The 50,553-nt window shown below is 67.3% G+C and carries 51 protein-coding genes and 1 pseudogene; 26 read left to right on the top strand and 26 right to left on the bottom strand.

What is annotated here, in order from left to right; all coding sequences use genetic code 11:
- Positions 1–114: 114 nt before the first annotated feature.
- Positions 115–420, top strand: a pseudogene (locus A5784_RS06200) (TetR/AcrR family transcriptional regulator); the annotation flags it as partial.
- On the opposite strand, the gene A5784_RS06205 reads toward A5784_RS06200, so the two are convergent.
- Positions 397–1,029, bottom strand: a complete 633-nt coding sequence (locus A5784_RS06205; protein ID WP_064943374.1) for a TetR/AcrR family transcriptional regulator — start codon at positions 1,027–1,029, stop codon at positions 397–399. The pseudogene A5784_RS06200 and the gene A5784_RS06205 sit on opposite strands and share 24 nt — an antisense overlap.
- A 90-nt stretch (positions 1,030–1,119) precedes the next feature.
- Here A5784_RS06205 and A5784_RS06210 point away from each other — a divergent pair, with 90 nt between their 5' ends.
- The gene (locus A5784_RS06210; RefSeq protein ID WP_064943376.1) at positions 1,120–2,463 is read left to right on the top strand and encodes a cytochrome P450; all 1,344 of its coding nucleotides are present in this window, start codon (positions 1,120–1,122) and stop codon (positions 2,461–2,463) included.
- 3 nt (positions 2,464–2,466) lie between these two features.
- Here A5784_RS06210 and msrA read toward each other — a convergent pair whose 3' ends face one another.
- Entirely contained in the window at positions 2,467–2,982 is a 516-nt protein-coding gene (gene msrA, locus A5784_RS06215) for a peptide-methionine (S)-S-oxide reductase MsrA (protein WP_064943378.1), read from the bottom strand.
- Positions 2,983–3,052: 70 nt separating this feature from the next.
- Here msrA and A5784_RS06220 point away from each other — a divergent pair, with 70 nt between their 5' ends.
- From A5784_RS06220 to A5784_RS06235, 4 genes are all read left to right on the top strand, one after another.
- Positions 3,053–3,454, top strand: coding sequence for a hypothetical protein (locus A5784_RS06220; protein ID WP_064943380.1), 402 nt, complete (start codon positions 3,053–3,055; stop codon positions 3,452–3,454).
- A gap of 19 nt (positions 3,455–3,473) precedes the next feature.
- Entirely contained in the window at positions 3,474–3,986 is a 513-nt protein-coding gene (locus A5784_RS06225; RefSeq protein WP_064943382.1) for a nuclear transport factor 2 family protein, read from the top strand.
- The gene (locus A5784_RS06230; protein ID WP_064943384.1) at positions 3,983–5,008 is read left to right on the top strand and encodes an NAD-dependent epimerase/dehydratase family protein; all 1,026 of its coding nucleotides are present in this window, start codon (positions 3,983–3,985) and stop codon (positions 5,006–5,008) included. The genes A5784_RS06225 and A5784_RS06230 overlap by 4 nt, the downstream gene beginning before the upstream one ends.
- A 64-nt stretch (positions 5,009–5,072) precedes the next feature.
- The gene (locus A5784_RS06235; protein ID WP_064943386.1) at positions 5,073–5,891 is read left to right on the top strand and encodes a class I SAM-dependent methyltransferase; all 819 of its coding nucleotides are present in this window, start codon (positions 5,073–5,075) and stop codon (positions 5,889–5,891) included.
- Between the two features lie 2 nt (positions 5,892–5,893).
- Here A5784_RS06235 and A5784_RS06240 read toward each other — a convergent pair whose 3' ends face one another.
- Positions 5,894–6,103 carry a hypothetical protein gene (locus A5784_RS06240; protein WP_064943388.1) on the bottom strand — a complete coding sequence of 70 codons (210 nt, stop codon included), beginning with the start codon at positions 6,101–6,103 and terminating at the stop codon, positions 5,894–5,896.
- 174 nt (positions 6,104–6,277) lie between these two features.
- Here A5784_RS06240 and A5784_RS06245 point away from each other — a divergent pair, with 174 nt between their 5' ends.
- Complete coding sequence (locus tag A5784_RS06245; protein WP_064943389.1) at positions 6,278–7,663, top strand: NAD(P)/FAD-dependent oxidoreductase; 1,386 nt, start codon at positions 6,278–6,280, stop codon at positions 7,661–7,663.
- Positions 7,664–7,667: 4 nt separating this feature from the next.
- On the opposite strand, the gene A5784_RS06250 is transcribed toward A5784_RS06245, so the two are convergent.
- Both A5784_RS06250 and A5784_RS06255 read right to left on the bottom strand, forming a co-directional pair.
- Positions 7,668–8,135 carry an SRPBCC family protein gene (locus tag A5784_RS06250; RefSeq protein ID WP_064943391.1) on the bottom strand — a complete coding sequence of 156 codons (468 nt, stop codon included), beginning with the start codon at positions 8,133–8,135 and terminating at the stop codon, positions 7,668–7,670.
- A gap of 14 nt (positions 8,136–8,149) precedes the next feature.
- A complete protein-coding gene (locus A5784_RS06255; RefSeq protein ID WP_064943392.1) occupies positions 8,150–9,127 on the bottom strand; it encodes an aldo/keto reductase in 978 nt (325 codons plus the stop codon).
- 125 nt (positions 9,128–9,252) lie between these two features.
- Between A5784_RS06255 and A5784_RS06260 the strand changes: the two genes are divergently transcribed.
- From A5784_RS06260 to A5784_RS06270, 3 genes are read left to right on the top strand one after another with little or no spacing between them, the layout of a single operon-like run.
- Positions 9,253–9,612 carry a DUF427 domain-containing protein gene (locus A5784_RS06260; RefSeq protein WP_064943394.1) on the top strand — a complete coding sequence of 120 codons (360 nt, stop codon included), beginning with the start codon at positions 9,253–9,255 and terminating at the stop codon, positions 9,610–9,612.
- Positions 9,613–9,621: 9 nt separating this feature from the next.
- Complete coding sequence (locus tag A5784_RS06265; RefSeq protein WP_197514651.1) at positions 9,622–10,521, top strand: DNA-3-methyladenine glycosylase family protein; 900 nt, start codon at positions 9,622–9,624, stop codon at positions 10,519–10,521.
- 45 nt (positions 10,522–10,566) lie between these two features.
- Positions 10,567–11,394: an MBL fold metallo-hydrolase gene (locus tag A5784_RS06270; RefSeq protein WP_064943396.1), complete on the top strand. Its 828-nt coding sequence runs from the start codon at positions 10,567–10,569 to the stop codon at positions 11,392–11,394.
- On the opposite strand, the gene A5784_RS06275 is transcribed toward A5784_RS06270, so the two are convergent.
- On the bottom strand, positions 11,391–12,209 hold the full coding sequence (locus A5784_RS06275) for a PaaI family thioesterase (RefSeq protein ID WP_064943398.1): 819 nt from the start codon (positions 12,207–12,209) through the stop codon (positions 11,391–11,393). The genes A5784_RS06270 and A5784_RS06275 overlap by 4 nt on opposite strands.
- 69 nt (positions 12,210–12,278) lie before the next feature.
- Between A5784_RS06275 and A5784_RS06280 the strand changes: the two genes are divergently transcribed.
- From A5784_RS06280 to cynS, 6 genes are all read left to right on the top strand, one after another.
- Positions 12,279–14,351 (top strand): heavy metal translocating P-type ATPase, encoded by a 2,073-nt coding sequence (locus A5784_RS06280; protein ID WP_064943451.1) that lies wholly within the window; start codon positions 12,279–12,281, stop codon positions 14,349–14,351.
- 380 nt (positions 14,352–14,731) lie between these two features.
- Complete coding sequence (gltB, locus tag A5784_RS06285) at positions 14,732–19,327, top strand: glutamate synthase large subunit (protein WP_064943400.1); 4,596 nt, start codon at positions 14,732–14,734, stop codon at positions 19,325–19,327.
- Positions 19,320–20,786 carry a glutamate synthase subunit beta gene (locus A5784_RS06290; RefSeq protein ID WP_064943402.1) on the top strand — a complete coding sequence of 489 codons (1,467 nt, stop codon included), beginning with the start codon at positions 19,320–19,322 and terminating at the stop codon, positions 20,784–20,786. Before gltB ends, A5784_RS06290 begins: the two co-directional genes overlap by 8 nt.
- A gap of 36 nt (positions 20,787–20,822) precedes the next feature.
- Entirely contained in the window at positions 20,823–22,163 is a 1,341-nt protein-coding gene (locus A5784_RS06295) for a glycosyltransferase family 87 protein (protein WP_064943404.1), read from the top strand.
- A gap of 52 nt (positions 22,164–22,215) precedes the next feature.
- Complete coding sequence (cynR, locus tag A5784_RS06300) at positions 22,216–23,100, top strand: transcriptional regulator CynR (protein ID WP_064943406.1); 885 nt, start codon at positions 22,216–22,218, stop codon at positions 23,098–23,100.
- Between the two features lie 112 nt (positions 23,101–23,212).
- Complete coding sequence (cynS, locus tag A5784_RS06305) at positions 23,213–23,683, top strand: cyanase (RefSeq protein ID WP_064943409.1); 471 nt, start codon at positions 23,213–23,215, stop codon at positions 23,681–23,683.
- Here the strand turns inward: cynS and A5784_RS06310 are convergent.
- Together A5784_RS06310 and A5784_RS06315 are read right to left on the bottom strand one after the other, a co-directional pair.
- Positions 23,680–24,525, bottom strand: a complete 846-nt coding sequence (locus A5784_RS06310; protein WP_064943411.1) for a patatin-like phospholipase family protein — start codon at positions 24,523–24,525, stop codon at positions 23,680–23,682. The two genes, cynS and A5784_RS06310, sit on opposite strands and share 4 nt — an antisense overlap.
- A 670-nt stretch (positions 24,526–25,195) precedes the next feature.
- Positions 25,196–26,047, bottom strand: coding sequence for an LLM class F420-dependent oxidoreductase (locus tag A5784_RS06315; protein ID WP_064943453.1), 852 nt, complete (start codon positions 26,045–26,047; stop codon positions 25,196–25,198).
- Between the two features lie 139 nt (positions 26,048–26,186).
- On the opposite strand from A5784_RS06315, the gene A5784_RS06320 reads away from it, so the two are divergent.
- On the top strand, positions 26,187–27,530 hold the full coding sequence (locus tag A5784_RS06320; protein WP_064943455.1) for an NAD-dependent succinate-semialdehyde dehydrogenase: 1,344 nt from the start codon (positions 26,187–26,189) through the stop codon (positions 27,528–27,530).
- A gap of 26 nt (positions 27,531–27,556) precedes the next feature.
- Here A5784_RS06320 and A5784_RS06325 read toward each other — a convergent pair whose 3' ends face one another.
- Positions 27,557–29,191, bottom strand: a complete 1,635-nt coding sequence (locus A5784_RS06325) for a SulP family inorganic anion transporter (RefSeq protein ID WP_064943413.1) — start codon at positions 29,189–29,191, stop codon at positions 27,557–27,559.
- A gap of 91 nt (positions 29,192–29,282) precedes the next feature.
- Here A5784_RS06325 and A5784_RS06330 point away from each other — a divergent pair, with 91 nt between their 5' ends.
- Entirely contained in the window at positions 29,283–30,290 is a 1,008-nt protein-coding gene (locus A5784_RS06330) for a PHP domain-containing protein (protein WP_064943415.1), read from the top strand.
- Here the strand turns inward: A5784_RS06330 and A5784_RS06335 are convergent.
- Positions 30,279–30,569 (bottom strand): YiaA/YiaB family inner membrane protein, encoded by a 291-nt coding sequence (locus A5784_RS06335; RefSeq protein WP_064943417.1) that lies wholly within the window; start codon positions 30,567–30,569, stop codon positions 30,279–30,281. The two genes, A5784_RS06330 and A5784_RS06335, sit on opposite strands and share 12 nt — an antisense overlap.
- A gap of 20 nt (positions 30,570–30,589) precedes the next feature.
- On the opposite strand from A5784_RS06335, the gene A5784_RS06340 reads away from it, so the two are divergent.
- Positions 30,590–31,066: a hypothetical protein gene (locus A5784_RS06340; protein WP_082944692.1), complete on the top strand. Its 477-nt coding sequence runs from the start codon at positions 30,590–30,592 to the stop codon at positions 31,064–31,066.
- Here the strand turns inward: A5784_RS06340 and dinB are convergent.
- Both dinB and A5784_RS06350 read right to left on the bottom strand, forming a co-directional pair.
- Positions 31,063–32,298 (bottom strand): DNA polymerase IV, encoded by a 1,236-nt coding sequence (dinB, locus tag A5784_RS06345; protein ID WP_064943421.1) that lies wholly within the window; start codon positions 32,296–32,298, stop codon positions 31,063–31,065. The two genes, A5784_RS06340 and dinB, sit on opposite strands and share 4 nt — an antisense overlap.
- A gap of 26 nt (positions 32,299–32,324) precedes the next feature.
- Positions 32,325–32,966 (bottom strand): TetR/AcrR family transcriptional regulator, encoded by a 642-nt coding sequence (locus A5784_RS06350; RefSeq protein WP_064943457.1) that lies wholly within the window; start codon positions 32,964–32,966, stop codon positions 32,325–32,327.
- A gap of 75 nt (positions 32,967–33,041) precedes the next feature.
- Between A5784_RS06350 and A5784_RS06355 the strand changes: the two genes are divergently transcribed.
- Positions 33,042–34,511, top strand: coding sequence for a flavin-containing monooxygenase (locus A5784_RS06355; RefSeq protein WP_064943423.1), 1,470 nt, complete (start codon positions 33,042–33,044; stop codon positions 34,509–34,511).
- Between the two features lie 70 nt (positions 34,512–34,581).
- On the opposite strand, the gene rraA is transcribed toward A5784_RS06355, so the two are convergent.
- The 8 genes from rraA to A5784_RS06395 form a co-directional block, all read right to left on the bottom strand.
- The gene (rraA, locus tag A5784_RS06360) at positions 34,582–35,061 is read right to left on the bottom strand and encodes a ribonuclease E activity regulator RraA (protein WP_064943425.1); all 480 of its coding nucleotides are present in this window, start codon (positions 35,059–35,061) and stop codon (positions 34,582–34,584) included.
- Entirely contained in the window at positions 35,058–35,849 is a 792-nt protein-coding gene (locus A5784_RS06365; protein WP_064943427.1) for a MerR family transcriptional regulator, read from the bottom strand. Before A5784_RS06365 ends, rraA begins: the two co-directional genes overlap by 4 nt.
- A 48-nt stretch (positions 35,850–35,897) precedes the next feature.
- A complete protein-coding gene (locus tag A5784_RS39595) occupies positions 35,898–36,350 on the bottom strand; it encodes a hypothetical protein (RefSeq protein WP_156750413.1) in 453 nt (150 codons plus the stop codon).
- 91 nt (positions 36,351–36,441) lie between these two features.
- The gene (locus A5784_RS06375) at positions 36,442–37,383 is read right to left on the bottom strand and encodes a CopD family protein (RefSeq protein ID WP_064943429.1); all 942 of its coding nucleotides are present in this window, start codon (positions 37,381–37,383) and stop codon (positions 36,442–36,444) included.
- The gene (locus tag A5784_RS06380) at positions 37,359–37,865 is read right to left on the bottom strand and encodes a copper resistance CopC family protein (RefSeq protein WP_064943431.1); all 507 of its coding nucleotides are present in this window, start codon (positions 37,863–37,865) and stop codon (positions 37,359–37,361) included. The genes A5784_RS06375 and A5784_RS06380 overlap by 25 nt, the downstream gene beginning before the upstream one ends.
- A complete protein-coding gene (locus A5784_RS06385) occupies positions 37,862–38,551 on the bottom strand; it encodes a YcnI family protein (protein ID WP_064943433.1) in 690 nt (229 codons plus the stop codon). Before A5784_RS06385 ends, A5784_RS06380 begins: the two co-directional genes overlap by 4 nt.
- A gap of 39 nt (positions 38,552–38,590) precedes the next feature.
- Complete coding sequence (locus tag A5784_RS06390; protein WP_064943435.1) at positions 38,591–39,124, bottom strand: hypothetical protein; 534 nt, start codon at positions 39,122–39,124, stop codon at positions 38,591–38,593.
- A gap of 8 nt (positions 39,125–39,132) precedes the next feature.
- A complete protein-coding gene (locus A5784_RS06395) occupies positions 39,133–39,789 on the bottom strand; it encodes a DUF6474 family protein (RefSeq protein WP_064943437.1) in 657 nt (218 codons plus the stop codon).
- A 211-nt stretch (positions 39,790–40,000) separates the two neighbouring features.
- On the opposite strand from A5784_RS06395, the gene A5784_RS39035 reads away from it, so the two are divergent.
- The 3 genes from A5784_RS39035 to A5784_RS06410 are packed head-to-tail and all read left to right on the top strand — an operon-like array spanning position 40,001 to position 42,909.
- Entirely contained in the window at positions 40,001–41,281 is a 1,281-nt protein-coding gene (locus A5784_RS39035; protein ID WP_232005962.1) for a hypothetical protein, read from the top strand.
- 27 nt (positions 41,282–41,308) lie between these two features.
- The gene (locus A5784_RS06405) at positions 41,309–41,800 is read left to right on the top strand and encodes an ImmA/IrrE family metallo-endopeptidase (protein WP_029371863.1); all 492 of its coding nucleotides are present in this window, start codon (positions 41,309–41,311) and stop codon (positions 41,798–41,800) included.
- Entirely contained in the window at positions 41,797–42,909 is a 1,113-nt protein-coding gene (locus A5784_RS06410; RefSeq protein WP_064943439.1) for a hypothetical protein, read from the top strand. Before A5784_RS06405 ends, A5784_RS06410 begins: the two co-directional genes overlap by 4 nt.
- Before the next feature lie 102 nt (positions 42,910–43,011).
- Here A5784_RS06410 and A5784_RS06415 read toward each other — a convergent pair whose 3' ends face one another.
- The 4 genes from A5784_RS06415 to A5784_RS38730 all read right to left on the bottom strand — a co-directional run bounded on the left by A5784_RS06415 (position 43,012) and on the right by A5784_RS38730 (position 45,755).
- Positions 43,012–43,410: a helix-turn-helix transcriptional regulator gene (locus A5784_RS06415; protein WP_064943462.1), complete on the bottom strand. Its 399-nt coding sequence runs from the start codon at positions 43,408–43,410 to the stop codon at positions 43,012–43,014.
- 701 nt (positions 43,411–44,111) lie between these two features.
- A complete protein-coding gene (locus A5784_RS06420; protein WP_064943441.1) occupies positions 44,112–44,645 on the bottom strand; it encodes a hypothetical protein in 534 nt (177 codons plus the stop codon).
- A 200-nt stretch (positions 44,646–44,845) separates the two neighbouring features.
- The gene (locus tag A5784_RS06425) at positions 44,846–45,469 is read right to left on the bottom strand and encodes a superoxide dismutase (protein ID WP_019972634.1); all 624 of its coding nucleotides are present in this window, start codon (positions 45,467–45,469) and stop codon (positions 44,846–44,848) included.
- A gap of 127 nt (positions 45,470–45,596) precedes the next feature.
- A complete protein-coding gene (locus A5784_RS38730; protein WP_165606321.1) occupies positions 45,597–45,755 on the bottom strand; it encodes a hypothetical protein in 159 nt (52 codons plus the stop codon).
- Positions 45,756–46,305: 550 nt separating this feature from the next.
- Between A5784_RS38730 and A5784_RS06430 the strand changes: the two genes are divergently transcribed.
- The 3 genes from A5784_RS06430 to A5784_RS06440 are packed head-to-tail and all read left to right on the top strand — an operon-like array spanning position 46,306 to position 48,678.
- A complete protein-coding gene (locus A5784_RS06430) occupies positions 46,306–46,647 on the top strand; it encodes a rhodanese-like domain-containing protein (RefSeq protein ID WP_064943464.1) in 342 nt (113 codons plus the stop codon).
- A 34-nt stretch (positions 46,648–46,681) separates the two neighbouring features.
- The gene (locus A5784_RS06435) at positions 46,682–47,818 is read left to right on the top strand and encodes a DUF4328 domain-containing protein (protein ID WP_064943443.1); all 1,137 of its coding nucleotides are present in this window, start codon (positions 46,682–46,684) and stop codon (positions 47,816–47,818) included.
- On the top strand, positions 47,815–48,678 hold the full coding sequence (locus A5784_RS06440) for a glycerophosphodiester phosphodiesterase (RefSeq protein WP_064943445.1): 864 nt from the start codon (positions 47,815–47,817) through the stop codon (positions 48,676–48,678). Before A5784_RS06435 ends, A5784_RS06440 begins: the two co-directional genes overlap by 4 nt.
- Here the strand turns inward: A5784_RS06440 and A5784_RS06445 are convergent.
- Complete coding sequence (locus tag A5784_RS06445; RefSeq protein ID WP_064943447.1) at positions 48,675–49,223, bottom strand: ferritin; 549 nt, start codon at positions 49,221–49,223, stop codon at positions 48,675–48,677. The genes A5784_RS06440 and A5784_RS06445 overlap by 4 nt on opposite strands.
- A 133-nt stretch (positions 49,224–49,356) precedes the next feature.
- On the bottom strand, positions 49,357–50,439 hold the full coding sequence (locus A5784_RS06450; RefSeq protein WP_232005963.1) for an LCP family protein: 1,083 nt from the start codon (positions 50,437–50,439) through the stop codon (positions 49,357–49,359).
- Positions 50,440–50,553 lie beyond the last annotated feature (114 nt).

The following is a 50,553-nucleotide window of genomic DNA, read 5'->3' on the forward strand; positions in this document are numbered from 1 at the left end:
GATGTGTATAAGAGACAGCGCCAGAACACCTCGGCGACAAGGTGTTCCTTGGACGAGAAGTAGGTGTAGGCCGTCGCCGGCGCTCCACCCGCAGCGCACACCTCACCGGATCCCGCGACCAGGGTCGTGGAAGTGCTGCAGCACATCGCGTCGCTGGTGGCCGACGAGCCCGAGTTCGCCGGTGCGGTGACCAATGCGCTGCTCGGCAGGGATCCCGATGTCGAGGTCCTGCGGCAGCGCATCGGCGCTGACATCCGTGGGCGGTTGGCCGCCGCGCTGGGCCAGGACACCGATCCCGATGTCATCGACTCGCTGGAGTTGCTCTACTCCGGGGCGCTCGTGCGGGCCGGCATGGGCTACGAGGCCTACCCGGCGATCGCGCGGCGACTGGAGAAATCAGCGCGGCTGATGCTCGGCTGAATCGGCGCGCGGTCCGAGGATGGCCTGTGACGCGGCCACGGCCGGACCGTAGATCTCGCGGATTTCGCGGCCGTCCTCGACGATCATCGCGGTCAGCTCACGCAGCCCGCCCAGCAGGATGATCGCCATCGGGCGGGTCAGCTCCGGCAGTTCGGCGTGCCGGAAGCCCGCGTTCGCACTGAGATCGATGAGCAGATCGGTGAGTTCACGCATGGCTTCGCGCTGCAACGGGCGGGCTTCGGCGCCGAGCGCAGGCAGTTCCCGGATCCAGCTCAAGGTGACTGCGGGGGCGGATTCGATGTGGTCGACATAGGCGCCGACGGCTTGGGCGATCTGGTCCTGCCAGGGCGCGTCGGCATCGACGGCGGTGCGGATCTCGCCGACCAGCCGCGCGTTGTTGAGCCGCAGCAACTCGATGAAACACGCTTCCTTGCTGGAGAACTGGTCGTAGAAGGTGCGCTTGGAGGTGCGGGCGTGCCGGACGACATCGGCCACCGTGGTTTCGCGATAGCCCTTGTCGGTGATGGCTGCCGCGAGCCCGTCGAGCAGTCGCAGCCGGAAGGCGTCCGTACCGGCGGGAGATCCGGAACCCGCGAGTGCAGCAGTCATGTCACCACCCTTGCGTCTCTTGGTACCTGCGAGTACCGTACTACACACGTTAGTGGTACACGGCAGTACCAACATGTGGCTGGAGATGGCATGACCGAAACAGTGACCGTCGTACAACCCGAAATCACCGAGGCGCGCATTCCGCCCGGCCCCCGAATCCCCGTCGTGCTGCAGGGCGCCGGGTATGCCCTCGCCCGACGGTGGATGGTCAAACGGATCTCCCGGCGCTACGGCGACATCTTCACCCTGCGGTTACCGATGTTCGGCCGCACGGTCATCGTCGCCGAACCGCAGCTGGCCAAGCAGCTGTTCCAGGCCAACACCGAGGACGTCGGCAACGTCCAGCCCAACCTGAGCCGCATCCTCGGCTCGGGCTCGGTCTTCGCCCTCGACGGCACCGATCACCGGCGTCGCCGCAAGCTTCTGACCCCGCCGTTCCACGGCAAGAGCATCCGCAACTACGAGGCCATCTTCGAAGAAGAGACCCTGCGCGAGGCGGCGAACTGGCCCGAGGGTAAGGAGTTCGAAACCCTCGAACCGATGATGCGCATCACCCTCAACGCCATCCTGCGGGCTGTGTTCGGTGCCGACGGCGAACAGCTCGACGAGCTGCGGCGCATCATCCCGCCCTGGGTGACCCTCGGGTCACGGCTCGCCGTGCTGCCCAACCCGACGCGAGACTACGGCCGGTTCAGCCCATGGGCGCGGCTCGCCAGATACCGCAGTGAGTACGACGCGGTGATCGACCAGCTGATCGAGCGCATCGAATCCGATCCGGACTTCGAGGACCGCGACGATATCCTCGCGCTGCTGCTGCGCAGCACCTACGAGGACGGTTCGGCCATGTCCCGCAAGGACATCGGCGACGAGCTGCTGACGCTGCTGGCGGCGGGCCACGAAACCACGGCGTCCACGCTCGGGTGGGCGTTCGAACGCATCCGCCGCCACCCCGAGGTGCTCGCGCAACTGGTCGCCGAGGCCGCGACCGACGGCAACGAGTACCGCCAAGCGACCATCCTGGAGATCCAGCGCGTCCGCACGGTGATCGATTTCGCGGGCCGCCACGTCTACGCGCCCGCCTTCGAACTCGGCGACTGGGTGATCCCGCAGGGCTACTCGGTGATCGTCGCGCTCGCCGCGATCCAGGAACGGCCCGAAGAGTTCCCCGACCCGGAGCGGTTCGACCCGCAGCGTTTCCTCGGCAGCCGCCCCGGTCTGGGCTGGATCCCGTTCGGCGGGGGCACCCGGCGTTGCGTGGGTGCGGCGTTCGCCAACGTCGAGATGGATGTCGTGCTGCGAACTGTGTTGCGGCACTTCGTCATCGACACCACGACCGCACCCGGCGAGAAGGTGCACTCGCGCGGGGTGGCCTATACGCCGAAGTCGGGCGGCCGGGTCGTCATGCACCGGCGCGCCACCCCGCTGGGGCAGTAGCGGTTACTGGCTGGCGGTCTGCCGCTTGGGCAGCTTCCAGCCCGGCCGGGGGAAGTGGCAGGTGTAGCCGTTGGGGAAGTGCTGCAGGTAATCCTGGTGTTCGGGCTCGGCCTCCCAGAAGTCGACGGCAGGCGTGACCTCGGTGACGACCTTGCCCGGCCACAGCCCCGACGCATCCACGTCGGCGATGGTGTCCAATGCGACACGCTTCTGCTCGTCGTCGAGGTAGAAGATCGCCGACCGGTAGCTGGTGCCGACGTCGTTGCCCTGCCGGTCCTTGGTGCTCGGATCGTGAATCTGGAAGAAGAACTCCAGCAGCGCCCGGTAGTCGGTCTTGGCGGGGTCGTAGACGATCTCGACGGCTTCGGCGTGGCCGGGATGGTTGCGGTACGTGGGGTGATCGTTGCGCCCACCGGTGTAGCCCACCCGTGTCGACACCACGCCCGGCTGCTTGCGGATGAGATCCTGCATGCCCCAGAAGCAGCCTCCCGCGAGAATTGCCGTGGAGTAGTTGCTCATTGCGCTCGCTCCTTCGATAGCGTCTGTCGGCCGGTGGGTCCCATTGTGCTCCGACGCTACGGTGGAACCCATGCGCATAGCTGTAACCGCAGCTCTGGCCGGTTTACTCCTGACGGCCGGAGCCGGGCGGGCCGCCGCGGAGCCGACGGCGGTGCCGGAGATGACGCCGGACGCGGCGCGCACGGTCTTCGTCGACAACCCGGCCATCGTCGCCCCGCATGTCACTCGCATCGAGTCCTGGACGCGCAACGGTGAGGGCCTCGCGGTGAATTTCACCGCGGGCACCCCCGACTGCTTCGGTGTGCACGTCACCGCGCAAGAGACCGACCAGACCGTCACCGTGGATCTGCGTGGCGGCACGCCACCGGAGTCGGTGGGACGAATGTGTATAGCGCTGGCGGTCCGCGGGACGGTGGACGTGCCGCTGTCCGCGCCGCTGGGGGACCGGAAGGTGCTTGCCGTCGAATGGTAGAACGTGTTCTAGTTCTTGGGTGAGCAAGACGTTCAGCCGCGAGGAGCTGGCCGCGGCGTTCGCGACCTTCGAGAAAACCGTGGACCGCGCCGCCGCCACCAAGGACTGGGACGTCTGGGTGGAGCACTACACACCCGACGTCGTGTACATCGAGCACGCCGCAGGCACCATGAAGGGCCGCGACGAAGTGCGGTCCTGGATCTGGAAGACCATGACGAGCTTCCCGGGCAGCCACATGACTGCGTTCCCGGCGCTCTGGCACGTGATCGACGAGTCGACCGGGCGGATCATCTGCGAGCTGGACAACCCGATGGTCGACCCGGGCGACGGCACCATCATCAGCGCCACCAACATCTCGATCATCACCTACGCCGGCGACGGGATGTGGTCCCGCCAAGAGGACATCTACAACCCGCTGCGGTTCGTGTCCGCCTCTATGAAGTGGTGCCGGAAAGCCGCCGAACTCGGCACACTGCCCGACGAGGCCGCGCAGTGGATGCAGCGGATGGAGAAGATGGGACGGCAGGCATGACGGCTCTGGTCATCGGCGCGAACGGGTACCTGGGCTCGCACGTCACCCGCCAACTCGTCGAGGCAGGCGAAGACGTCCGGGTGATGGTGCGGCCCGGTGCCAACACGATCGGTATCGACGATCTCGACGTCACCCGGTTTCTCGGCGACATCTGGGACAACGATGTGCTGCGCGCGGCGATGACCGGTGCCGACGTCGTCTATTACTGCGTCGTCGACACCCGCGGCTGGCTGCGCGACCCGGCGCCGCTGTTCCGCACCAACGTCGAGGGCACCCGCAACGTGCTCGACATCGCCGTTGAGCCCGAAATCGCCTCTGGGTTACGACGTTTCGTCTTCACCAGCAGCTACGCCACCGTGCACCGCCGGCGCGGGCGGCGGTCGACCGAAGCCGACGTCATCGGATCGAACCAGATCAAGCGCCTCACCCCGTATGTGCGGTCCCGTGTGCAGGCCGAGAACCTGGTGCTGCAGTACGCCCGCGAGCGCGGGCTGCCCGCCGTCGCGATGTGCGTCTCCACCACCTACGGCGGCCGCGACTGGGGCCGCACCCCGCACGGCTCCATCATCGCGGGCGCCGCGTTCGGCAAGCTGCCGTTCGTGATGAGCGGCATCGAATTGGAAGCCGTCGGTGTCAACGACGCCGCGCGGGCTCTGATCCTGGCAGCGGAGAAAGGCCGCGTTGCCGAGCGTTACCTCATCTCGGCGAAGATGATCAGCAACGCCGAGGTCGTCCGCATCGCCGCGGACGCCGCCGGTGTGGCGCCGCCGGCGAAAACCATCCCGTTGCCGCTCACGTACGCGCTGGCCACGATCGGCACCATCAAAGGCAGACTCAAGGGCACCGAGGAGCAGATGTCGCTGGCATCGTTGCGGCTGATGCGTTCCGAAGCTCCCGTCGACCACAGCAAGGCCGAGCGTGAATTGGGTTGGCACCCAGGGCCGGTCGAGGATTCCGTGCGAGAGGCGGCTCAGTTCTGGGTGGGCGTGCGAGCGGCCAGGCGGGCCGCGAAGCAGGGCTGAACGCCACGCCGGTAGGCGTTAAAGGCTTGTGCTGCAACCGTATTACCGCGCTAGCCTGGCAAGCATGACCGAAAAGCTCAAGGTCGACCTGCGCGGCGCGCCGCAGACCATGCTCGCGACGTTCTACGCCAAGGCGCTCGACGCCGACCTGCCCAACTCGATCCTGCACGACACCTGGGCCAGGGACATCGTCGACCGCATCGACTATGACTGGAGCCAGACCACCATCACGGCGACAAAATCGCCCGCAGTGACCACCCGCAGCGCACACTTCGACCGGTGGGCCAGCCAATTCCTGGCAGTGCATCCCGACGCCGTCGTGCTGCACCTGGGCTGCGGGCTGGACAGCCGGTTCTTCCGGCTGGCTCCCGGGCCGGGTGTCGACTGGTACGACATCGACTACCCCGACGTCGCCCGGTTGCGCACCCAGCTGTACCCGGCCGCCGAGCATTACCACGTCATCCCCGCTTCGGTGACGGATCCCACCTGGTTGCAAGACATTCCGACCGGACGGCCCACCCTGGTGATCGCCGAGGGGCTCACCATGTACCTCACCGAGCAGGACGGGATCGCCCTGCTGCGCAGAGTGGTGGACCGGTTCGATTCCGGCGAGCTGCAATTCGACGCCTTCAACCGGTGGGGTATCAAAGGGGATTGGACCAACGCCGTCGTGCGCCGAGCCGGAGCCCACTTGCACTGGGGGATCAACAAACCCCAGGACATCCTCGACGCCGTGCCCGGTACCCGGTTGTTGGCCTGGGTGTCACCGTTCGACGACGACTCCTTCGACCATGTGGTCTGGTACTACCGGTGGACCGTGAAGGCGATGGGGACGCTGCCCGTATTGCGGTACATGGCCCAGTACCACCGCTACGCATTCTGAGCTCAGCGGCCGCTGTGGCGCACCGTGTTGTCGACGCTGGGGACATTCACCTTCGGCTGGATCTGATCCAGCCAGCCCAGGTGATCGACACCGGTCGAGATGATCGTCGACGACGCTGCGGCGGGGACGGCGGCCTGCGCTTGGGCGGCCAGGCCCAGCAGGCCGGTGCCCAGTGCGCCTGCGGTGATGACGGCGATTCCGAACTTCTTCATCTCTATCTCCCTCGTTGCATCGGCTCCGGGTGATCCGTGCCGGTCTGCCTGTCCAAACACAGTGGTCAGAGGGATAATTCCGGTGGCAGAAATTGATCGGCGAATGGCAGAAACAACGATGTTCCCCCGAATTCAGGGGCCCGGCGCGACGCCAAGTCCTGGCAGAATCTGGCGATGCCCAACGCGATCTCCAGTCCGGTGAACGGCCGTGTTTCCCATTGGTTCGACAGACTGCCGGCGTACCGGCCCGCGATCGGCGGTGACCGGGACGCCGACGTCTGCATCGTCGGGGCCGGCTACACCGGGTTGTGGACGGCCTACTACCTGAAGCAGGCCGACCCCACCCTGCGGATCACGGTCCTGGAGGCGCGGTTCGCCGGGTTCGGCGCTTCGGGCCGCAACGGCGGATGGCTTTCGGGCCTGGCCCCCGGCGACCGGCACAAAATGGCGAAAACCCATGGCCGCGAACAAGTCCTGGCCTGGCAGCGGGCGCTCAACGACGCCGTCGACGAGGTCATCGGCGTCGCCGAGCGGGAAGGCATCGACGCGGGCGCCGTCAAGGGCGGAACCTTGGAGATCGCCCGCAACCCCGCGCAGGCCGCCCGCCTGGCCGGGTCCGCCGCCGAGGAACGCCGGTGGGGCAACGACGTCACCGAGCTGTCCAAAGAACAAGCTGCCCAACGAATCCGGTTCGCCGGCCTGGTATCGGCGTACCACACACCGCATTGTGCGCGCATCCAACCGGCCCGGCTGGCACGCGGTCTGGCCGATACGGTCGAACGGCTGGGCGTCACCATCTACGAGCAGTCCCCGGTCACCGACATCGTCGCGGGTAAGGCCGTCACCGCGACCGGAACCGTGCGTGCTCCCATCGTGCTGCGCACCACCGAAGGGTTCACGCCTGGACTGCCCGGTCTGCGCCGACTGTGGCTGCCGATGAACAGTTCGATGATCGCCACCGAGCCGATCCCTGCCGACCGTTGGAACGAGATCGGTTGGGAGGCACGCGAAACCGTCGGTGACGCCGCGCACGGATTCTTCTATGCGCAGCGCACCGTCGACGACCGCATCGCCATCGGCGGCCGCAGCGTGCCGTACCGCTACGCGTCGCGCACCGACAAGGACGGCCGGGTGCCCGCCAAGACCATCCGGCAGCTGACCGAGGTGCTGCACTCGATCCTGCCGCAGGTCAGCGACATCCCGATCGCTCACGGCTGGTGCGGGGTGCTGGCCGTGCCCCGTGACTGGCAAGCCGGACTTGCGCTGGATCGCACCACCGGATTGGGTTGGGCCGGTGGCTATGTCGGACACGGGGTGACCGCGACCAATCTGGCGGGCCGCACGCTGGCCGATCTGGTGCTCGGCCATGACACCCCGAACACCGCGCTGCCGTGGGTCGGGCACCAATCCCGCACCTGGGAACCGGAACCGCTGCGCTGGCTCGGCGTGCGCGGCCTCTACATCGCCTACAAACTGGCCGACCGGCACGAGGCAGGCGGCCGGGCGTCGACATCCCCGATCGCGCGGGTCGCCGACGGCATCACCGGCAAGCCGCACTGAGCGGTCACCCTTCGGCGCGCGCCTTGAGCCGCTCCAGCGTCCGCTTGATGTGTTCGGTGTTGGTGCTGTCTCGGTCGGTAACCCCAGTGGCCAGCCCTCCGACGAACTTGAACCATCCGGCACGCTGGTCCCACGTGGATTCGGTGACGGTGCATCCGGTGTCGGTCGCGGCGATGTCGTAGCGCCAGTGCGCCACCGGGAACATCAGCGACTTCACGTCGAACGCGAACGTCCTGCCGGGGTCGGCGGCGGTGACCGTGCAGGTGGTGGTCCATGTGCGTGACCCGTTGCGGTTCTGGCCGACGAACACCGCACCCGGTGTGGCCGAATCGCCCTTCTTCCACTGCATCGCGTGCGCCTCCTCGGCGAGCGACGCCAGTGTCGGCAGGTCGGTGATCAGTGCGTACACCGCTGCGGGAGCGGCGGCGATCGACACGGAAGCAGTCACGCAGGCAGGCGCGGAAGCTGTCATGGGCCCGATCGTAGTCAGCGGGTGCGATCGATCATCTGCATCTGCGCCTCGGTGTGATGGTCCCCGGCCGGTGGGGTCAGCTCGTCGAGCGTGGCCAGTTGCTCGGCAGTCAGTGCGACGGTGTCGGCCGCGACGTTCTCTTCCAGTCGCGCAACACGTTTGGTGCCGGGAATCGGGACGATGTCACTGCCTTGGGCGAGCAGCCAGGCCAGCGCGACCTGGCCCGGGGTGGCGCCGGCCTGCTCGGCGATCGCCCGCACCTGGTCTGCGAGGGCCAGGTTCTGCTCGAAGTTCTCGGCACTGAACCGGGGGTTGTCGCGCCGGGTGTCGTCATCGGCCAAGTCGGCGACGGACCGGATCTGCCCGGTGAGAAAGCCGCGGCCCAACGGTGAATAGGCCACGAAGCCGATGCCCAGTTCGCGCAGCGTCTGCAGGATGCCGTCCTCGGGATCACGCGTCCACAGCGAATACTCCGACTGCAGCGCGGTGATCGGGTGTACGGCGTGGGCCCGGCGGATGGCCGCGACGCCGACCTCGGACAGGCCGATGTGCCGGACCTTGCCCTCGGTGATCAGCTCGGCGACGGCCCCGATGGTGTCCTCGATGGGCGTGCCGGGGTCGAGCCGGTGCTGGTAGTAGAGGTCGATATGGTCGGTGCCCAGCCGGCTCAGCGATCCTTCCACCGCTGTGCGGATGCTGGCCGGGCTGCTGTCCAGGCCGTCGCGGCCGGTGTGGGAGATCATGCCGAACTTGGTCGCCAGCACCACTTTGTCGCGCCGCCCGGTCAGCGCCCGCCCGACCAGCTCTTCGTTGACGTACGGGCCGTACACCTCGGCGGTGTCGATCAACGTGACACCAAGGTCGATGGCCCGGTGAATGGTCCGGATGGACTCGTCGTCGTCGCGCCCCGCGCTGCCGTAGGCGAACGACATGCCCATGGTGCCCAGGCCGATCCGTGCCACGTCGAGATCGCCGAGTTTCGCGTGCTTCATGCCTACCTTGCCTTTCCTCGATTACTCGGTGTCGAGTCAACGCGCCGCATGCGGGCCTCTGCCAGGTTGTATCGCAACCCGGCAGCCGGGGAATTCGACGCCCGCAGGCGCGCGTTGTGATCCCTATGACAGACCGACCGGTGCTGCAACCGACGGCGGCACATCCCATCACCATCGAACCAACCGGGCGGCGCGTCACCGTCCGGATCAACGGCGAGGTGGTCGCCCAGACCGATGACGCGTTGACCCTGCAGGAGTCGACGTACCCTGCGGTCCAGTACATCCCCCTCGCCGACGTCGTGGCGCCGCTGACCCGCAGCGAGACCACGACATACTGCCCCTTCAAGGGCGAGGCGAACTACTACCACGTCGCCGGCGTCGACGACGCGGTCTGGACCTACGAGGACGCCTATCCCGCGGTCGCCGAGATCACCGGGCGGGTGGCTTTCTACACCGACAAGGCGGATGTCAGCGTCGGTGCATAACCTGGTCGGGTGGCGACCGCCAGTGTGGTGTTCGACGGCCCGGCGAGTCCTGGCCTGACGCTGGCTCCGCTGCGCCGCGGCGGCGTGGACCCGTGTTACCGCACCGCCGCCGACGGGGCTATCTGGCGCACGAGTCTCATGCGCACCGGCCCGGTGACCGCGCGGATCCTCAAGACCGCGCCCGACACCGTCGAGTGCGAAGCCTGGGGCGACGGGGCTACCGAGTTCCTCGACGGGCTGCCCGAACTGCTCGGCGCCGCCGACGACGACAGCGACTTCGACCCCGTCGAGCCGACCATCGCCGAGGCCTATCGGCGTACGCCCCATCTGCGGTTGGGCCGCACCGGGCGGGTGCTCGAGGCGCTGATCCCGGCGATCATCGAGCAGCGGGTCTCCGGCATGGACGCCTGGCGGGCGTGGCGCGCACTGTTGAGAAGGTACGGCGCCCCGGCGCCGGGCCCCGCGCCCAACGGGATGCGGGTGCCGCCCAGTGCCGAGGTGTGGCGACACATCCCGTCGTGGGAGTTTCACCGCGCCAACGTGGATCCGGGCCGAGCCCGGACCATCGTCGGGTGCGCCCAGCGCGCCGACGCGCTAGAACGGCTCACGGCGGATCGCGCGATGGCCGGCCTGCGCTCCCTGCCCGGGGTGGGTGAGTGGACGGCCGCCGAGACCGTGCAACGCGTGTACGGCGACGCCGATGCGATCTCGGTCGGGGACTACCACCTGGCCAAGGTGGTGGGCCTGAGCCTGCTGGGTACCCCGATCGACGACGCCGCCATGGTCGAGTTGCTGGAACCGCTACGGCCGCACCGACAGCGGGCGGTGCGATTGCTGGAAGCCAGTGGGCTGGCGGTCAATCCGCGCCGCGGCGCCCGGCAGGCCATACCGAATCTGCGGGCGCTGTAGTCCGACAGTTGACCTCAAGGTTGGTTGAGGTGTCAGCCTGGAGCCATGCCTACCTGGATATGCACCGGATGCGGTGTCGAACATCCGCATTCCGATGCCCGCCCGCCGGAGAACAGCTGCGTGCTCACCTCAGAGGTGGTCTCGATCGAGGAGCGCGGAGACCTGCCGCCGCACGGGACCTGGACGACACTGGAAGCTCTTGCCGCACAGCCTCATCACACCGAGTACGCCGACCACGGCCGCGGTGTGCACAGCCTGCGCCGGGTGCCTCGGTTCGCGATCGGGCACCGGTCGTTCCTGGTGCAGACCGCACACGGCAATCTGTTGTGGGACGCGCCGAGCTATCTCGATGACGACGTCGTTGAACTGGTGCGCAGGCTTGGCGGCGTCGCGGCGATCGCGGCCAGTCACCCACACATGTTCGGCGCCCAGCTGAGCTGGAGCCGGGCCTTCGACCGGGTGCCGGTGTACGTGAACGCCCTTGACCAGGAATGGCTTCCGCAGCAGGACCTGCTGATCGAGCTGTGGCGCGACGAGGTCGCGCCGGTACCTGGTGTGCGCCTGGTGCACGTCGGAGGGCACATGCGGGGGAGCTCGGTGGCGGTGACCGCGGACGGCACGCTGCTGGCGGGCGACACGATCAGCGGCGGGTTGGCGCGCGACTGGGTGTCATTCCAGCGCAGCTTTCCCAAGCACATCCCGTTGTCGGCGGCAGTGGTGCAGCGCATCGTGACGCGTCTGGACGCCTACGAGTACGACCGGCTCTACACCCTCGGCGGCGACGAGATCGACAGCGCTGCCAAAGATGTCGTGCACCGGTCTGCCGAAACCCACATCCGCTGGGTCAGCGGGGAATTCGACCACCTCACCTAGTCGATGCCCGGGTACGCCGTGAGCCGGGCCAGCAGCGCCACGTGTCCGTCGGCGCCGACGGCCTTCGCGTCGGCCACGCCGCTACTGCGCCCCACGCGCAAAGCGGTTGCCTCATAACGGGATTCGCCGCCGGCCAGAAACTGGCGCAGATAGTTGACCCGCAGCGAGGCGGTCTGCAGTGGACGCTGCGTGCGGCCGTCGTTGACGGCTGCGGAGGCCACCAATTCCAAGGCGGTCGCCGAGATCCCGCCGTGCACGATGCCGATCAAATTGTTCAGCGCCGGGTCCTGCCGCTGTCGCAGCGCCTTGACGCCGCCGCCTTCGGCGACATCGACCGCCAGACGTGCGGCCAGTGTCGGCGGCACGTCGGCTGTCTCGGTGGCATCGGAGCTCGTCGGCCACCGCTCGAGATGTTCGGGCGCACGGATGTGAAACGACCGCACGGTCGCGGTGGCCACCGGGACGCGGCCGCAGGTGAGTTCGCAGATGCTCATCGAGGTCGGGCCTTTGGGGCCGAACGGCCGCGCCGACGCCGTCACCGGCTGCTCGGCCGCACGCGCGACGACGGTTGACGCGGTGCCGGTGAACTCGATGGCCAACTCGCTGGTGACCGTCCATTCACCGGGATTGCGGCGCAGGTGATTGGCCAGGCCGCCGATGTGGTCCACCAGCATGGCCAGCGGACCGAGGGTCTGTGCCCCGGTCAGCGGGTTCACCAGACCTGCGATCGGAATGGAGGCCACGCAGCGGTCGGTGCCTTCTTCCAGCGTTTCGATCTGGAAGCGGCCCAGCGGGGTATTCGGCGGATATCGCATTGCGAACAACAGTTACGCCGACACCCGTGGCCATATACCCCCTGGGGGTATATGGTGGTGCGTATGGACATGACGGGCATGGATATGACCGATCACGCACAGCACAGCCATTCCGGGCACGGCGGCCACGGTGGACACGGCGGCCACGGCGATCACGTCGCCCAGTTCCGCAGACTGTTCTGGACCATGCTGGCCCTGGCGGTACCGACGGTGGTGCTGTCGCCGATGTTCGCGATGCTGCTGGGCTACTCGATACCGGACGCGCCCGGCGTCGGCTGGGTGTCGCCGGTGCTCGGCACTGTGATGTACCTGTGGGGCGGGCGGCCGTTCCTCACCGGCGCCGTCAGCGAGATCCGTTCCCGGGCCCCGGGGATGATGCTGCTCATCGGCCTGGCGATCACGGTCGCGTTCGTCGCCTCATGGGGCGCCAGCCTCGGGCTGGTCCACCACCAGCTGGATTTTTGGTGGGAGCTGGCGCTGCTGATCGTCATCATGCTGCTTGGGCACTGGATCGAGATGCGATCGCTCGCCCAGACCACGTCCGCACTGGATTCACTGGCTGCCCTGCTGCCCGACGAAGCCGAACGCGTCGAGGGCGACCCCGAGCGCGTCGTCACGGTCACCCCCGACGCGCTGCGCGTGGGCGACGTGGTGCTGGTCCGGCCCGGCGGCAGCGTGCCCGTGGACGGCCAGATCGTCGACGGCGCGGCCGATATGGACGAATCCATGGTGACCGGCGAATCGCGTCCGGTACGCCGGGGCGTGGGCGACGACGTCATCGGCGGCACGGTCGCCACCGATTCCGGGTTGCGGATCCGCGTGACGGCAGTGGGCGACGACACCGCGCTCGCCGGTATCCAGCGGCTCGTCGACGACGCGATGAACTCGTCGTCGCGGGCCCAACGGCTGGCCGACAAGGCCGCGGGATGGTTGTTCTGGTTCGCGCTGGGGGCCGGCGTGCTGACCGCGATCGTGTGGACCTTGCTGGGCGAACCCGACCAGGCCGTGGTGCGCACCATCACCGTGCTGGTCATCGCCTGCCCGCACGCACTTGGCCTGGCGATCCCGCTGGTGGTGGCCATCGCCACCGAGCGTGCGGCGCGCGGTGGGGTGTTGGTGAAGGATCGGCTGGCGCTGGAGACCATGCGCACGGTCGGTGCGGTGCTTTTCGACAAGACCGGAACCTTGACGCGCGGGGAGCCCGCGGTGACCGCGGTGTCGGCATCGGGCGTGACCGAGAACGAACTGCTGACCCTGGCCGCGGCGGCCGAATCCGGCTCTGAACATCCGCTGGCCAGGGCCATCGTGGCGGCCGCGCAGCGTCGTGAGCTGTCGGTGCCTGCGGCGAGCGCATTCAGTTCGTCGCCCGCGGTCGGGGTCAGCGCGACGGTCGACGGCAGGCACGTGCAGGTCGGCGGCCCGCGGCTGCTGGAGCAGGAGGGCCTGGAACACGCCGCCCTCGGGCAGACGGCTCACTGGCACGGCGCCACCGTGCTGCACGTACTGGTCGACGGAAACGTGGTCGGTGCACTGGGGCTGGCCGACGAGGTGCGACCGGAATCTCGCCAGACCGTCGATGCCTTGCGGGAGCAGGGCATAACCGTCGTGATGATCACCGGTGACGCGGAATCCGTGGCCGCAGCGGTCGCGGCCGATCTCGGTATCGATCGCGTCTACGCCGGGGTGCGGCCGCAGGACAAGGCCGCCAAGGTGGCCGAACTGCAGCGTGAGGGCCATCCGGTCGCGATGGTCGGCGACGGCGTCAACGACGCGCCCGCGCTGGCGCAGGCCGATGTCGGAATCGCGATCGGCGCAGGCACCGACGTGGCGATCGCGTCGGCCGGGGTGATCCTCGCCAGCTCGGATCCGCGCTCGGTGTTATCGGTGATCGAGCTGTCCCGCCAGTCCTACCGGAAAATGCGGCAAAACCTCTGGTGGGCAGCGGGTTACAACCTGATAGCGGTTCCGTTGGCGGCCGGCGTGCTGGCGCCGATCGGTTTCGTGATGCCGATGTCGGTCGGAGCGATCCTGATGTCGGCGTCCACGGTGGTGGTCGCGCTCAACGCGCAGCTGCTGCGTAAGCTCGATCTGCGGCCCGAAACCGCCGTCAAAACGTCTCACGAGCAAACTCTAAGAATCTGACTAGGCTTTCCTGCAAACCGGATAGCGCCTTATAACGGCTGTATAACGCCTGCGTTAAGTCTGTGTAGCAAATAGGCCTCCGGGGGCGTTGACTCGGGGTGAACGGGGTGCGCCGTTCACAGCGATTTGACAGGTACTCGAAATCGCAAGGTGTGCAACGTATTTCGAAAGAACCGTAATATGGCGGCAACACGGGAACGCGTCGGGCGAGCAATCTGGTTAGGCTTAGCTAAGTTGGCATGTCGCACGGTGTTTGCCCTATTGTTTTGTCACTTATGGCGTGTTGGACATAGCCGTCGTTCAGTGGTGCACGAACGGCCTCCCTCGCCGAGTGGCTAACGCCAGCTCGTAAGAGAGCGTGGTTGGAGGGCTAGGTGATAATGGCTCCAAAGCAAATCGGGTTGTACAACTCCGCGTACGAACACGGCTCCTGCGGCGTCGCGATGATCGCGGACATGCACGGCCGTCGTACCCGCGACATCGTCGACAAGGCGATCACCGCGCTGCTGAACCTGGAGCACCGCGGTGCTGCAGGCGCGGAGCCCAACACCGGCGACGGCGCAGGCATCCTGCTGCAGGTGCCCGACGAGTTCCTGCGCGCCGTCTGCAAGGAGCAGGAAGGCTTCGAACTTCCGCCCGAGGGCAGCTACGCGACCGGCATCGCTTTCCTGCCGCAGTCCTCGCGTGACGCCAAACTGGCGTGCGAGGCCGTCGGAAAGATCGTCGAAGCCGAGGGGCTGCAACTGCTGGGATGGCGCGACGTCCCGCACGACGACTCCTCGCTGGGCGCGCTGGCCCGCGACGCCATGCCGACACTGCGTCAGGTCTTCATCGGCGGCGCCGAAGGCATGGAGCTGGAGCGCCGCGCCTTCGTCATCCGCAAGCGCGCCGAGCACGAACTCGGCACCAAGGGCCCCGGCCAGGACGGCCCCGGACGCGAGACCGTGTACTTCCCCAGCCTGTCGGGCAAGACGATCGTCTACAAGGGCATGCTGACCACGCCGCAGCTGCGCGCGTTCTACCTGGATCTGCAGGACCAGCGCCTCACCAGCGCGTTGGGCATCGTGCACTCGCGGTTCTCGACCAACACGTTCCCGTCGTGGCCGCTGGCGCATCCGTTCCGCCGCGTCGCGCACAACGGTGAGATCAACACCGTCACCGGCAACGAGAACTGGATGCGGGCCCGTGAGGCGCTCATCCACACCGACGTGTTCGGGTACCACAACGACCTGAACAAGATCTTCCCCGTGTGTACGCCGGGCGCGTCGGACACCGCCCGGTTCGACGAAGTCCTCGAGCTGCTGCACCTGGGCGGGCGCCCCCTGCACCACGCGGTGCTGATGATGATTCCCGAAGCCTGGGAGCGCAACACCGAGATGGACCCGGCCCGCCGGGCGTTCTACCAGTACCACGGCTCGCTGATGGAGCCGTGGGACGGACCGGCCTCGGTGTGCTTCACCGACGGCACCATCGTCGGCGCGGTGCTCGACCGCAACGGCCTGCGCCCCTCGCGTATCTGGGTGACCGAAGACGGCCTGGTCGTCATGGCATCCGAGGCCGGCGTGCTGGACCTGGATCCCTCGACCGTCGTGCAGAAGATGCGCCTGCAGCCCGGCCGCATGTTCCTGGTGGACACCGCGCAGGGCCGCATCGTCTCCGACGAAGAGGTCAAGGCCGAGCTGGCCGCCGAGCACCCCTACCAGGAGTGGCTCGACGCAGGTCTCTTCCACATCGATGAACTGCCCCAGGGCAAGTACGTCAAGATGCCCCACCACCGCGTCGTGCTGCGCCAACAGGCCTTCGGCTACACCTACGAAGAGCTCAACCTGCTGATCGCCCCCATGGCCCGGACCGGTGCCGAGGCGCTCGGCTCGATGGGCACCGACACGCCCATCGCGGTGCTCTCGGAGCGGCCGCGGATGCTGTTCGACTACTTCCAGCAGCTCTTCGCCCAGGTGACCAACCCGCCGCTGGACGCGATCCGCGAAGAGGTGGTCACCAGCCTGCAGGGGGTCATCGGTCCCGAAGGCGACCTGCTCAACCCCGACGAGAACTCCTGTCGCCAGATCGTGCTGCCGCAGCCGATCCTGCGCAACGCCGAGCTGTCCAAGCTCATCGACGTCGACCCCGACCACGAGATCCGCGGCCGCAAGCACGGCATGCGGGCTGCCGTGGTGAGCTGCCTGTATCCGGTCGCCGACGGCGGCGCCGGCCTGCGTCGGGCCTTGGAGGACGTACGCACCAAGGTCTCGCAGGCGATCCGCAACGGTGCCCGCATCATCGTGCTCTCCGACCGCGAATCCAACGAATGGCTCGCGCCGATCCCGTCGCTACTGTCCGTTGCCGCCGTGCATCATCACCTGGTTCGCGAACGCACCCGCACCCAGGTCGGCCTCGTCGTCGAATCCGGCGACGCCCGCGAGGTGCACCACATGGCCATGCTGTGTGGTTTCGGCGCGGCAGCGATCAACCCGTACATGGCCTTCGAGTCGATCGAGGACATGATCGACCGCGGCGTCATCACCGGGCTCACCAGCGACCAGGCCAAGGCCAACTACGTGAAGGCCGCAGGCAAGGGTGTGCTCAAGGTGATGTCCAAGATGGGCATCTCGACGCTGGCCTCCTACACCGGCGCCCAGCTGTTCCAGGCCGTCGGTATCAGCCAGCGGGTGCTCGACGAGTACTTCACCGGATTGCACTGCCCCACAGGCGGTATCGACCTCGACGACATCGCCGCCGATGTGGCGACCCGGCATGAGCTGGCGTACCTGGACCGTCCCGACGAGTGGGCGCACCGCGAGCTCGAGGTCGGCGGCGAATACCAGTGGCGGCGCGAGGGTGAGTACCACCTGTTCAACCCCGACACGGTGTTCAAGCTGCAGCACTCGACCCGCACCGGGCAGTACTCGGTGTTCAAGGAGTACACCCAGCTGGTCGACGACCAGAGCGAGCGGATGGCCTCGCTGCGCGGCCTGCTCAAGTTCAAAGAAGGTGTGCGGCAGCCGATTTCGATCGACGAGGTCGAGCCGGCCAGCGAGATCGTCAAGCGCTTCTCCACCGGTGCGATGAGCTACGGCTCGATCTCCGCCGAGGCGCACGAGACGCTCGCCATCGCGATGAACCGCCTTGGCGGCCGGTCCAACTCGGGTGAGGGCGGCGAGAGCGTCGACCGCTTCGACCCCGACGCCAACGGCGACTGGCGGCGCAGTGCCATCAAGCAGGTGGCCTCGGCCCGGTTCGGTGTCACCAGTCACTACCTGACCAACTGCACCGATATCCAGATCAAGATGGCCCAGGGCGCCAAGCCCGGTGAGGGCGGGCAGCTTCCGGGGCACAAGGTGTACCCGTGGGTGGCCGAGGTTCGGCACTCGACGCCGGGTGTCGGGCTCATCTCGCCGCCGCCGCACCACGACATCTACTCGATCGAGGATCTGGCGCAGCTGATCCACGACCTGAAGAACGCCAACCCGGCAGCCCGCATCCACGTCAAGCTGGTCAGCGAGAACGGTGTCGGGACCGTCGCGGCCGGTGTCTCCAAGGCGCACGCCGACGTGGTGCTCATCTCCGGGCACGACGGCGGCACGGGTGCCACCCCGCTGACCTCGCAGAAGCACGCAGGTGCGCCGTGGGAGCTGGGCCTGGCCGAGACGCAGCAGACGTTGCTGCTGAACGGTCTTCGCGACCGGATCGTCGTGCAGGTGGACGGTCAGCTCAAGACGGGCCGCGACGTGGTCGTCGCCGCGCTGCTCGGTGCCGAGGAATTCGGTTTCGCGACCGCACCCCTGGTTGTCTCGGGCTGCATCATGATGCGGGTCTGCCACCTCGACACCTGCCCGGTGGGCGTGGCGACGCAGAACCCGGTGCTGCGTGAGCGGTTCAACGGCAAGCCCGAGTTCGTCGAGAACTTCTTCATGTTCATCGCCGAAGAAGTCCGGGAACTCATGGCGCAGTTGGGCTTCCGCACCGTCAACGAGATGGTCGGTCAGGTCGGCGCGTTGGACACCAGCCGGGCCGCCGAGCACTGGAAGGCCTACAAGCTCGATCTCACGCCCGTGCTGCACGAGCCGGAATCGGCCTTCATGAACCAGGACCTGTACTGCAGCTCGCGCCAGGACCACGGCCTGGACAAGGCGCTGGATCAGCAGCTCATCGTGCAGAGCCGCGAGGCGCTGGACAAGGGTGCGAAGGTCCGGTTCTCCACCAAGATCACCAACGTCAACCGGACCGTGGGCACCATGCTGGGCCACGAGGTCACCAAAGTGTATGGCGGGCAGGGGCTTCCGGACGGGACCATCGACATCACGTTCGACGGTTCGGCAGGCAACAGCTTCGGTGCGTTCGTGCCCAAGGGCATCACGTTGCGGGTCTACGGCGACGCCAACGACTATGTCGGCAAGGGCCTGTCCGGTGGCCGGATCGTGGTGCGGCCGTCGGAGAACGCCCCGGCGGATTATGTCGCCGAGCGCAACATCATCGGCGGCAACGTGATCCTGTTCGGCGCCACCAGCGGCCAGGCCTTCCTGCGCGGCGTGGTGGGCGAGCGGTTCGCGGTGCGGAACTCGGGCGCACACGCGGTCGTCGAAGGTGTCGGCGACCACGGCTGCGAGTACATGACCGGCGGCAAGGTGGTCATCCTCGGTGCCACCGGCCGCAACTTCGCCGCAGGCATGTCCGGCGGCGTGGCCTATGTGTACGACCCGGCGGGAGCGCTGCCGGGCAACGTGAATGCAGAGATGGTCGATCTTGACTCTCTGGACGACGCTGATCGCGAATGGCTGCACGGCATGATCACCGCGCACGTCGACGCGACGGATTCGGCCGTGGGGCAACGGATCCTGGCCGATTGGGATGGCGAGATGAAGAACTTCGTTAAGGTCATGCCGCGGGACTACAAGCGGGTGCTGACGGCGATTGCCGAGGCCGAGGCTGCCGGTTCCGACGTCAACGACGCGATCATGGCGGCGGCCCGTGGCTGATCCGAGCGGCTTCCTCAAGCACACCAAACGCGAACTGCCCGCCCGGCGGCCGGTGCCGCTGCGCCTGCAGGACTGGAAAGAGGTCTACGAGGACTTCTCCCACGAGACCCTGCAGGTTCAGGCATCGCGATGCATGGACTGCGGTATCCCGTTCTGCCACAACGGATGTCCGCTGGGGAACCTGATCCCCGAGTGGAACGACCTGGTGTTCCGGGACCGCTGGCGCGACGCGATCGAGCGGCTGCACGCGACCAACAACTTCCCGGAGTTCACCGGCAGGCTCTGCCCGGCGCCCTGCGAGGCGTCGTGCGTGCTGGGAATCAACCAGGACGCGGTGACCATCAAGCAGGTCGAGGTCGAGATCATCGACAACGCCTTCGAGCAGGGTTGGGTCAAACCGCTGCCGCCGGACGTGTTGACCGGCAAGAAGGTTGCCGTCGTCGGATCCGGGCCCGCAGGCCTGGCGGCGGCGCAACAGCTGACACGTGCCGGGCATGACGTGACGGTGTTCGAGCGCGCCGACCGCATCGGCGGGCTGCTGCGCTACGGCATCCCCGAGTTCAAGATGGAGAAGCGCCACATCGATCGCCGTCTGGAACAGATGGAGGCCGAAGGCACCAAGTTCCGCACCGGCGTCAACGTCGGCGTGGACCTCACCGTCGAAGAGCTGCGCGAGGATTTCGATGCGGTGGTGCTCGCGGGCGGTGCGACCGCCTGGCGCGACCTGCCGATCCCGGGGCGCGAGCTCGACGGCATCCACCAGGCCATGGAGTATCTGCCGTGGGCCAACCGCGTGCAGAACGGTGACGACGTGCTGGGGCCCGACGGCGAACCGCCGATCACGGCCAAGGACAAGAAGGTCGTCATCATCGGCGGCGGCGACACCGGCGCGGACTGCCTGGGCACCGCACACCGACAGGGCGCGGCCAGCATCCACCAGTTCGAGATCATGCCGCGGCCACCGGAGTCGCGCGCTGATTCGACCCCGTGGCCGACCTACCCCTTGATGTTCCGGGTGTCCTCGGCACACGAAGAGGGTGGCGAGCGGGTCTTCTCGGTGAACACCGAGCAGTTCGTCGGCGTCGACGGCAAGCTCACCTCGCTCAAGGTGCACGAGGTCGTCATGAACGCGGGCAAGTTCGAGAAGGTTGACGGCTCGGACTTCGAGCTGGACGCCGACATCGTGTTTCTCGCCATGGGTTTCGTGGGGCCCGAACGCGAGGGCCTGCTGACCGAGCTGGGTGTCGAGCTGACCGACCGCGGAAACGTGGCGCGCGACAAGGACTTCCAAACCACCGAGCCGGGCGTGTTCGTCGCAGGTGACATGGGGCGCGGACAGTCTCTGATCGTGTGGGCGATCGCCGAGGGCCGTGCTGCCGCGGCCGGCGTCGACAGTTACCTGATGGGCCACAGCGCGCTGCCCGTGCCGATCAAGCCGACCGCCGCGCCGCAGCGATGAGCCGACGGCAGAGCTAAGGGACTGTTGGACAGGGGGATGCTGCTGCGCCGTCGGATTGTCTGCGGCGCAGTCATCATGGCCGTGCTGGCGGTGGTGGTGCACAACCACCTGGTGCCGTTCCAGACGCAGTTCTTCGGGTTGACCGAGAACAACTACGATCTGGACACCTACCGGGCGGCTGTGCACCAGGTGTGGGACGGCAGAGGTCTCTACGACACGCCTGCGCTGCGCGGAGCGTGGTTCGTCTACCCGCCCTTCGCGACCCTGGTCCTCGCTCCGTTCGCCTGGCTCGGGTTCGACGTCGCGAAGTACGCCCTTCTGGCACTGTCGATCTGCGTGCTGGCGCTCATCGCGTGGCGCATCATGCGGCTGGCCGGTTTTCGCGCGGACGCCCGGCTGGCCGTGGTGAGTGGTGCGCTCGCGGTGACCGTCATCGACCTCGAGCCCGTGCAGGCGACGCTCTGGTGGGGGCAGATCAATGTCCTGCTGATGGCGATGGTGCTGCTCGATCTGTTGCGGCCTGCCGAATCCCGCTGGCGCGGGATCGGTTTGGGTATCGCCGCCGGTATCAAGCTGACGCCGCTGGTGTTCCTGCCGTACCTGCTGCTCACCCGGCAGTGGCGGGCGTCGGCCACTGCCACCCTGACATTCGGTGCCACCGCCGTGCTCACCTGGCCGCTGCTGCCACGCGACAGCGCCTGGTTCTGGACTCACCTCGGAGACACCAGCCACATCAGCAGGCTGGATCATCTGGCGAATCAATCTATCAACGGATTCCTCGCGCGGTACTTCGCCCCGAATCCGCGTCCGGAGTGGCTGTGGATCGCGTTGAGCCTGCTGGTGGTCGTCGCCGGTCTGGCCGTCGCGACGTGGGCCCAGCGACGGTCAGAGCCCGCGCTGGCAGTGGTGACGGTCGGTTTGATGGGGTGTGCGGTATCGCCGTTCAGTTGGGCAGCGCACTGGGTGTGGTTCGCGCCGGCGTTCTTCTGGCTCGTGGCGAAAGCGTGCACGACACGAGGGCACTGGGCCCGCGGCTGGGCCTACCGTGCTGCGGTGCTGGTGGCGATGACGTTCATGTGGACGCTGCACCGCCCCGGCCGCAACCACACCACCATGTACTTCAGCGGGGTGTACTGGAATTTCATCGACCTGCGCGCCTTTTGGGTCGGCCAGCTTGCGAGCGGTTGGTATCCGCTGGTGTTCGTGTGCTTCATGGTCGGTGCGGTGAGCTGGCTGCGGCTGAGCGCGCGTGACGAGATCGCCATGGCGACATCGGATCTCGAGGACTACCCGCCGGAGTTTCTCGATGAGCGGCTCGCGCTGAAGGAAGACGAGAGCGCTGCGGCCGGCGCCGATCGCATCTCGCAGCCGCGATAACGCCTGAGGCGCATTTTCCATCGCAGCGATTACTGACGTCTATCGTTGGTCCATGGAGCTGCGCCACGTGCGTTATCTGCTTGCCGTCGCCGAGCACGGAAACTTCACCCGCGCAGCCGAGACCCTGCACGTCTCCCAGCCGACCCTGTCGCAGCAGATCCGCCAGCTTGAGCGGTCGCTCGGGGTGCAGTTGCTCGACCGGTCCGGGCGCGCCGTCCGCCTGACCGATGCCGGCGAAGCATTCGCCGACCACGCCCGCAGCGCACTGCGTGATCTCGATGCCGGGGAGCGCGCAGTGCACGACGTCCGGGACCTGTCCCGCGGCCATCTGCGGGTCGCGATGACACCCAGCCTCACCGCCTATCTGATCGGGCCGCTGGTGCACCGGTTCCGCACCGCATACCCCGGGATCACGCTGACGATCACCGAGACCACCCAGGACCGCATCGAGGCCGATCTACTGGCCGACCGTCTGGACCTGGGCCTGGCCTTCGGCGGCAGTCACGCGTCGGGCGTCGACAGCGCGCCGTTGTTCATCGAATACCTCAGCCTGGTGGTCGGATCGTCGCATCCACTGGCAGCCGAATCCGGTTGGGTCGCGGTGGGCCGCCTGGCGGCTCAACCGCTCGCGTTGCTCAGCCGCGACTTCGCCACCCGCACGCACATCGACGCCCATTTCGCCGCGTGCCAGGTTTCCCCGCAGATCGCGATCGAAGCGAATTCCATCAGCGCGCTGGTCGAAGTCGTGCGCCGCGGGTCCATCGCGACCGTCTTGCCGGATGCCATCACCCGGGCCCACCCTGACCTGCACGCCGTGGCGCTGGCCCCCGAATTGCCCACGCGAACCGTCGAGATGCTCCGCCGTGGGGCTGCCTATCAGTCGGCGGCCGCGCACGCGTTCGCGGCGATCGCCAGGGCCGAGGTTCAACCGGGCTGACTCAACTATTGGTTTTACCGATCGATTCGATGGTTTTCACGTATTGGACGTTATGTGTGGCGGCCGCGCAGGCTCGACGGGTCACTACAACCTGAAAACGCGAGGACGTCACATGCTGCACGCACAATTCGATCCCACAGCCCGGGAGATCCTGGCGGCCGAAGCCGTCGCCGCCAAGACCGCCAAAGATCTGACGTGGCAGCAGATCGCCGACGCCGCCGGATTCTCGGTCGCGTTCGTCACCGCCGCAGTGCTCGGCCAGCACGCGCTGCCACAGGAGGCCGCGGTGGCTGTGGCCGATCTCCTCGGATTGGACAGCAGCGCAGCGCAACTGCTGCAGACCATTCCGACGCGCGGATCGATTCCGGGAGGCGTTCCCACCGATCCGACCATCTACCGGTTCTACGAGATGTTGCAGGTGTACGGCACCACGCTCAAGGCGCTCGTCCACGAGCAGTTCGGCGACGGCATCATCAGCGCGATCAACTTCCGGCTCGACGTGCAGAAGGTCGCCGACCCCGAAGGCGGGGAGCGTGCGGTGATCACGCTGGACGGCAAGTACCTGCCGACCAAGCCGTTCTAGTCGTGATGCGGCTCGAGCAGAGCGGCCTGGCCGACCGTGGGATGACGCTTCGTCAGCCAGACCCGGGTGGTGTGGTGTGACCGCTCGATGAGCTGATCCGATTGCGAGAAATCCGACGGCAGTACCTTCACGGGGCACAGCGGAGGCACGACGCGGATGTCCACCGACGACTCGAAGCGGTCGATGTCCGCGGCCAGCCGCTGGTTGATCGCGAGCGACATGGCATGCAGGGCCATCCCGAGCGTTCCGCGCGGCGGGCGGGGGAGTGCGCACGCGAAACCGGTCGGCAGCACCCACACCGTGGTCGCGCCGAGCGCAATCGCGTGCGAGAGGGGCGTGTTGTTGACGACCCCGCCGTCGACCAGGTCGTGGCCGTCGATGCGCACCGGCGGCAGGACGGCTGGGATAGCGGCGCTGGCCGCGATCGCGTCGACGGCGTTTCCCGACGACAGCAGGACGTCTTCACCCGAGAGCACCTCGGTCGCGACGACGTGCAGTGGGATCGGTGCCTGTTCGAGCCGGTTGAACTGCAGGTTCTCGACGAGCAGCCGGCGGAGCCCCGAATCCGGTACCAGGCTGCGGCGCTGTCCGACGAAACCCAGAAAGCCATGGACCAGATTGGTCGGGAAGACCTTCTCGCGGGTCAGCGATCGCCACAGGTCGGCGAGTTTCTCGACGCCGGCGACATCGGAGCGCGACGCGATCCAGCCGCCGTTGAGAGCGCCCACCGACGTGCCGACGATCATGTCGGGGCGGACCCCGGCTTCGGCCAGGCCGAGCAGCATCCCGACCTGGACAGATCCGAGACTGCCGCCCCCGGACAGCACGAATGCCGTCGTCACGGTGCCGGGATCCTCGTCACCGCCGCATCATCGCACCGAGGTCCGCCGGGCAGCTCGGTATCGCTGACGGCCGCCTGCGTTGACGGAGTTTTCTTAATATTTGCCCGCTTTGTTACGCCATCGTGATGTTCCGCAGAAAACGGCCCGACAAGGTGATGCGGGTCACGGAGATGGCGATATTTGAGACCACAACAATCACATCAGTATCACCAGAAACATCCGCTTAATGTTCGGCGTGGCTCGCACTGTTTGCCAACGAACAGGTATCTAATGACTTCATGAGAGTGCTGCGGTAACGTAGAGCTACGGGTACAGCTATCAAGACGTCGCAGGAGTGATCACCGTGTACAACATTCCGCTCAGTCGGTCGCGGATGGGTCGAATCGCCTGGTCATGGTTCCGCCACCCCGTGAAGAGCCGTGAATTTCCGGCCAAGAACGAACGCCTGGTGACACCCGACGAGCTACTTCGCTTCGGAGTCTAGGCCCTCCGCTAGCCAGTGTGCCGCCGGTTGTGGCGGCGTGCCGCCCGCATTTGCTTCGTTCAATCTGTCAGTGTCTGACCAGTTATAACGAGTGTTGTCGGCGTTGCCCGGCGGAAATGCCCGCAAAACCAACGGCGCCCGGCGCGCTGATCGCGCAGCCGGACGCCGTGGTGGTGCAGTGGTGCGTCAAACCGTGAGTTGACCCGAATCCCGGATCGCCTCGGCGAGCGGTTCGAGCACTGCGCTGTCCAGTGGTGGCGGCAGGTAGACGATTGCCAGGTCCAGTCCCTCGGCGCCGAGTGCGGCGGCCTCGTCGACCACCTTGGCGTAGTCGTGGTCTTCGCCCAACCGGATGTGGGCCGACAGCGTGATCTCTTTCGGATCGCGACCGAGATCCGCGCAGTGGGCGGCCAGCACGTCACGCTTGCGCGCGAACTCCTCCGGCGGACCGCCGACGAAGTTCCAGTGGTCGGCGTACTTCGCGGTGATCCGCAATGTGCGCTTTTCGCCGCTGCCACCGATACAGAACGGAGGGTGCGGCTGCTGCGGACCCTTCGGCTCGTTGCGGGCATCTTTGAGCTGGTAGTAGGAGCCGTCGAAAGTCGTCGTCTCCTGAGTGAGCAGGCCCTTGAGCACCTCGCAGGCTTCTTCGAACCGGTCGAAGCGCTCCTTGATGCTGCCCAGTTCGATGCCGTACGCGCCGGACTCCTCTTCGTTCCAGCCCGCGCCGATGCCGAGCTCGAGACGACCGTTGGAAATGATGTCGAGCGCGGCGGCCATATTGGCCAGCACCGCGGGGTGGCGGTAGTGGATGCCGGTCACGAGCACGCCGACCCGCAACCGTTCGGTCGCCTGCGCCAGCGCCGTCAGCGTCGTCCAGCCCTCAAGGCACGGGCCGGCGGAATCGGAGAAGATCGGATAGAAGTGATCGAAGGTCCAGCCGGACTCGTAGACGTCGATCGCATCGGCCGCACGCCAGACGGTGAGCATGTCGGCCCAGGTTGTGTTCTGGGGGGAAGTTTTGAAGGCGAATCGCACGCCCATGCCAACTTTGGCTCCGCGCAGATTCATTCCCCCGGAAACCTGTGAATTGATTGCGCATCTGGCCGCGAAGTCGACGGCGCGCTGGGTAGTGTCTCGGGTGCGTTAAATGCGCCAAACCAACGGGAGTGAAACCATGAGCGAGTATGCAGTCACCAACCCGGCGACCGCCGAGGTCGTCGCCACCTATCCGACTGCAACCCAAGCCGAGATCGAAGCCGCGATCGACGCGGCTGCCAAGACCGCCCGCACCTGGTCGCGGACCAGCACGGTAGCCGAGCGGGCAGCTCTTCTCGCGAAGGTCGCCAAGCTGCACGAGGAACGTCGCGAACAGCTGGCGACGGTCATCAACCGTGAGATGGGCAAGCCCATGGATCAGTCCTTGGGTGAGGTCGATTTCTGCGCCGCGATCTACCAGTACTACGCCGACAACGCCGAGAAGTTCCTCGCTGACGAGGAGATCACGCTGCTCGACGGCGAAGGCAGCGCTGTGGTCAAGCGCGGGCCCGTCGGTGTGCTGCTCGGCATCATGCCGTGGAACTACCCGTACTACCAGGTGGCCCGGTTCGCGGGCCCGAACCTGGTGGTAGGCAACACCATTCTGCTCAAGCATGCCCCGCAGTGCCCCGAGTCGGCCGAACTGCTGCAGCTGATCTTCCTGGAGGCCGGCTTCCCGCAGGGCGCCTACATCGACATCCGGGCCACCAACGAGCAGGTCGCCGAGATCATCGCCGACCCGCGGGTGGCAGCGGTGTCGCTGACCGGCTCCGAGCGGGCCGGTGCTGCGGTCGCCGAGATCGCCGGGCGTCACCTGAAGAAGTGCGTCCTTGAGCTCGGTGGCTCCGATCCGTTCGTGGTCCTGTCGACCGACGATCTCGACGCGACGGTCGAAGCTGCCGTGGCAGGCCGGATGGAGAACACCGGACAGGCCTGTAACGCGGCCAAGCGGTTCATCGTCGCCGAGGACATCTACGACGACTTCCTCACGAAGTTCACCGAGAAGATCCTCGCCGCTGCCGACGGTGTCGCTCCGCTCTCCTCGCTGCGCGCGGCAGAGACGTTGGAGCAGCAGGTGCAAACCGCGGTCGCCGGCGGCGCGAAGTTGACGTCGGCAGGCGAGCGCAACGGCGCGTTCTTCCCGCCCGGTGTGCTCACCGGGGTCACCGAGGAGAACCCGATCTACGGTCAGGAACTGTTCGGCCCGGTGGCTGTCGTGTACAAGGTCGGCTCGGAGGACGAAGCGGTGGCCGTCGCCAACGACACCCCGTTCGGCCTGGGCTCCTACGTCTTCACCACCGATGCGGAGCAGGCCAAGCGCGTCGCCGATCGGATCGATGCAGGCATGGTGTTCGTCAACGCCGTCGGCGCCGAAGGTGTCGAGCTGCCGTTCGGCGGGATCAAGCGGTCCGGTTACGGCCGCGAACTCGGCAAGTACGGCATCGACGAGTTCGTCAACAAGAAGCTGATCCGTACCGTCTGACGAACGGATCCGCCTGCGGGAACTACTCAGTGCGGGCGATGGGCGACATGCGTGCGCGCATGGTCGATCGCGTCGTCCAGCGAATCGAGCAAGTGGTTCTCGTGTCGGAGCGACTCGAACACGCCGACGTTGGTGAGCAACTCGGCGTGTTCGGGCCGCACTCCCTTGATGATCACCGTGACGCCGCGGGCTTCCAGTTCGGAGGCGATCTCCGCGAGCGTGTGCGCACCCGTGGCGTCGAGCATGCCCAGTTGCGACATCCGGATGATGACGACGGATGTGTGCGGGTGTTCGCCGTCGACGATCGCCTGCGAAATGCGCTCGGCCGCACCGAAGAACATCGCTCCGTCGAGGCGCAGCAGCGCGATCTCGTCATCGCCGGGCAGGGCGGGCCCCGGCAGCTCTTCGCGAACCACGCTGCTGCGCCGCGCGATTGACCGCAACGCGAAGAACGCCGCCACCACGATCCCGATCTCGACGGCCTCGATCAGATCGAAACACACCGTCACGACGGCCGTCAGCACGAAGGTCAGGGCGTCGGATCGGGTGGAGCGCAGGATTTTTCGAACCGTGGCAGCCGAGATCATCCGGAACGATGTCACCATCAGCACCCCGGCCAAGGCGGCGAGCGGAATGGTCGACACCGGCCCGGTCGCGAGATAGACCACGCCGAGCAGCACCAGCGAGTGCACGATCGCCGCGACCCGAGTCCTGGCGCCGGAGCGCACGTTGACCGCCGTACGGGCGATCGCGCCCGTCGCGGGCATCCCGCCGAACACGCCGGAGGCCACCGACGCCAGCCCCTGGCCCACCAGCTCCCGGTCGGGGTCGTACGGCCCGGTCGGCGACATGGTCGCCGCGACCCGAGCCGAGAGCAGTGATTCGATGGCCGCCAGCGCGGCAATGGCCAGCGCGGCACCGAGCAGCGTGCGCATCGCCCCAAGGTCGGCGTGGGGCAGCATCGGGGCGGGCAGATGGGACGGCAGCTCGCCGATCGCCGCGACCGGGATGTGCAGCACGCCCACCAGCACCGTGGCGACGATCACCGCGGTCAGCGATTCGGGGATGGCGCGGTGCAACCGGGGGAGCGTGACCATCAGGAACGCTACGACGGCGACCACACCAAGGGTTCTCGCCGCTGCCGCCCAGTCGGCATGGACCACCACTGTGATCGCGGCGGGCAGCGTGCGCTCACCGGCAGGAGGATGTTGCGCGAATGCCGCAGGGACCTGTTGCAGAAAGATGATCGTGGCGATGCCGAGGGTGAATCCCTCGATCACCGGCCAGGGGATGAAGGTCACGGCGCGGCCCAGTCCGGTGATGCCGGCTGCCAGCACCAACAGCCCCGCCACCATCGTGACCAAGGCGATGCTGCCGAGTCCGTGTTGAGCGACGATCGGCGCGAGGACCACCGCCATCGCTCCCGTCGGCCCTGAGACCTGCACGTGCGAGCCGCCGAACACGGCCGCGACCAGTCCCGCGACCACCGCCGTGATCAGCCCGGCCGCCGCGCCGACACCGGAGCTGATCCCGAACGCCAACGCCAGCGGCAGGGCGACGACACCGACCGTCACGCCGGCGAGGATGTCGCGACGCCACGAGCGCGGCAGCTCGGCGTAGTCGTCGCGGTGGGGCAGCAGCCGGCTGAAGCGAGGAGGCACGATACGACCTGGTGACTTGATGGATTGAAGAAAATCGCAATTGAGAATAGTCGGATGCCCCGACACGGTGCAAACGGGCACACTGGTGCCCATGGATCCGGTGACCGCACTACGCCAGATCGCGTACTACAAAGACCGGGCCCGGGAAGACCCGCGCCGGGTGATGGCCTACCGCAAGGCGGCCGACGTCGTCGAGGGGCTGAGCGACGAGCAGCGGCAACGCCTCGGCGCGGCCAACAGCTGGCAGTCGCTGCCGGGCGTCGGCCCGAAGACCGCGACCGTGATCGCCCAGGCGTGGGCCGGCCGCGAGCCCGAGGTGCTGGTCGAATTGCGTTCGACGGCAGCCGATCTCGGCGGCGGCGATATTCGTGCCGCCCTGCGCGGCGACCTGCACGTGCACTCCAACTGGTCGGACGGCTCCGCGCCCATCGAGGAGATGATGCTGGCCGCAAAGGAATTGGGCCACGAATACTGTGCGCTGACCGATCACTCACCGCGGCTGAAGGTCGCCAACGGTCTGTCGCCCGAGCGCCTGCGAAAACAGCTCGACGTGATCGACGAGCTCCGCGACACCGTCGCACCCATGCGGATCCTCACCGGCATCGAGGTCGACATCCTCGAAGACGGTTCGCTGGACCAGGAACCCGAGCTGCTGGAGCGGCTCGACGTGGTGGTGGCCAGCGTGCACTCCAAGCTTGCGATGGATGCCGCGGCGATGACCCGCCGGATGCTCAAGGCCGTATCGAATCCGCACACCGACGTGCTCGGACACTGCACCGGGCGCTTGGTCACCGGTGGCCGCGGTACCAGACCGGAGTCGAAGTTCGACGCCGAGAAAGTGTTCACCGCGTGCCGCGACCACGGCACGGCTGTCGAGATCAACTCCCGGCCCGAGCGCCGCGACCCGCCGACCCGGCTGCTCAAGCAAGCGCTGGAGATCGGTTGCCTGTTCAGCATCGACACCGATTCGCACGCCCCCGGCCAGCTCGAGTTCCTCGGCTACGGCGCCCAGCGGGCCCTGGACGCCGAGGTCCCGGTGGAGCGCATCGTCAACACCTGGCCCGCCGATGACCTGTTGGAATGGACCTCAGGACGCTGAGCTGAACGGATTGTGTTCGGCGAGCAGCTTTTCCAGCCGCGCTTCGTCGAGCCGCACCCGGATGGTCGCGGCCTCCTGTTGGTCGCGCACCACCTTTGCCAGCGTGAAGGCGCTCGTCACGAGAAAGAGCACCGACATCGCCAGGAACAGCCGCTGCCAGGTATCCAATGGCAGGAAATAGATTCCGCCGAGCACGCCGAGGAAACTGATGCCGAAGGCAATCGCGGCCTGGATGAAGAAGGCGGCCGTGATCTTCGACAAGTCGTTGATTGCGTTCATGATTCGCAGCCTGCCGCAGCATGCGCGGTGCGCGGATCCGTGAGACTACTCAGGTTTCGTACACTCACCGCGTGGAGCTGGGTATCGACACCGTCATCACCCTGTTGGCAGCCGGTCTGATCTTCCTGCTGGCGCTCATTCTCGGGGTGTGGAAGTACCAGCAGATGGCCACGAGTGAAAACCATCTCGCCCATCCCTACGTCGACATCGCCCACCGCGCGGCACTGTTGTACTCGTTCGCGACACTGCTGGTGGCGGTGTTCGTCGAACTCAGCGCCTGGCCGACGTGGCTGAACCTGACCGCCGCGATGGTGCTGGTGTTCTTCTTCGTCGTCGCCATCGGCAGCTACATCGGCCACGGTGCGCGACGCGACACCACCAACCAGTTCGAGCGGTCCACCACCGGGTTGCACGCGGGCATGGTGGCGCTGATCGTCGGCGAGATCGGCGGGTTTGCGGTGCTGCTGTCGGGTTTCGTTGCCGCGCAGCTCTTTTAATCGGGCAGCATAGGCATCTCCCACCCGGGATCGCGCCCGACCAGCACGCCGCGGGTCAGCAGTGCGGTACCGAAACGTTCCCGTATCTGGTCGACGGCCGAATCGACAGCACTCAGATCCGGCGCGCTGTCGAACGGCAGCTCCAACTGCTGGCTGCCGTCGCGGTCGATGTTGGACACCGCGAACCCGATCAGCGTCAGGCCCCGCTGTGCGATCAGCGGCGCTGCGCCGTCGACCAATGCGCGTGCCGCACAGAGGACTTCCTCGGTGGACGCGGTCGCCCGCGGCAAGGTGTGCGACCGGGTGGCGCGACCGAAGTCGTCGAACCGCAACCGCAATACCACCGTGCGGCCCGTGCGTCCGGACGCGCGCATCCGCCGGGTGATGCGGTCGACGAGGTTGATCACCACGGCGTCGATCTCGGCTGCCGACATGGTGTTGCCGCGGCGACCCAGCGCGCGCTGGGCCCCGACTGAATGCCGGTGCACCCCGGTGGTGACGCGGCGCCGATCGATGTTGCGGGACAACGCGAACAGTTGCCGACCCATGGCCCCGCCCACCATCGCCGAGAGCGCGGACTCGGGCAGCTCGGCGACGTCGGCCACCGTCTCGATGCCGTGCGCGCGCAGCTTCTCGGCGGTTTTGGCTCCGACCCCCCACAGCCGCCGTACGGGGAGCGGGTGCAGGAACGCCAGTTCGCGGTCAGGCGGGACCAGCAGCAGCCCGTCGGGCTTGCCTTCCTGGCTGGCCACCTTGGCCAGAAACTTGGTGCGGGCGATGCCGACGGTGATCGGCAGGCCGACCCGGTCGCGCACCTGTTCGCGCAGCCGCCCGGCGATCTGCACCGGCGTGCCCGACACTCGGCCCAGGCCGGACACATCGAGAAATGCCTCGTCCACGGACAGCGGCTCGACGATGGGCGTGGTGTCCCGGAAGACCTCGAAGACATCTCTGCTGGCCTGCGTGTACGCCGCCATCCGCGGTGGCACGACGATGGCCCGCGGGCACAGCGCACGGGCTTGATGACCACCCATCGCCGTCCGCACGCCGAAGGCCTTGGCCTCATAGCTGGCCGCCAACACGACCCCTCCGCCGACGATCACGGGCTTGCCGCGCAGCGCGGGGTCGTCACGTTGCTCCACCGACGCGTAGAACGAGTCGAGGTCGGCGTGCAGAATGGCCGCCTGCGGAGCAGGCGATACAGCAGCAGCGTGGCCATCGGACACGAACATATGTTCGCATGCGAGGGTGACAAGCTCTAGGCAGCGGTCCCGTAGATGCTGGTCAGCCAGATGTGGGCCAACGTGTCGACCACGCGGTCGTCGGCGATGCCCGGCGTTTCACCGGCCAGTGCCGCCATCATGGTGCGCTCGTTCATCAGGTTCAGCGACGTGGCGAGGTCCATCGCCGGAATGGTGTCCGGGGCGGCGCCACGCTGGCGTTCGGCGCCGATCAGCGCGGCGGTCAGGTTGATCCACTTCTGCATCAACCCTGCCCAGAACTCGCGGAACTCGGGGATGGTGCCGACCGCCTCGACCCCGGCCTTCGCGGTGGCGGAGTGGGACCCGAACGAACTGAAGAAGATCTCGATGCCGCGGCGGATGGCCCGCTTCGGATCGGTGGGCATGTCTTCCAACGCGCCGTCGAAACCGGTGTCGGCGCGCTTGATCAGCGGATCGAGCAGCGACAGCAGGACGGCTTCCTTGGACGAGAAATAGAAGTAGAAGGTGGGCCGCGAGATGCCTGCGCCTTTGGCGAGATCGTCGACCGAGACGTCGGCGAACTTCTTGGTCTCCAGCAGTCGCGACGCCGTCGCCAGGATCGCCGCTTCACGGTCGTCACCCGACGGTCTCGTCGCGCGGCGGCCCCGTGGTGTGCGGGTCTGGGCAGTGGTCACGATCGGAAGTTTAACAGTGCGTCGAATTTTTCGACAGACCGTTGACTGACTCAACACCCTGTTGATACCGTCGGTCCCATGAACGAACACTTCGACGTCGTGATCGTCGGTGCCGGAATCTCCGGCATCAGCACGGCCTGGCACCTGCAGGACCGTTGCCCAGGTAAGAGCTACGTGATCCTGGAACGCCGCGAGAACATCGGCGGCACCTGGGACCTGTTCAAGTACCCCGGCATCCGCTCCGACTCCGACATGTTCACCCTCGGCTTCCGGTTCAAGCCGTGGGAGTCGGCGAAGTCGATCGCCGACGGCCAGTCGATCTGGAACTACATCAACGAGGCCGCCGTCGAGAACGGCATCGACAAGCACATCCGCACCGGCCATCGCGTGCTCTCGGTGGACTGGTCGGACGCCGAGAACCGCTGGACGGTCACCGTCGAGACCGGCGGCGAGACCAAAGAGATCACCGCATCCTTCCTGTCGGTGTGCAGCGGCTACTACAACTACGACGAGGGTTACTCGCCCGAGTTCCCCGGTGCCGCCGACTTCAAGGGCCAGATCATCCACCCGCAGCACTGGCCGGAGAACCTCGACTACGCCGGCAAGAACGTGGTCGTGATCGGTTCGGGCGCTACGGCTGTCACGCTGATCCCGTCGTTGGTCGACGGCGGTGTCGGCCACGTCACCATGCTGCAGCGCTCACCCACCTACATCGGCGCGCTGCCGCTGGTCGATCCCGTGGCCGAGAAGACCAACAAGTACCTGCCGAAGCACCTGGCTCACTTCGTCAACCGCTGGAAGCAGATCGGTTACAGCACCGGGCAGTACCAGCTCGCCCGCAAATTCCCGGCCGTGTTCAAGAAGGCACTGCGCCAGATGGCCGAGCGCCGGCTGCCCGAGGGCTTCGACTACGACAAGCACTTCAGCCCGCGCTACAACCCGTGGGACGAGCGAGTCTGCTTGGCGCCCAACGGCGATCTGTTCAAGGCCATCCGCTCGGGCAAGGCGGGCGTCGTCACCGACACCATCGAGACCTTCACCGAGAACGGCATCAAGCTCACCTCCGGTGAGGAGCTGCAGGCCGACATCATCGTCACCGCAACGGGTTTGAACATGCAGCTGTTCGGCGGCGCGGTGGCCCACCGAAACGGCGAGCCGATCGACCTGCCCAAGTGCATGACCTACAAGGGCCTGATGCTCTCCGGCGTCCCGAACATGGCGATCACGTTCGGCTACACCAACGCGTCCTGGACCCTCAAGGCCGACCTGGTGTCCGAATTCATCTGCCGCCTGCTGAACTACATGGACGCCAACGGCTTTGACCGCGTCGAGGCGCAGCACCCCGGCGACAGCATCGACGAACTGCCGTTCATGGACTTCACCCCCGGGTACTTCCGGCGGGCCATGGACAGCCTGCCCAAGTCGGGATCGCAGGCGCCGTGGAAGCTCAAGCAGAACTACTTCTTCGACATGCGGACCATCCGGTACGGCAAGGTCGACGAGCAGTCGCTGCACTTCACCAAGCACCGCGTGGCAGTGCCAGCCTAGTTTTTCCCGCCGAGCAGTCGCCAAGGTCCCCCGACACCGGCGTGTCGGGGGACCTTGGCGTCTGCTCGCGCTAGGAGGCGACGACCACGATGCCGTCGTCGTCGGCGTAGGCGATCTCGCCCGGCACGAACGTCACACCGCCGAAGCTCACCTCGATGTCCCGTTCGCCCTCACCGGTCTTGGTGCCCTTGCGGGGGTTGGTGCCCAGCGCCTTGATCCCGACGTCGATGGTGCGCAGCGTCGCCGCGTCACGCACCGCGCCGTGCACGATCACCCCGGACCAGCCGTTGTCGTGGGCCAGCCCGGCGATGATGTCGCCGACGAGCGCGGTGTGCAGGGATCCCGCGCCGTCGACCACCAGCACCCCGCCCTCGCCGGGCGTGGACAGGATCGACTTGAGCAGAGCGTTGTCCTGAAAACAGCGCACCGTGGTGATCCGGCCTGCGAACATCGTTCTGGCCCCGTAGTTCTGCAACTGCAGATCGCAGCTGCGGACGTCGGGGTAGATCTCGTCGACCAGATCGGCGGTGGCGCGGGGTTCGATACTCACTCCGCGATTATTTCAGGACCGCCCCGGCTCACACTTGCCACGATGATGTCGTGCACGAACTGGGCCAGACCAGGCTCGGCATCGTCGTAGTACCGGGTGAAACGGTCATCGGCCAGGTACATCTCGGCCAGACACACGTGCATCTCGTCCCCCACGTCGTAGAACCGCGCGATCGACGCCCGGTGCCGCGCCGCCAGAGCATTGGCCTGCGCAGAGCCGGGAACGACGCAGGCGCGCTTGCCCGCGGCCAGGTCGGCCAGCAGCGCGTCGCCCTCGGCCTTGATGTCGATCCAGTCCTGCTTGCTCAGCTCGGCGGTGCGTCGCTGCGACTGCTTCCACGCATCGGTGTCGCCCCAGCGTTCCTCGGCCTCGACGGCGTACTCGTCACCGAACTTGGTGGTGCCGAAGATCTCCACCTGCTCTTCGGCGGTCAACTGGATCCCGCTGCGATGCGCGCTCATGAGTTCCTCCACTGCTTTGATCGTCTGCTCCAACTGTTCGGCCTGCTCGCACAGCAACGCGTGTTGGCGTCGCAGGTGCGCGAGCACATCGGCCTCGGCGTCGTCGAGCAGCACCCGGATGTCGTCGAGGGCCAAACCGGCCGCGCGGTACACCAGCACCATGTGCAGCCGCTCGATGTCGGCATCGAGATAACCGCGGTAACCGGCCGCGGTCCGCACGCTCGGCACCACCAGACCGATGTGGTCGTAGTGGTGCAGCGTCCGTACGGAAACCCCGGTGAGGGCGGCTACGGCGCCGACAGTCCTGGCGTCGGTGTTGGCGTCCACGAACCCAACTATCGACCCTGACGTCGGGGGAGGGTCAAGGCAGAAAGCTCACTCTGAGCCGCAGCGGCGCCTGGTGAGGAACACCAGCAGTACCGCCAGCACACCGACCGCCACGGCGGCCACGTATGGCATCCGCGAGGTGGGGGGCGTGACGGGCAGGGTCGGGTTGGCCGCCGCTGCTACCGTCGACTTCGCCTGTGCTGCAGTCTCTTTGGCTGCCGACGCGAGATCGGCGGACGGCGCCGGTGGCGGTGGCGGCGGAGCGGCCTTCTTGACGGGCGCTTTCTTCGCAGGGGCTTTCTTGGCAGGCGCTTTTTTGGCCGGAGCCTTCGCAGCAGGAGCCTTGGCCGGTGCCTTTTTGGCAGGCGCTTTTTTGGCGGGAGCCTTCTTCGCAGGCGGAGTCACAGCACCAGGATCGGCAGCCGCATCCGATGGGCCTGCCGCGGGAGATCCGGAACCAGCGTCCGGCTTGTCCTCGGACGGATCCTGCTGCTCTGCCATCGGGCTGCTCCTTTGCGGTGTCTGGTGCTCCGCGCCGACGCGGGGGCGGGGTGGCCGGCAGTCGTCCCCATCATGCCAGGCGGCCGAGCGGTCACCCCGCGACGGCCAAGGCCGCGGCAAAGGTGATGGTGACGGTCATGACGGCCAGTTCGATCAGCGAGCGGGAGCGAGACAGCGTCGCGCTGGTCCGATGTGAGCGTGCCGCGGGCAGCCAACCGGTCCGGTTTCGCCAGGCCAGGGCCAGCAGACCCGCGGTCAGCACGACCTTGGCCGAGAGCAGCCTGCCGTAACCGGTCGCCCACAGCTGCGAGAGGGTGTCCAGCCGGATGACAGCGCCGAGCACGCCGAAGATCAACAGCGCCGCGACGCAGATCACTGAGAGCTGGGAGAACCGCGGCAGCACCCGGGCCCACTGTCCCCGGTGCGTCACCGTGAGCACCAGGGCGGCCAGCGCGCCGCACCACAGCGCGGCGGCCAGCGCGTGCACGGCCACCGCGAGCCCACCGACGGGGCTCTCGGCGAGATGGCCGGACAGGGTGCGCGCCACCAGCCCTGCTGCGGCGATCCCGGTTGTCGCGGCCACCGCCGCCGCGGTCCGCGGCACAGCGAGCGTGACGATGCCGAGGGCCAGGGCTGCGACGACCCCGGCGAGGCTGGACCGGCCTGCCGTCGTCGACAACGCGAATTCGGCGCTGGTCTGCACGCCGAGGTGCAGCACGCTCACGTCGGCGGCGCGCGCGGTTTCGACGATCAGCCGCACCAACTCAGCCAGCAGCCACCCGGCGCTGCTCCACACCAACGGTCCGGTCGCAGACCCCATCAGTTCGGCACGGTAGCGCGCCACGTCGAGCATCGGCACCACGGCCAATCCGACCGCGACCACGGCGGTACCGTCGGCCGCGGCGCGTGCCAACGCGCCGCCCAGCGGGCTCTGCGGATACCCCAGCGCCCAGGCGGTGGCCGCCGACGCCGCGACGATGAGCGCGCCGCCGGCCACCACCCTGCGCGTCACGCCCGCCGGCGCAGCACCCACCAAGCTCCGCCACCCACGATGACTGCGGCCGCCACCACGAACGGCCACACCGGCAGGCTGCCGTCGGAGCCGCTCGCCGAGCCGACCGGCGGTCCCGGGGTACCCGAGCCCGCGACGGTCAGATCGAACGACCACGATCCGGACACCACGTGCCCGTCGGCGGACGTGACCCGGTAGTTCACCGTGTAGGTGCCGGCCGGGCCGAGCGGCCGCACATCGATGCCGATGACCGCGCCCTGCACCTGGGCGTCGCCGGTCGACCACAGGTTGCCGTCGGGCCCGACGACGGTCATGTCGGCGAATGTCCGTTGCAGGGCCTCGTTGAACGTGGCGCTGACCCGCTGCGGTGACGCGGTGAGCGCGGCGTGATCGGCCGGGTCGGTGGCGATCCTGGTCGCATGCGCCGACGCGGTACCCGCGGCAGCCAATGACAATGCCGCCAACGCGAATCCGGCTATGACGGCCGCGAGCACCCGCCTCATGAGCGGCGCCGCGCCGCCAGCGCTGCCACCACCGCGACGGCCGCGACCGTCAGTGCTCCGCCGGCCAGCCAGCGCGCCGTGTTGTCGGCGGTGGCCGCCGCGGGTGCCGCCGGCTGCTGCGCTGAGGCCGTCGCGCTCGGGGTGGCCCCATGGTCGTCGTCGTGGTCGTCGCCGGCAGGTGTGCCGGACAGCTTCAGTTCCGGTGCCGGGTATTCGGGCTCCCCGCCGCCGGGCAGCGGAGCCTGATCCCAATGCACCACCTTGCCGTCCGAATACGTCTGGGTGGCAGGGAAACTCACCGTCGGGGTGGTGGGCAGCTTCACCGAGACCCGGAACAGCGCGAACTGATCGGGCGAGATGCCGACGCCTGGCGCCGCGGTCCACGTGACCGAACGGACCGTGCCTGCCGCGGTGTCCCGGTCGAGCCGGGACGTCCAGCCCGGCATCACCTCGGCACGCGCCGAGGCGACGTTGGGCAGCGCGACACTCAATTGTGTTGTGAGAGCGCCGGTATCGGATTCCCCGGGAACCTGGAAGGTCACCAGCGACGTGCTGCCAGGGGTGGGGTTGTCGGCATCGGCATGCACATGGGCAGATGCCGGAGCTGCGGTGAGCAGCCCGGTCGCAAGGGTTGCCGCAGCGGCGGCGGGCAGGGCGCGCCAACGCGCCCCGTGAGGGGTTTTCATTGTGAACCAGTGTCTTTCGTGGATGTCGGGATGGGCGGATCAGCGAAGAACGCTGACCGGTGGACCCCGATGGGACACCGATGTGGCCAGCAGCCGTGCCGATTGCAACGGCTGATCGGCACTGCGGGCGACGACGTGTGTTGTCGCAGCCGGGATCGGAGGCACGCGACGCGCTACGGCCCGCAAAACCCGCGACAGTGCGGAGGACAACCGGGTTCCGCCGGCGATGAGGATTGCTCCCACCGTGACGGCCACGAGGTGCGCCGCGAGCATCAGGGCCCCGGGCTGCAGCGGGTGCGACCCATGGGTGTGACCGTCGATCGCCAGCAGGGCGTGCCCGAGCACCTGGCCGGTGCCGAGCAGACCGACGAGCACCCCGGTCCGGTTCGCGGCGCGCATGGTCGAGGCGACCGCGCCGAGCGTGACGGCCAGTAGGGCCAGTTGCGCGATCACGGCGCCTGCGGGCCAACCGCCGCCCGCAGCTCCGTGCGCCGCCACCGCCAACGCGGCGGTGAGGACCCCGACGGACGTACCGCGCAGCCAGGCCGCGGGATCGGTACGGGCGTCGGTCATCGCACGGGTCAGACCAGACCGAGCCGCGCCAGCAGGTCGGCGTCGATGCCGTCGAGCTGCGCGGCGATGGCCGCGTGGGCGCCCCGGCGGCGCGCGGTCGGCATGTGCTCGGCAGCGGCCACCGCGGCACTCAGATCGCTGAGCCGATCGGTGATGGCCGCGACGAACTGTTTGGTCTCGGCGTCCTTCGGAGCCTTGTCGGCGACCTGCCGCAGCGACTGTTCAGCGCCGGCGATACGGGCCGACAGCTGGGCGCCGTGACCGGAGAACTGGCCGAGCTGGCTCAGCGGCACACCGAGCTGATCGGCCCGGCGCTCGTCGATGGCGCCGCGGGCGGCCATCGCGCCGCGGTACACCAGAGGCACCAGAACCGGTGCCAGCAAACGCGTGACCGTCAGCAGCCGACGAATTCGAGTGGGTGAGAGAAGCTTGCCCTCGCGGGCCGCCTGCAGCTGGGTCTCGGCCACCTTGAGTGCATTGCGGTCACTGTCGCGCTGAGCTTTGAGCTGGGCTTTGAGTGCCTTGCGCTCGGCCTTGCGGTCCCCTTTGATGCGCCGGGCCTCGTTCTTTGCGGTGAGCCGAGCTTCCAGCTTGGCCTTCGCCTTGATCGCGCGGGCTTCGGCGCGGCGGGTTGCTCTGCTTTTGCGTGGCGTGAACAGGCCCATTCCGGCTGCCTCCGGGTCATCTCGTCGAGTATTAGCGGTCACCGCTGCACTGCTGCTGCCCAACAGTATCGTCCAGCGGATTTGCTCTGCCGTCACGCCCCGGAAACCGGTGGGGGAATCGTCACAGCTAGCAAACCGGCTAGGCCAGCTGTGCGACAATTATCACTGCTTCATAAACTCGTCGGGCGATGCGCGAAAGGGTGGTGACACAGTGCGTTCGCGGGTGCGCGTCGCCGCCTCGACCGTCATGGTGACTTCCGGCCTGTTCATCGCCGGTCTCGGCGGAGCACTGGCATTTGCCGATCCCAACCACAGCGGGAGCGATTCCGGTGGCGGATCGGGCAATTCCGGCGCCTCAGGTGGCGGCCAGAACCAGGGCGGCAACGCGCAGGGAAACGACAACGGTGGCAAGCCGCGCGGGCCCAGCGGCGGGTCCAACGGTGGAGGCGACAGCCAGGGCGGACAGGACTCGGGCGGTGGCACGAAGCCCCCGACCGGTGCCACCAACACCGACAAGCCCACCAAGACCGGTAGCCCGACCAAGACCGCCGGGCCCTCCGGAACGGGCAAGCCCTCCGACACTGGCAAACCTTCCGGCACGAGCGATCCGACTGGTTCGGGCACGCGCACCCCGTCCTCCGGCGACGATTCGCCGACGAAGTCGGCACCGCCGACAGATACGAAGACTCAGACCGAGACGGTAACCGAGACCGAATCTTCGGCGGTGACGACGGGATCCTCGGTGACAACGGAATCCTCGTCGTCCACGACTCAGTCGACGACCGCGACGACGAGTCCCACGACCACGACGCAGACGACGACCACCACTCGGACCACGACCGCAACGACGACGACCGCGACCACGACGTCCCAGACCACCACGACGAAGAGCACCTCGTCGACATCGGAGACCACCACCACGTCCAGCTCGGTCGGCGGCAGTATCCCGTCGATCGGTATCGGCAGCGGCGGTGGCGGCGGCAGCGGTGGCCTGCCGCAGGCGTTCAGCCGTCCCGTGCCACCGCAGATGCAGCTGCCGCCACAAGAGTTGTCCGCCGCAGCTGTCGCGGAACCCGTCGTGGCGGCGCCGCCCGGCCTGGCGGCCGCTGCCGCAGTGCCGGTCCTGATCCCGATCGTGGTGCCGCCGCTCGTCGTACCGCCCGTCGTCGCGCCGCTCGGCGCTCCGGGCGGTGGGGACGGGTCTGGCGCGCCGTCGGATCGGCACCCGTCGGCGCAGCCCACCCTCAAGCAGGTGCAACCATCGGTACGGACGCCCCCGCCCGCGGGCCACGACCATGCGGTGGTCCCCGCGACCTACCGCGTGGGCTACGCCGACTATCTGCGGACAGCCGGAACGACGGAGTTGGCTGCGCTCGCTGTGCCGGGCACGGTCGGGATCATGGCGCTGACGGGGGCAGGGGGCATTGTGGGCTATCGGCAGGCCAGAGCCGGGCACACGGTGCGGACCAACGTCGCACGGTTCGTCGACTGACGAGGCGAACGGTCGAAAGGGGGAGGTATGTCAGCCAGTCGCACCGTCACGCGCGCTGTCAACGCGGTGCTCGATCTCGCGCCGCGGCGTGGTGAAGTGACATTGACCCGCCTGGTCGCGGCGGTCAGCGAGGATCGGGGCAGACCGATCGAGTTGACGATGGAAGAGCTTCCGCCCGGGGTGTGCGGTCAATGGCGGCAGTACAGCGACCGGGACGTGTTCCTGATCCAGCAGGGACTGCCGACGTGGGACCGAACTCTGGCCCATGAGCTGGGCCACCTGGTGCTCGGGCACGAGGGCATATCGATCGTCGAAGCCGCCGAGGAATCAGTCGAGCTGGCCAGCTCCGATCTCATCGCCTACATGCTCAACCAGCGGACCGGATGCATGGGCCCCAACGGTGAGGACATCGAGCAGGAGGCCGAGGACTTCGCGGCGCTGTTGCTCTACCGGCTGGGTCGGCTGCCGTCCGACCGTTCGTCGATCGTGCAGGTTCGCCTCGGAGAGGCGTTTGGTTGATCATCTGGGTGATCGCCGGACTGCTCGGCATGGCTACTGGGCTGCGCATCGGGTGGGCCCTGGTCAACAAGCAATCACTGGTGAGCGCGGCGATGATCGTCGCGCTCGGCAGCCTCGGCCTGGTCGCGGCGCTTAACTGGCAGCCGCTGGCACTGCTCATCGACACCCTCGTGCGGCTACCCAACATCGCCGTAGCGCTCAGTCAGGTCGCGCTGATCGCCTGCGCCGCAGGCAGTTGCGTCATGATCACCACCGCCGCCTCAGACCACTCCCCGGCAATCACCCGCCGCCTTGCCATGGCGCAATACAGTGTGGCCACCGTCGTCGCAGTGGTCAGCCTGGTGCTGTTCTTCCGGTCGCCCCGGCAACCTGAGATGGCGCCGGAGGAATACCTCAAACGGGACCTCGTCAGCAGCGCAACCACCTGGCTGCTGCCGTTGCTGTATGTACTGCTGGCGCTCACGCTTGTGGTCTGGGCGGGCCTGCGGTACTCGAACCGAAGCCGGCGCGGCCGGGCCCTCTTCGTGTTCAGCCTCGGCATCGCACTGATCGTCGCAGCCAGCGCGTTCTTCCTGCTGCGGGCGGTCGGGCACACACAACTGGTCGGCGTCGGGTCGGCCGCCACCCTGCTGGGCTGCGCCATGGTCGTCGTTGCTGCCGGCTCGCTGCTGCCGAGCGTCGAAGACTGGTTCGGCGCCCGGCAGGAGCTGCGTACCATCGGTCCGCTGCTCACCGAACTCGGTCGCAGGCATCCCGACGTCGGTATCGGCGTGCGGCCGCGCGGCCCGCTGGTGTTCCGGGTGGCCGAGCGCATGTCGCTGATATCGGACTCGCTGTACCTGGAGGCGACTGCCGCAGCACACCAGCGCGAGGCCGTCGGTCCGCAGGGCAAGGCAGGCGGTGCTGACCGCGTATCCGACCCGGGTGCGGTGACGCCCGACGAACAGGCGCGCGCGGTGGCGCAGTGGATCTACGAGACCCGCGACACCGCTGCTGCGTCGGCCTTTCCCGGGCTCACGTGGCTGCGCCAGCCGGAGTCATACTCCGACCGCGAGTGGATTCTGGCGATCGCGCGCGAATACCGGGACCTGGAGCGGTCCGGTCGCTGAACGCGATCAGACAGGCCCTCAACCAAAAAACCCAGACAAGCGCCGGCAGCGCCGGGGCTTGTCTGGGTGCTGTCTGTAGATGATCGGCCGGAGGCCGCCCGATCAGTCGTCGAGGCGCTCGAGGCGGCGCAGCTCGTCGGCCTTCTGGACGAGGTCCTGCTGAGCCTCCGCCGAGAGACCGACGGTACGGGCGGCGATACGGCGAACCCCTTCATCACGCATGCTCGCGAGCCAGGTCAGTTCTTTGTCGAGCTTCTCGTAGTACTCGTCGTCGGTGAAGTACGCCGGCTTGATGCGGAAGAAGTTGGCAAGGGCGGCCATGGTGGCCACTGACGGGTTGGTGCGGTTGCCCGACCGGAGCTGCGAGAGGTACGGAGCCGACATGGTGACGCCTTCGGACTTCAGCGCAGCAATCACCTCGGCCGATGTGTGGGGTCCGCGCCCAGGGGGATAAACCGTGTCGAACAGCCGGTTGAGACGGGCGGCGAACGTCTTGCTCATCGAATTGACCTCCACATGCAGCTTGAGCGGTAACGAATAGGCGGCGTATTTGCTGACCATCGTAGCGAGATCTGTGTCAACTACCAAGTGCAAACCGCGTAAAAGTTAACCCAGCTTACCGTTTTTACCGCCTTGACCGCGCAAACCGGGGCCTTCGCCACAGGTGAACGGCGGGATTGCACCGCGTGACAAGGCAAATAGTGACGCTTGCGTTGTATTGCGCGGGGTGAGCTGCTGGCACGGCTCCGTACAGGAGCCTCCCAGTTTCCTGTGGGCAACTAGGGGCTCCGTGTAAACCACGAAAACACGCATTTGCTGGAATGTGGGCACCAACCACTGTAGGGCCGCGTGGCGGTGCTGGCGGGCAGCACGTGATGCGCGCGGCCGGCGGCGCTGTCGAGAGCCTCTCGGCGAGGCGTCGTTCGATAGCCAGGAGAAGCTCAGGTGGATTCCGGCGACGAAACGGGTGGCGCTGGCATCCGCTCGAAGCGCTGGGCGACCCGCGTTGCTGAACCGGACGACGGGGGGCTGTCATCGCGGTCGGTCGGCGGGCGACCCGGCGATTGAGGGCTACTCTCTTCGCTGACGTCAATACCCTAGCGTTGCATTGCGTGGTTCGCTAGACCTGCTATCGATATTGGGCCCGCCGGATTCTGTCCAAGCGAGAACCACCCTTCCGATTACTGGGACGGGTGTCCCGATCACGCAGCGAGCAGCATCGCCAAGATCGCGGTGTCCGGATGGCTGATCGGGTCGACGCCGACGCGGCTCACCATCGACGTGACTGTGCCGTCGGCCTCGGCCTCGACCCATGCGGCGCGGTGATCGAGGCCCAGATACGGCAGCCCGGGCAGCAGCACGCAGCCGGAGGCGGCGCCCGTGCACTCGGGCAGCGAAGGCGTGGTCTCGGAAGGCGGATGCAGCATCAGCAGGGCGGGCGGTTGATGGTCGGCGAAATAGCCTGGCGGCAGCGCAGACTCGCCGACCACGGGGCCCTCGGCGATCACCAGCCCGACCGTGCCGGGCTGAGGTTGGTCGGGAAGTTCCTCGCGAACCCCGAAAATCGTTGTGGTGGAGAGTAATCCGGGCAGCGATGCGACCCGGACAGTGACGATGAGCAGCTGTGCCCACTCCTTGGTGGTGTCAGGCCACCGGCCGGACACCACGAATCCCTTGAGGGACCCACCGGAATGAAACGGAGCGATCTCGATCGCCCGAGAAGATCCCGAATCCATTTCGCCTCCAGGACATAGGAGTTGGGTGCCGGCACCTTTCTGTTCGCTACACGGTCATTTCAGCATGCGACAGGTACGTGGGTCGTGCAAGCGGAAACGGAGCACGCCAGGTCTCAATACGAGAACGGGGCGTCGCGCAAACTGCGCGACGCCCCGTTCTGGAGAAGATCGAATCGACCCTCGGATCGGATGCGACCGGATCAGCCGAAGATCAGACCGTTCGCCTTCGACGTCGCGGCGGCGTACCGGTTCTGGACGTCCTCCCAGTTGACGACGTTCCAGAAGGCCTTCACGTAGTCGGCCTTGACGTTCTTGTACTGCAGGTAGAAGGCGTGCTCCCACATGTCCACCTGGAGCAGCGGGATGATGCCGAGCGGCACGTTGGCCTGCTGGTCGTAGAGCTGGAAGGTCAGCAGCCGGTCGCCGAGGCTGTCGTAACCCAGCACCGCCCAGCCCGAGCCCTGCAGGCCGTTGGCGGCTGCGGTGAACTGAGCCTGGAACTTGTCGAACGACCCGAACTGGTCGTCGATGGCCGCGGCCAGATCACCGGTCGGCTTGTCGCCACCGTTCGGCGACAGGTTCTTCCACCAGATCGAGTGGTTGACATGGCCGCCGAGGTGGAAAGCCAGGTTCTTCTCGTTGAGGAAGATGGCGGCGTGATCGCCGTTGGCGCGGGCTTCCTCAAGCTTGGCGACTGCGTCGTTGACACCCTTGACGTAGGCCGCGTGGTGTTTGCTGTGGTGCAGCTCGTTGATCTGTCCGGAGATATGCGGCTCGAGCGCGCCGTAGTCGTAATCCAGGTCGGGCAGAGTGTATTCAGCCACGTGATTCCTTCCTCAGTTGATCGATCAAGTAAGGCGTCCACAAGATCGCCGTCCACCTTGCTTCATCACAAGGTGCATCGCAACGACGTGTGGTGCCCCCCACACCTATACCTGATGGCTGAGAAGGTCAGATCCAGACGATCAGCGCCAGGATGCCGAGCAGGATCAGCGCGATAGCGCCCGCCCGGACGAACGACACCAGCTGATTGCGCGTATGCAGATAGCCGGATGTATGCCACTCGGAATGCGGTACGGCCCCCCCGGGCCCCATCGGATGTGACGCCATCAGACGCTCCTGACCTGCACGATCAATGTTTGCCCCCAGTGAGTTCTGTCACAACAGCTGGTGTGACGCCGATCATAGACCCTGGAGCTGCCAGGCAAAAATCGACCAAGGCCGACGGCAAACCCGGGTCACCGCCCGGTTCGGCAGGTATGCCAGGTCAACCCGACTATCGGACGGGTCGCAGCCGTGCGGCCGGGAGGGCCGGCGGTGTGGCTGCCGCGACGGCACGTCAACGAGAAATCAGTTTGATTCAAACCCGCCGCGGGAACCCCGTGAGGGCACCCGCGCGTGCGCCACTTCGTGACGCCCGGTCGGCCGAACAATTCATTCGCTCGAACCCTGGGCGGCTGTTGATTGACTGCCACACGAACACAGGGTTATCCACATTGTTGATCAGCATGTGCACAGCTAAACCATGTTGTTCGGGTCCGCCAGGGGCGTCGGCCTGTGGATAGACCTGTGGAAACTGTGGATAGTTTCGAATTGCTAAACCCGCGGTCCACCCGGGTGCCGGGTGCACCGTGCCAATCCGCGTGCAAGCATGGACGGCATGGACGACGTTGAGGTCGGGCAGGCCGATATCGCCGCTGTTCCGACGGTTTTCGGCGACACGGTGGTGCTGCTCGATGTGCGCGAGGACGACGAGTGGCAGCGTGGCCACGCAGCGGGAGCCCAGCACATCCCCATGGGCGATGTGCCGGCGCGGATGGCCGAGATCGATCCTGATGCCGAGCTTTTCGTGGTGTGCCACGCCGGTGGACGGTCGCTGCGCGTCGCCAACTATCTCGCGCGCAACGGATACACCCCGACCAACGTGGACGGCGGAATGCTGGCCTGGGTGGGGGCGGGTCGGCCCGTCATCACCGACGACGGCAGCCCCGGCAGCGTGTGAGCGACCGCTCCGCAACCGTCGCTAGGCTGGTCCGATGATCCAGGTGTGTTCGCAGTGCGGAACGCGCTGGAACGTGCGTGACCGGCAACGGTCGTGGTGCCCGCGGTGTGGTGGCACGCTGCTCGCGCCGTCCGCGCCGCAGTGGTCGCCCCAGCAGGGCGGCGCCCCGCTGCCGCCGCCCCCGTCCGCACCTGCGCCGCAAGCGCCTCCGCGGCCGTCGCAGCAGCCCGCACGGCCGCCCACCGGACGTCCGCCGCAGGCGGGGACGCCGCGGTTGGCGCCCGGCTACCGCTGGGTCGCGCTGCGGCCGGGCGCCCCGCCCCGCCGCCGGATCCGGCGCGGCCCACTGGGGCCGACCCCGCGCTATCCCGTCATCCCGCGCTGGGGACTGCAACAGCAGTTCGACGTCGCCGCCGAGGAAGATGGCCGCGAACGTGAAGCACCCGCGCCGGCAACGGTGCGCACCATGCTCGTCGTCACCATGGTGGCGCTCGGTGTCGCGGCGTTCGCCCATGTGCTGCGTTACGGGCTCATGCTGATCAACCGCAGCGTGCTGCTGCATCCGCTCATCGCCGATGCGGCCGTCGCGTTCGGCGTGGTGGCGAGCCTGGTGGCGCTCGTGATCCTCGTCATCACCGCGGTGATCCTCATCAAGTGGCTCATCGCCCGGCGGGCCGAGGCGTACGCCGAACGCGGGCAGCCCGACCCGCGCTCCGCCGCGGAGATGTGGCTGATGTCGCTGATACCCGGGGTCAATGTGCTGTTCACGCCGGTGTACGTGCTCGAGCTGGCGACCCTGGAGGCACGCCTGTCCCGGCTCAGGCGTCCCGTCGTGGTGTGGTGGATCATCTGGGCGCTCAGCGCGATCGTCGCGGTGTGGTCGGTGGTCAGCACCGTCGTCGTCACGTTCTTCGCCAACACCACGCAGCACCTCGCCGACAACAACGTGACGGTCGCCATCGGGTATCTCCTGGCCCTGGCCACGGTGTTGCTGGTCTCGCGGGTGTACCTCGGCTTCGAGGGCACGCCTGCCGAACGGCACAGCCACCGCTGGGTCGTGGTCGAGGCGGAATCGGGCCGTCCGGCGCAACCCGCCGACTCGGAGGATGAGCCCGATTCGGCGGTTCCGGTTGAGAGCCAAGGGCAGAACCCGGCAGCATTAGCGGTATGAACGCGGGCGAAGCCGCTGCCGACGAGTCAGCGACACCGGGTCCATCTCATCCGTTCGTGGTGGCGCATCGCGGGGCATCCGCGGACCGGCCCGAACACACCATTGCCGCCTACGATCTGGCGTTGCGCGAGGGAGCCGACGGCGTCGAGTGCGATGTCCGCCTCACCCGCGACGGGCATCTGGTGTGTGTGCACGACCGGCGGGTAGACCGCACGTCGACGGGTACCGGGCTGGTCAGCGAGATGACGCTCGCGGAGCTGCGTGACCTCGACTACGGGTCGTGGCATGCAAGCAAGGACGCCGAGGGCGGTCAGGGCGACACCGGGCTGCTGACCCTGGATGCGCTGGTCTCGATGGTGCTGGACTGGAACCGGCCGGTGAAGCTGTTCATCGAGACCAAGCACCCGGTGCGCTACGGAGCGTTGGTCGAGAACAAGGTGCTGGCTCTCTTGCACCGCTACGGCATCGCTTCACCCGCGTCGGCGGATCTGTCCCGGGCGGTGGTGATGTCGTTCTCCGCGGCCGCGGTGTGGCGGATCCGGCGCGCGGCGCCGATGCTGCCGACTGTGTTGCTGGGGGAGACGTCGCGCTACCTGGGCGGAAGTGCGGCGACGACGGTCGGCGCCACGGCCGTCGGGCCGTCCATCACGACGCTGCGGGAGCATCCCGAACTGGTCGACCGGGCAGCGGCGCAGGGGCGCGCGCTGTACTGCTGGACCGTCGACCACTACGAGGACGTGAACTTCTGCCGGGACATCGGGGTGGCCTGGGTGGCCACCAACCATCCCGGCCGCACCAAGGACTGGCTGCAGAACGGCCTGACCGGTGCGGGCGGGACTGGCGGGGCGTCGAGCTCTTAGATGTTGCCGCCGGCGGCCTTCGGCGCGGACGGGTCCGCGCCTGCCGCGGCAGCGAGCTCGCGGGCGACGAAGTCCTCCAGGTGGAACAGGTTGTCACCGGCGCGCTCGGCGATGCGGACCAGCGTCGACATCGAGGCCACCTCTTCCACCTGCTCCTTGAGGAACCATTGCATGAACTGCTCGCCGAGGTAGTCACCCTCTTCGCGGGCCACGCTGGCAAGTCGGCTGATCTGCTCGGTGACCGTGCGCTCCTGCTTGAGTGAGAGCATCAGCGCGTCGCGGGGCTCGTCGAACTGGTTGCACACCGCGTCGATGCCGGGGATCTCGACCTCGATGTCCCGGTCGAGCAGGTACTGCACCAGCATCATCGCGTGGTTGCGCTCTTCGAGCGACTGGTTGTAGAAGTGCTTGGCGAGCTGCGGGAGATCGGCGCCGTCGAAATACACGGCGATCGCGATGTATTGCTGCGAAGCCGTGAATTCGTTTCGAATTTGATCCTGCACAAGGGCGTGGAATTTCGTGTCGATTGCGCCGGTAACCGTCATGGCAGCGAGGATATAGCAGGTCAGAAGGCATTGTCAGCGAAGGCCAGCCTCATTGAGGTCAGCATTGCCTAACCCGTGTGACGACGCTTACATGTGGCGGTTCGAATTTGCTGTGCGTCGAGTTTAGCTTTGGCTAACCTTTTGGTTCGTTGACGTTGAGGGTGTCGGCGGGCGGCGGCGAATCGGATGCCAAAGCGTCGAACAAACGGCTCGCGGCGTCGTGATCCCACACCACTACCGAACCGGCGTCGCCTGCGCTGAAATCGCCGATGGGCACCGTGGTGGTCACCGGGTCACCGTGTAATGCCCAGCCCAGCCGCGCCAGATCCCACACGTGCGCGTCCTGGTCGACAGTGACCGTGTTGGCGGCCGCATGTGCCATCGGTGCCCAGCGCAGAGGATTGAGCAGCACACCCGGGCTACTCGCGCGATGCAGTAGCGCTGACATGAACTGTCGCTGATGGACCATGCGGTCGAGGTCCGCGCGGGGCGTGGCGCGGGACCGGACGAAGCCCAGCGCGTTGCGGCCGTCGAGCTGCTGGCAGCCCGCGGGCAGATCGATGCCGGCCAGCGGGTCGCTGATCGGCTCGGCGGGACAGACGGTGACGCCACCGACGGCGTCGACCAGATCCGCGAACCCGCCGAAGCCGATCTCGGCATAGTGATCCAGATGCAGCCCGGTCGCCGACTCCACGGTCTGTGCCAGCAGCGGCGCGCCACCCAGCGAGAACGCGGCGTTGATCTTGTCCTTGCCGTTGTCGGGTATCGGGACGTACGAGTCGCGGGGAATGCTGACCATGGTCGGCGGCGTGCTCGAGCCCAGTGCCGGGATGTGCACCAGCAGGATGGTGTCGGTGCGGCCGTTGCCGATGTCGCCGCCGGTGGCGAGGGCGGCCTGCTGTTCGGGCGTGAGGTCCTGGCGGCTGTCGGAGCCCACCAAAAGCCAGTTGGTGCCGCGGCCCGGCGCCGGACGGTCGGTGTAGGCCGTGAACGCCGGGATGCGGTGCAGTGACGTGTCGATCCACACGCCGCAGCCGACCACGGCCAGGACGCCGACCAGCAGCAGCGCCAGCAGGATCTTGCCCCAGTGCCGTTTGCGGCGGCGCTTGGGCGCGGCGGGCGGCGGCGGTGCCGCCCCAGGTAGGCGAGGCGGCGGTGCCGCCCCGGATGGGCGAGGCGGCGGTGCCGCCCCGGTGGGTGGCTGTCTCTTATACACATCTCCGAGCCCACGAGACTACGCTGCATCGGGGTTGGCGGGGTGGGGGTGGAAAAAAAAAGGGGGGGGGGGGCGGGGGGGGGGGGGGGGGGGGGGGGGGGGGGGGGGGGGGGG

The sequence above is a fragment of the Mycobacterium sp. 852013-50091_SCH5140682 genome, assembly GCF_001665685.1.
Classification (GTDB): domain Bacteria; phylum Actinomycetota; class Actinomycetes; order Mycobacteriales; family Mycobacteriaceae; genus Mycobacterium.

Coding starts and splice junctions, on each gene's coding strand:
- gltB (WP_064943400.1), top strand. CDS start 14,732: ATGGCTCCAAAGCAAATCGGGTTGTACAACTCCGCGTACGAACACGGC.
- A5784_RS06335 (WP_064943417.1), bottom strand. CDS start 30,569: ATGAACGCAATCAACGACTTGTCGAAGATCACGGCCGCCTTCTTCATC.
- A5784_RS06275 (WP_064943398.1), bottom strand. CDS start 12,209: ATGCGATATCCGCCGAATACCCCGCTGGGCCGCTTCCAGATCGAAACG.
- A5784_RS06390 (WP_064943435.1), bottom strand. CDS start 39,124: ATGACCGACGCCCGTACCGATCCCGCGGCCTGGCTGCGCGGTACGTCC.
- dinB (WP_064943421.1), bottom strand. CDS start 32,298: ATGTTCGTGTCCGATGGCCACGCTGCTGCTGTATCGCCTGCTCCGCAG.
- A5784_RS06385 (WP_064943433.1), bottom strand. CDS start 38,551: ATGAAAACCCCTCACGGGGCGCGTTGGCGCGCCCTGCCCGCCGCCGCT.
- A5784_RS06430 (WP_064943464.1), top strand. CDS start 46,306: ATGGACGACGTTGAGGTCGGGCAGGCCGATATCGCCGCTGTTCCGACG.
- A5784_RS06235 (WP_064943386.1), top strand. CDS start 5,073: ATGACCGAAAAGCTCAAGGTCGACCTGCGCGGCGCGCCGCAGACCATG.
- A5784_RS06270 (WP_064943396.1), top strand. CDS start 10,567: ATGCCTACCTGGATATGCACCGGATGCGGTGTCGAACATCCGCATTCC.
- A5784_RS38730 (WP_165606321.1), bottom strand. CDS start 45,755: ATGGCGTCACATCCGATGGGGCCCGGGGGGGCCGTACCGCATTCCGAG.
- A5784_RS06355 (WP_064943423.1), top strand. CDS start 33,042: ATGAACGAACACTTCGACGTCGTGATCGTCGGTGCCGGAATCTCCGGC.
- A5784_RS06280 (WP_064943451.1), top strand. CDS start 12,279: ATGACGGGCATGGATATGACCGATCACGCACAGCACAGCCATTCCGGG.
- A5784_RS06320 (WP_064943455.1), top strand. CDS start 26,187: ATGAGCGAGTATGCAGTCACCAACCCGGCGACCGCCGAGGTCGTCGCC.
- A5784_RS06415 (WP_064943462.1), bottom strand. CDS start 43,410: ATGAGCAAGACGTTCGCCGCCCGTCTCAACCGGCTGTTCGACACGGTT.
- A5784_RS06435 (WP_064943443.1), top strand. CDS start 46,682: ATGATCCAGGTGTGTTCGCAGTGCGGAACGCGCTGGAACGTGCGTGAC.
- A5784_RS06260 (WP_064943394.1), top strand. CDS start 9,253: ATGACAGACCGACCGGTGCTGCAACCGACGGCGGCACATCCCATCACC.
- A5784_RS06340 (WP_082944692.1), top strand. CDS start 30,590: ATGCGCGGTGCGCGGATCCGTGAGACTACTCAGGTTTCGTACACTCAC.
- cynR (WP_064943406.1), top strand. CDS start 22,216: ATGGAGCTGCGCCACGTGCGTTATCTGCTTGCCGTCGCCGAGCACGGA.
- A5784_RS06245 (WP_064943389.1), top strand. CDS start 6,278: ATGCCCAACGCGATCTCCAGTCCGGTGAACGGCCGTGTTTCCCATTGG.
- cynS (WP_064943409.1), top strand. CDS start 23,213: ATGCTGCACGCACAATTCGATCCCACAGCCCGGGAGATCCTGGCGGCC.
- msrA (WP_064943378.1), bottom strand. CDS start 2,982: ATGAGCAACTACTCCACGGCAATTCTCGCGGGAGGCTGCTTCTGGGGC.
- A5784_RS06205 (WP_064943374.1), bottom strand. CDS start 1,029: ATGACTGCTGCACTCGCGGGTTCCGGATCTCCCGCCGGTACGGACGCC.
- A5784_RS06440 (WP_064943445.1), top strand. CDS start 47,815: ATGAACGCGGGCGAAGCCGCTGCCGACGAGTCAGCGACACCGGGTCCA.
- A5784_RS06230 (WP_064943384.1), top strand. CDS start 3,983: ATGACGGCTCTGGTCATCGGCGCGAACGGGTACCTGGGCTCGCACGTC.
- A5784_RS06295 (WP_064943404.1), top strand. CDS start 20,823: ATGCTGCTGCGCCGTCGGATTGTCTGCGGCGCAGTCATCATGGCCGTG.
- A5784_RS06330 (WP_064943415.1), top strand. CDS start 29,283: ATGGATCCGGTGACCGCACTACGCCAGATCGCGTACTACAAAGACCGG.
- A5784_RS06250 (WP_064943391.1), bottom strand. CDS start 8,135: ATGACAGCTTCCGCGCCTGCCTGCGTGACTGCTTCCGTGTCGATCGCC.
- A5784_RS39595 (WP_156750413.1), bottom strand. CDS start 36,350: ATGGCAGAGCAGCAGGATCCGTCCGAGGACAAGCCGGACGCTGGTTCC.
- A5784_RS06240 (WP_064943388.1), bottom strand. CDS start 6,103: ATGAAGAAGTTCGGAATCGCCGTCATCACCGCAGGCGCACTGGGCACC.
- A5784_RS06395 (WP_064943437.1), bottom strand. CDS start 39,789: ATGGGCCTGTTCACGCCACGCAAAAGCAGAGCAACCCGCCGCGCCGAA.
- A5784_RS06220 (WP_064943380.1), top strand. CDS start 3,053: ATGCGCATAGCTGTAACCGCAGCTCTGGCCGGTTTACTCCTGACGGCC.
- A5784_RS06445 (WP_064943447.1), bottom strand. CDS start 49,223: ATGACGGTTACCGGCGCAATCGACACGAAATTCCACGCCCTTGTGCAG.
- A5784_RS06405 (WP_029371863.1), top strand. CDS start 41,309: ATGTCAGCCAGTCGCACCGTCACGCGCGCTGTCAACGCGGTGCTCGAT.
- A5784_RS06255 (WP_064943392.1), bottom strand. CDS start 9,127: ATGAAGCACGCGAAACTCGGCGATCTCGACGTGGCACGGATCGGCCTG.
- A5784_RS06420 (WP_064943441.1), bottom strand. CDS start 44,645: ATGGATTCGGGATCTTCTCGGGCGATCGAGATCGCTCCGTTTCATTCC.
- A5784_RS06380 (WP_064943431.1), bottom strand. CDS start 37,865: ATGAGGCGGGTGCTCGCGGCCGTCATAGCCGGATTCGCGTTGGCGGCA.
- A5784_RS06210 (WP_064943376.1), top strand. CDS start 1,120: ATGACCGAAACAGTGACCGTCGTACAACCCGAAATCACCGAGGCGCGC.